Origin of the sequence: Allomuricauda sp. ANG21 (genome assembly GCF_040705235.1) — a bacterium.
Taxonomy (GTDB): Bacteria; Bacteroidota; Bacteroidia; order Flavobacteriales; family Flavobacteriaceae; genus Flagellimonas; species Flagellimonas marina.
The window spans coordinates 749,728-807,398 of the sequence record NZ_JBFCVT010000011.1; the positions used below are offsets into that span (position 1 = coordinate 749,728).

Consider the following 57,671-nt stretch of genomic DNA (forward strand, 5'->3'; position numbering starts at 1 on the left):
CTCCTCCATCGGGCACTCTTCTAAAAGTTACTTCGGGAATACTTGAGAGCGCTTCTCGCAATATCGTATAATTTCTTTTTTGCAGGGCGATGAATTCATCCAGCCGTGAAAGTTGAGCCAAGCCCACGGCTGCATTCAATTCCGAAATTCGAAAATTATAGCCTAAAAAGGGATGTTGCTCCGCTCCCCTATCATTTCCGATATGGTCATGTCCATGATCGGAATATTTATGGGCATTTTGATAATAGGCTTCATTATTGGTGATGACGGCTCCGCCTTCGCCACAGGTAATAGTTTTTACATAATCGAAGGAAAAACACCCCAAATCCCCAATACTGCCCAGAGGTTTTCCTTGATAACTACCACCTATGGCCTGACACGCATCTTCCAACAGCAATAATCCATGTTTTCCACACAACTGTTGAAGCGCATGCAGATCGGCCATGGAACCGCACATGTGTACGGGCATGATCACTTTAGTTTTATTGGTAATTGCTTTTTCAACCGCGGAAGGGTCCAACGTCAAGGTATCATCAACATCCACCAAAACCGGAATGGCACCAAGCGCCAAAATGGACTCAAAGCTCGCCACAAAAGTAAAAGTGGGCATGATCACCTCATCACCTGCTCCAATACCAGCACTTGCCAAAGCTACCGTAAGTGCGGCAGTGCCGCTGCTCACCAAATGAACATGGTTGGACTGCATGCGTTGGGCCAAAGATGCTTCAAGTTCCTTGGCTTTCCAATGTCCGTTTCGCATTCCATCAAACCCGTAGCGCATCAGCACACCTGAATCCAGTACATCATGTACCTGTTCCCGTTCTTTATCTCCAAAAAGTTCAAAACCCGGCATATTCTATTGTATTATTGGTTATTGGTTATTGGTTATTGGTTATTGGTTATTGAAACTACAAAACTTCAATTTTATCTCTTCAAATCCTTTTACCTTACACTGACTACTGACCACTAATTTTAACCAAAAAACCACAATTTTATGGCCATTACTATTACGGCCACAATTAAAAAGGTCTTAATGAATCCATCGCCTTTTTTTACAGAAAATCTGCTGGCAACCCATGCACCCGTTCCGTTGCCAATGGCCAAGATAAAGCCCAATTTCCAATTGACCTTGTCATTGAAGGCAAATACGGCCAGTGCGGAGAGCATGTAAATAAAAACCACAGCCACTTTGGTAGCATTCACCCGTACTAGGTTCATTCTATTGACGAAATGTAGGAACAACATCATTAAAAAGCCAAGTCCGGCATTAATAAACCCACCATAAATCCCCAAAAAAAAGAAAGCAACGATACTCAACCACAGGTATTTTCCTGTGAGTCTTTCCTGCATTTCCTCTAACCGCATTTTCGGCTTAAAAATTATGATAAGCACCACGATCACCATGATGATGGCCAGAATCCTATTGAAGGTCTCCCCTTTTACATCAATGGCAATCCATGCGCCCAATATGGACCCAAAAAAGGCTGAAATCCCCAAATACACATTGAAAGGATAGGTAGATATACCCTTACTTTTAAAACCTGCGGTAGCCAATGCCGTTTGAATAACAATGGCCACCCGGTTGGTACCGTTGGCCACTGGCGCCGGCAATCCCAAAAATATAAGGGTTGGCAAAGATAGCAGGGAGCCACCCCCTGCCACAGTGTTGATAAATCCTACCGCAAATCCTACGACAACCAAGAGCACATAGTGGTACCATTCCTGCATAAGACAAAAATATGGCCTAAGTTCTAAATTTTTGATATGATTTGAGCAAACTTTGGAAACACCCTTATATTATTGATATAATAAATTTTATGGTTAATATTTAGTTATTTACCATTAAAACACCTTGTAAATAGAGATATGTTAAAATTTAATTATTTTTGGTTGAATCTAAAAATCGATCTCATGAAAAAATTTCTTTTATTTTCCTTAGCAGTGCTCTTTGGGTCCACCGTTGCAAAAGCACAATTTCAAGCTGGAATCAGCGGAGGGCTTCCCTTGGGGGATGCAGGAGATTTGACTACTTTTGCCATCGCCGTTGATTTAGGCTATCTATTTGATTTAAGCGATGATGTACATGCTGGACCAGCTATTGGTTACTCCCATTCTTTTGGTGACAAAATTGACACTGGAATTGGAACCGTTGAAATTGAAGACATTAAATTCCTTCCGGTAAGTGGTGGGATTATCTTCGATGCATCGGATGATATTGGTCTTGGTCTGAATTTGGGGTATGCTCTGGGCATCAATGATGGTAATGATGGGGGGTTTTATTATTCGCCAAGAGTTTCCTTCTCCTTGAGCAACAGTGTAGATCTGTTTGCAGCCTACCGGGGTATTTCGCGTGATGGTGGTAGTTTTGATATGGTTACCCTTGGTGTTGAATTTGGATTTGAATAAGTCTTATTTTAAAAATATATAGTCCGGCGCATAGTTTTATGTGCCGGTTTTTTTTTATGGGAACATAATTAAAAATACCTTTTCGGATAACAAAAACCTTTATATATTTGCACCCGCTTAGGAGGAATGGCAGAGTGGTCGAATGCGGCAGTCTTGAAAACTGTTGAGGGTCACACCTCCGGGGGTTCGAATCCCTCTTCCTCCGCAATCAAGCGCAAGTCTTGAATGTAAAAACCGCAGAGTTAGCTCTAGCGGTTTTTTATTTTTAAGACTATGGTATTTGGAAAATGCCAAAAGAGTGAGGTTGGAACAAAATCCCTCTTCCTCCGCTTAAATACCTGAAAAGCGCAAATACGCTATTTCAAATCCAAGAGATTATTTTCCCTTTTAAATGATTTAAAATCATGCCATTCCTTCAATTTTTTTCCGCGCCTGTATTTTAAAGCTGATGTCAATTCTTCATTTTCATACATTAAACAATAGCCGTTTTTAATTCCTTTGTCCAACTGGCACTTATGTATCAAGTTTCCTAAATCATCATAAAAAAGCCACCATTTGTTTTTTTCACCTTTCGAATAATGTCCTTCCTCAATCAAAATCCCCCCTCTGGAGTATGAATACCAGTATCCATTCTTTTGATCGTTTTTATAATGCCCCATTTCACTTATGTTGCCAGAGGAATGATATAATTTCCAATAACCATCTCTTTTATTGCCCTCTTCCCAACCTTCAGATTTTAAGATTCCGTTCCGATAGTAGTTTCGGACATATCTTTTACTTTGAGCATTCATGTTCATGAAAAAGGATGTCAATAATACTATAAGAAGAATCTTTATTTTCATGGGTTTGTTTTTAGAGAAAATGTCTCAAACTGAAAACAGGTCTTACCCTTCAATTTGATTCGTTGTCCAAACAGTCAATTGTTTTCTTCTTCCATTCAGAAAAAATCTGCTTACTTATTGGGAATTCAACGAAGTCATTTAACGGTATTCTAGTTATGGGTCGTGCCAGAGGAAGTAATCTTTCAGCAATTGAGTGAGAAATCATTAAGGCATACCAAAAAATCACGCTATTGTAAAAGTTTAACTTTCCGTGATATTTCCATGATTTCCTTATAGTTCCTTTGCTCCGAACCTAAAAAAGTAAAGCCATTGTGTATGTTGTTTAAATTCTTCTCGACCATTGGCATAGAGTTAAAAAAATTGTTATGAAACACCTTCGATTAGTTTATTTGTTCATTTTAGTCCTTGGGAGCCATCCGATTTTAGCTTCTGATTTTTCGATGTTTTTTTCCAAAGCAGACGCTTTCTTTAAGGAAAATATAAAAGACGGTAGAGTTGACTACGAGACCATTGCGAAAAACCCAAAGACTTTGGATGAGTTGATTGGCATCGCCGAAGAACTCAGGACTTCCCCAAGTAATGTCGCGGAATATCAAGCCTTTTGGATCAACTCCTATAATCTTTTGGTCATAAAAGGAATTATCAAGAATTATCCGCTAAAGTCCCCACTTGATGTCAAGGGTTTCTTCGAAAAAATCCAATATCAAGTGGGTGGTCAAAGCTTGACCCTGAATGATATTGAAAACAATTTACTTCGAAAAGTATTTCCAAACGAATCAAGGTTTCATTTTGTATTGGTATGTGCCGGGTTGGGCTGTCCACCAATAATCAGTAAAGCCTATAAACCCGACACTTTGGATGCACAAATGGAAGAGCAAACCAAACTTGCCATCAACAACCCGGATTTTATTCGCATTAAAGGAAAAAAAGTTGGCATTTCGCAATTGTTTGAATGGTATGCCGAAGATTTTACGCGCGGTGGCAAAAGTATGCTGCAGTACATTAATCAATATCGAAACGAAAAGTTGAACAACGATGCCAAACTATATTATTATCCATACGATTGGAGATTGAACGACACTAAAATTTAAACCTGACCCCGAAAAAGATAAACTATGAAATCAATTCGAATTTTTGCCGCTGCCCTAGGAATCATTTTCTCCCTTCAAACAGCATTTTCTCAGGACGATGTAGATCAACCAACAAGTAATATTTTACAGTACACACCCTCTAAGCTAATCGGAAAGGGCCAATGGGATATTAAATGGTTCAACAACCTTTATACCGAAACCGAGAGCACCTTTGCGGAAGGCAAGCAGCCAAGACAGACGTTCTTCACTTCAACTTTGGAGGTCTACACGGGAGTGGGGTCGAACAAAAGATGGAACCTTGGTGCCATCCTTGAATTTCGATCTAATGTTGTAGGAGGAAGAAAAGCTTTGGACGTATTCAAGTTTGATGGTGAAACGGGTACGGCACGCTCAGGGTTAACCTCTATCGCCCCATCGGTCAAGTTCGTTCCCATCGCTTCACTGAACAATTTTTCCATCCAATCATCTTTCTTTATTCCATTAGTGGACAATGAAAGCGAAGATGAAGTCTTTTTGGACCAAAAGGGGTATATCTGGCAAAATCGCTTGTTTTATGACCATACTTTTGCCAGTGGAAAATGGCAGTTATTCTCGGAGCTCAATTCCGAATTGAGCTTTGGCGATAAGGAGGAAAGTTTTGCAAACAACAGTTTAAACCTTACTCCCGGATTATTCTTGAGTTATTTCCCAAGCACAAAGTTTACCGTATTGGCATTGATTCAGCATTCACAACGTATTGATCTTGGGAACGACTTTGCACAGGATTTTACTGCAATTGGCGGTGGAATGAAGTATCAGTTGACAAGAGAACTTAACCTCGAAGTTTTATATACCAATTTTGTAAGAGGTAACAATACTGGACTGGGTGAAACCTTTAATCTTGGACTTAGAGCTATTTTATAGTGGAAATGATTCCTGGTCTACTGTAAATTTGTTGCTATGTGTAACCCAACAAAATGTTGGGCTTTAGGTTGCTTTAACCTTGATTTCAATCGTTTTTTAGTGTATGAGACACCCATTTATTTTAACGGCATCCTTGCTATTTGTTCTCGGCATTGTAAGGGGACAACTGGTGGTGGATGCCGTTGAATTTCAGGGTAATGAAAAAACCAAAACAACCATTCTTGAAAATGTTGTTCAATTAAAGAGTAACATGCCGTTGGATTCCTTAATGGTAAAACGGGACGTAGCCCAACTGATCCGGGTGCCTTCTGTTTCCCATGCCACCTATGAGGTTATCTTCCTTGATAATAGTGAAGGTTGTAAAGTGGTTTATACTATTGAGGAGAATTTTACCTTAATTCCGTTTGTAAGTGTGTACACCACCAACCAAGATGAATTTGCCTATAGGCTAGGTTTGCAGGAGTTTAATGCTTTTGGAAGAAATATCACCATAGGGGGATTTTACCAGAAAGATATATTTGATTCCTATTCTTTTCAAGTGAGACATCCCATGCTATTTGGACCCAAGATGGGATTGGCCTTCAATTATCAAAATTTAACCACGCAGGAGCCCGTTTTTTTAAATGCTGGTACAGCACAATATCGTTATAACAATGAATCCGTTGAGCTATTGGGACTTTATCAAATCAATTCCCGGTATCGGGTGGAGCTGGGGGCAAATATTTTTACCGAAGACTATCAATACCTCAACGGCGCCACTAGCCCCAATGTACCGCAGTCCCTAAAGGTGAACAAGTATTTACTCAAAACAATATATAATTATGATGCCACCACCTATTTTTATCAATATCTGGATGGGTACAGAAGCACGTTCAACCTTCAATATGTTAAAAGTGCCAATGAAGCTCAACTTCCCGAATTCATAATAGGATTTGCGGACTTTTTATATTACAAAAGAATAGGGGCTAAAGGGAATTGGGCCAACCGCCTCCGATTGGGGCTGGCAAGCAATCTGGAAACTCCATTTGCCCCATTTGCTGTAGATAACAACCTTAACATTAGAGGGGTTGGCAACACCATTGATAGAGGCACGGCAGCCATCGTTCTTAATACAGAATATCGGCATACCCTAATGGACAAGAAATGGTTTGTACTACAAAGCAACATTTTTGTTGATGCCGGTAGTTGGAGGAATCCAGGCGGAGATTTCAGCGATTTTGGAGATAAACAAAACATAAGAGTCTATCCGGGAGTAGGGTTACGACTCATACATAAGTTTGTTTTTAATGCCATATTCCGAATCGACTACGGATATGGAATTACACCGAACAGTTCTCAAGGCATTGTGTTTGGTATTGGACAGTACTTCTGACTATGTACTCCATGTGCCATAAAAGGAAAGCTATCAACTTAATTGATATATGGGCAATTCAAAACTAAAGATTGTTCCTTTTGAGGGATTGCTCAAGACTTTTATACTAGCGTTGTGGAGTTCCATTATTTTTTTTACAATGGCAAGTCCAAGGCCCGCACCTTCCTTAACCTGACCGGTCTTGGTCTGTCGATAACGTTCAAATATCAATGATTGGTGCTCCTTTTGAATACCTGGGCCTGTATCACTGATCATAATTTCAACATGGTCTTTCATAGGTATTATTTTGATTCCAACCGTACCTCCATCAGGGGTAAACTTAATGGCATTGTCCATTAAGTTTTGAATGGCCCGCTCTACAAGTGATATATCCCCAAAAACAAGGGGCGTTTTAGGGTTCATTTCCAATTGAAGTTCAATATTGTGTTGTGCTGCTATTACTTTATAGTTCCTATGGATGTCATTGGCCAGTTCAGTGATTAGGAAAGGCTCTCTTACTGGTTCAATCTGATTGGCTTCCAATTTGGAATATTCGAACAATTGTGCAATTAATCTGGCCAACCTTTCACATCCATTATTCACCGTGGTCAAATATTCTTCGCGTTCTTGGTCTGTCAAATCTTTTCTCTTGATTCGTAGGGTCTCCACATAGCCTTGAATAATGGATAGCGGAGTACGCAAGTCATGTGAAATATTGGCAATGAGCTCCCTTCTATGCAGTTCAAGTGATTTGATTTTTTCAATATCCGAAACAATGGTATCGGCCATTTCATTATACGTCTTCGCCAAGATGGCAAGGTCCATTTTCTCGGCATCTTGAATTCTGTACTGGAGGTCACCTTCTTGGAAACGCTTTGTGGCAAAAATTATTTCGCGAAGGTTTTTGGTGAGGTACCAAACTGACAATATCCCCAAAACTGCTGCAAAAATTAAGGTCAACGCAACACCTCTAAGGCCTAGACGGAAAAAATAACCATCTATGAGGGAGGCTCTTGTACTTAGATAATCCTCTCCGGCCAGCACAATATAAATGAAACCCTTTTTTCCATTTTTCTCGAAAGAGGCAGCAGAAAAAATCTTTTGATTTTCCGGATTTTTGGGGTCGTCACCCAAAATAAACGCCGAACCTTGCTCCCCAATAAACCGTTGTATGGGATCTAGGTCTATTTTCCTAGCTTGGGTATCAGTTCCATCGTGGTCTAGGACCACCGAGTAAGCCACATGCCCCGTTTCATCCAATAGATACACTTCAATGGCCCTGTTTACCGCCATCATATCGTGCATAATATCCCCAAAAAGCTCCTTGTTCACATTTCCTTCAGCATCAAAAGGGCTTTGGTTGCTAAATTTTTCATCAATCAGGTGTTGGGCCAAATTGGCATGTAAACGTTGGGTGGTTTCATAATAGTGATTGTTGGTAAGATAAGCAGTGATCAGAATATAGCCAATGGCGGCAAAAAAAAGGATTGACAGGAACGAAAGGCACAGCTTTATGAGCAATCTATTGGAAAACAAGGAAAATTTCATAGTTCTTCATTGAATTTGTATCCTATTCCCCAAGTGGTTAGGATAAATTTAGGTTGCCCCATATCGGGTTCTATTTTTGAACGCAGTCGGTTGATATGGGAGTTTACAGTATGTTCATATCCCTTAAAATCATACCCCCAAATCATTTTCAGCAATTTCTCACGTTCATAGCTTTTTCCAGGGTTTGAACATAGTAAAACCAATAGCTCAAATTCCTTTGGGGATAGTTCAACCTTTTCCCCGCTCAATTGCACCTTTCGTAATTCTATGTTCACCGTCAGATTGTCAAAATACATGGTCCCGTTGTTCTGAGGGCCTTGTTCTGTGGACTTCTCCATTTTTTGGCGACGAAAAATAGCTTTTACCCGGGCAATAAATTCCCGAACACTGAAAGGCTTGGTCAAATAATCGTCAGCTCCCACCTCCAATCCCAACACCTTATCAATTTCTTCAGATTTGGCCGTTAGCATAAGGATAGGCGATTTAACATTATTTGCTCTTATCTTCTGACAAACCTCAATACCATCCATTTCTGGTAGCATGATATCCAATATTATTAATTCTGGTTGCCCCTCTACAGCATGTTTTAGCCCTAAAGGGCCATTATTGGCTTTCTGGATGGTACATCCTAAATCCGTTAAATGGATTTCAAGCAATTGAACAATCTCGGGATCATCCTCAATAATCAATACATTTTTCATAACCATCGAAATAAGGTGAAATATCTCACGAAAGAATCACAGAATCATTAAGAAAACATTCCTGTTTATCCAATTTTGGTCGAGAAATGTGGGTGTATCTTTCAGATTAATAAAAACATTTCAGCTAAACCACTGCATATCAAATTATTAAAAAAGTTTATGTTTTCGTGAAGCTTTCATTACACGTCAAAAGTTTCTTTGTGAAAACTTAAAAACAAAGAGATGAAAACATTGAAAACTTTATCAATTTTAGGGTTGCTCGCCATTGGTTTTTTAGCTTGTGAGGATGACGAGGGAACAGATGATGGTTTAGAACCCGTAGTATTGGAAGCCGGAACACTTTCTGGAGGACCATTTTCATTTGCCGTGGACGGGAGTCCCGACTTAGTAAGTGGAATTACCTTGACTGGATTTTCAGGTTCTGGCGAGACGCAAACATATGTAATTACAGACGATAACAAAAACATTTTGGGACTTCCGCCTACCTTGGATGCCCTCTTTGAAGTGGATTTTGATGGAGCAGGAATAGGTGTTTGTTACATCTACCACCTAACTTATGATGGTACGCTTACCGGTCTGGAGGTAAGTGGAAACTTGGATGAACTGAGTGGAATGTTTGATTTATCAAATTTTTTAGTGGTCAACCGGAATGCCCTTGACGCTGGTGAACTCGTTGGCGGACCATATGATTTTGTTGTGGATGGTCTTCCTGATATGATTATGGAGATTTCCTTGGATGCTACCAATTTAAATGGTGACAACCAAACATTTGTAATTACCGATGATATGGGAAATATTTTGGGATTGCCACCTACCATTGAAGCCGTCAAAGGCGTTGATTTTGACCAAGCTGGAACCGGAGTTTGTTTTATTTACAGTTTAACCTATTCTACTGAAATTGGCGGTCTTGAAGCGGGCAATAACCTAGATGATTTGGAAGGAGTGTTTGCATTATCCAACCAAGTGGTGGTCAATAGAAATGCCTTGAATGCTGGAGCATTGATTGGAGGACCCTATAATTTTTCAGTCGATGGTACGGCAGATATGGTAACGGGAATTAGTCTGGATGCCAGTAATTTGACAGGTAGTAACCAAACCTATGTCATTACAGATGACAATTTAAATATCCTTGGGTTGCCACCAACTCTTGAAGCATTGGAAGGTGTTGATTTTGATGGAGCAGGAATAGGTGTTTGCCTTATATGGCATTTGACCTATGAGGGTGAGATTACAGGTCTTGCCGCAGGAGAAAATGCCGCCGACCTAGCTGGTAATTTTGCTTTGTCCAACTCGGTTAAAGTATATAGAAATCCTAATGCCGGTGAAATTTCTGGTGGACCCTTTACCATTGTTGTAGATGGTACCCCAAATATGGTAAGTGGAATTTCATTGGACAATAGTGGGGCAAATGGTACCAACGGTACGTGGGTCATTACAGACGATCAAGACAATATCCTTGGCCTTCCCCCAACCTTGACTGATGTTGAAAATGTAGACTTTGATGCAGCTGGACCTGGCGTATGCTTTATATGGTATATGCGCTATGAAGACGGACTGACAGGTTTAGAAGCAGGAAACAACATCTCTGATCTTATGGGGCTGTATGGATTGTCTAATTCAATTACAGTAACACGAAACTAATGGAAATTGCTATGAATTAGGAAAACCTGAGATTTTTTTAATTCTGTAGAAAACCCAATCATTTTACTGATTGGGTTTTTATTTTTCATTGGCCTAAAATCAAATTTGAAAAACACCCCACAAACTAGTTATTGATAGGGTCTGTTTTTAAGATCTTTTGTACTCCTCAAATAAGCACCTGAATCCATACAGGCATTCTCGCCAAAATCTCAACTTAAAATTATATAACGCATTATTAATCAATAATTTATATGATGTTATTTGTAAAGTTTCCTCCTACTTCAAGCTTACACAAAACGTTGCCGTTTATCTAATTTTAATATAAATCAAACTACAATCAATTGAATTCCTGTATATTAGTATGAAATCATCTTCAATGGTTAACCAGCATAGAGGTGTAGTTCCCCAAACGAACCCTTAAAAGACTGGTCTATGTCAGACAACAGGTATACTAATTCCTTAATTGAGGTCCCATTAGTGAATAAATTTCTTCAGGCCTCATGTTTTTATCATAAAAGTCTTCATTCAATCATCACAAAATAGGTTGGTCTTTTACCAATTACAACCGCAATCAGTAAACTTGAAAGTATGAAAACACCACACATTTTTATCCTCTTTTTCACAGTATTGGTACTATCCGCTTGTGGTAACTCCAAAAAAAAGGAAGAAACAACTTCGACTTCGGACACTGCGGAAAAAGAAGTAAAGGCAACCCATGGCACCGACAACACCATACAGCTTAAGCAACATGGGGATTATACCCAGTTGTACGCTGCAAGCGAAGATTGTAAGCTGACTACCTCACAATTGGCCGAGGCGTTGGGGTATGGTGCCGACCAAGTACAAGAACAAAGCAACTATCAGGGCAGTTGTTGGTTCAAAGTGACCCATCCAGACAATTTTACGGTGAATTATGGGATAAGTCTTGAAAAATGGGGTGACACAAACATCGTAGAGGGTCAAATAAAAAGTGGGCTAAAGAATGAGATGATAGAGGTCAGCATAAGTGAATCAGGAGACACCTACATTAAAAGACATCCTGTACAAGGTTTTCTACTATTGCTAAATACTAATTATGGAAACCCAATAAAAGTCAGTTATAGTTATTTAAACCCTAATGGCCCTAAGCTAACAGATTCCCAAAGGGACGAACAGAAAAAGAACACGTATAAAATTGCCAATTATCTTATTAATCACTATCAAAACTAAATCAAAATGAAACCATTGCACAAGTTTTCGTTGTTGTGTCTCTTGTTTATTGGGGCATTTAAAGGATATGCCCAACCTTTTACATTGGATAAAGCAATTCAACCGGTAGAATTGAAACTGCTTGCAGATACAAGAACCGGTCATGAAGGAGAATTAGGTATTGTTTATTTCAATAGATTAACAGATTCTGCAATGTACCACTATGTAACCGGACACGACCTATACAACTTTGTAGATGTATTGGTGACCAGTGTGGATGGCACCCCACTCAAGGTGAGCTTGGCCAAGGATAATTGGGAAGCTGTGCAGGCCCAACAAAATACAACCAACGCGCAAGATGGGCTTGTGAACTTTAAAATACGTACCTGGGGCAGTTTTGGAATTAAAGTGGAAACGGACCAACCCAACAATTCACTCTATACTATTACCGTTTTGGCAAGCCCCGAAAAGAAAACCTATTTGGGAAGCGCCTTTAGAGCCATTAGTGAAGATGAAATGGAATCCAGCGGTGCAGCTTCACCCAATGACGCCAATGAGGGAAGCAGTGATGGCGGGACAACTAATTACCTGTTGTACATTGCCCTTGGGGTTGCCTTGTTGGTTATTGGTGTTTTGGCTGGAAAGCTTATGGGGCGGAAAGGAAAGGGCACCACAGTGATTTTAGTGTTTTTGTCATTATTGCCATCAATCGGTGTTGCGCAAGATGCTGGTGACTTCGTTTCCATAGAACAGTTTGAAGCGTTCAAAGAAAATGCTATGGAAGATTTCAACACGAGACTTAATATGTTGGAAAATGAAAGAAAGGCGGTTGACAAAGTAGTCGGCAATCTAGATAAGACCATCTCCACCATACGGAAACAATGGGATAATGTAAAATTGCTTTATAGCACCTACAACAATGGGCTTGGCAAATGTATAAGTTCGTCTCCGCCAGCTCAAGCCCCTTCCATTCCTTCAATATGCACAGATCTGTACTTTGATGATAAGGGCGACATTTCGGAAGAGGAAGACCAAGAATGTGCCCAATGCTTTTTTGAAGCCCGGAAAAAATTCAATAACATGAGGTATCAGTTTGAAAAACTGGCCACTATCTACAAGTGTACCAAGGATTTTTCCAACGCAGCCATTTCTTTTGGGGACGATGTATCTGGCTTTACTCCCAGTGGGGTTGGCGGCCTGGCCTGGCAAACGCAACGAAGAAATATCGAAAAATCTGTAACAGAACTTGAACAGGCCTATGATAATAAATATGCCGAATTTCTTCAAAGTCTAGCCGATGCCATGATGGAACTCAATATCTGTGAGGCCAAATATGGGGTTGAGGATTGGTACGACCGTTTTGGTTATATGTATTTTGAATTTATGAAAGAGAAATATCAAAGAAAAGACTAATGGGAACAAAGAGATTGAATTTTATCATTTTGGTGTCCCTAAGTTTGGGATTATGGGTTGGATGCAAATCCGTGAGTCCCACGGTGTCCAACACCAACACAAACATTATTGGGTCTTGGGAAGGCTGTGATGGGCGTGTAGTGGCGTTCTATACCAACGAAAAAGGTGAAATAGAAGGGCGCTATTCAAAACTTGGTGGACTTGACAAGTTTAAGTTTACCTTGGATGAAATAGGCTTTCATCTAACCCGAAAAAGCCCTGGTGTCTATACTGGAAAGGTGAAATGGAGAAACACCTCTGGAACGGAATCTTGGAGGGACGAGACCATTATAGTGGAAAATGATATCCTTAAAACATCAGGTTCTGATTTTTGCGGTAACGAATTAAAAAGAATCAACACTTTTTAGGTTCTCTGGCTAAAAAAGATAAGAATCATCGTATAATATCAAAGTATACTTGGATAGATGTGGTTTCCATACCAATTAATCCTAATCCCGTTATTTACGCATTTCCAGAATTCTCAAGGTCTTGAATAAATAAGACCTTGAGAATGGTTGTCCTTGATTTCCGTCAATTTTTTTGTGCATTGCGTCAACCCTCCGAAGCTATTGGTAGTACATTCGTTTTCGATTATTGCAATCAGTAACCCTTAAATCTTAATAATGATGAAAACAAATGTATTGATAATAGCAGCTCTTCTGGTGGGGTCAATTTGTATTGCCCAGAACACCAACAATGTACAATTAGGAGTGCGTGGTGGTGCCAATTTTGCCACAGTGGCAGGCGATGATTTTGATAGCCCTGATTCTAGGACCTCCTTTTACTTGGGTCTATTGGCCGAGGCACCATTGTCCGACCATGTTTCCCTTCAGCCAGAGATATACTATTCCGCGCAAGGTTTTGATATTACGGATGAGCCCGATACCCCAGATGCCCAATTTCAGGTAGACTACATTCAGGTACCCTTGCTCTTGAAATTTTATATCGCAGATGGACTCAACATTCAAGCCGGACCCCAATTTGGGTTTAAGGTAAATGAGGAAATCGACTTTGACCCGGGGGAAGATGGTGGCGATTTTGATACTGACGCCATCAATGGGTTTGATTTTCAAGGTGCCGCAGGATTGGAGTACAAATTTCCAAGTGGGTTCTTTATCCAAGGGAGATATACCTACGGATTTTCTGAAATGATTGAAGATGTGGATGTGCACAATTCCGTATGGTCTGCCGGACTAGGATTCATGTTTTAAAAAAGCCCCCAACAAAAAAGCCCCGCTTTTACACGGGGCTTTTTTATTGGTTATTTAGCGGTTTTTTATTAATTCAAAGTCAGGGTTACTTGGTGTGTTTTTCCAGAAACAGGAATCTCAAAACTTTCAATGTTACCTTTCTTTATTACCTTGAGCAATTTGCCATCAGCCCTACACTTAAAAGATATATTACCATAATTCTCCAAGTTCAATTTGGTACGATGTCGCTTTTCCACCCTATTCTCAAGCACAAAACTTACTTCATTCATAGACTTGGACACTAAAATAGGATTATTCTTGGCAAATCCATCCCGTTCCAATTCCATCTGAAACCTAGTGCCATTGGCTACAATAGCAAATCGTGTTCTTAGGCCATCCTTTGGGACAATGGCGAAGCCATTAGTTGTCTCATCCAAGTTTCCGCCGTAAGCGAACCATTCAAAAATGGGGTCGTTTACTAGAACAGTAGATGCAGTATGCCCAATGGCGCCCATACCTAAATCGGCCTCTCCATCATAGTTCCACGGGCCACGTTCAATTTCTCGGCCTTGGAGCCAAATTCGGCCATGCTTTTGTGAGTTAAAAGCCCAACCCAAGGCACCATCATTTTCCTTTCCTGGAAACCAATAGCCATAATTGCTCTCTTTAGTACCAGTATTCATGAGCGCATACGAGCTTAAATAGGAGGCATAGCCTAACTGAATCCAGTCATAAGGTTTTTCGGCAAAGTGCAGCCCATAATCCAGAATACTCCATCCACCCATCCGTGCCATGTAACTCAGCCCGCCTCCTTCTGAATCATCAGAACCCAGGGAATAGTAGGTTGGATTTACCCAGCCACGGACAGCTAGTCCTGCGGTATTCTGCCTATCCATAAAATCCCGACTATCTTCCTGTTTTACGCTAGGATGTGAGTACCATTTTTCAAGATTAACATCATACCATAGCTTTTCATCCGGTTTCATTTTGTTAAGGGTGCCATATTTGGCAAAAGCGTAGCTGGATTCAAAAGCAGTTCGGTCTATGCTATATTCTGAACGGAAAGGGTATTTGTCATCATAAACAAAATATTTCACCTTTTTCTCCCATTCCTGTCGCAACCAATCTGCATCGGATTTTCTCCCATATCGTTCCAAATCCTTGATCAGTGGAATAATAATGAGCTCATTATAGCAGCCCCATTTATAGGTATCGTACCAAGGTAGGATTTCATAGGGATAGGTGAAATAGGCCTTGGCTGTTTGAAATGCACGCTCCAAATAGCCCTTCGCATCCAAATACTGGACTTTATCAGGATAGAACTCGGCAATCTGAAACATGTGGTAGTACATTTTGGTAATATGGGGATAATCATAGGAACGCCAAATTTTTATCTTATCCAGATTGTAGTCCCTAGACCTAGCTCTCAACAATGGGTCTCTAGCCTCTCGCCAGTTGGGAACACCATGAATTCCATATGGGTTGGTTTCCTTGTCGGTACGCTGAAGCCCTCCCCAAACAAAATTTTCTATATGGTATTCTACTGAAGCTATTTCGTCATCTTCAGGAAAATAAACATTCTTGGAGGCGATGTATGGAGCCTTTACCAGACCAATATCATCACTGGCCAGAACATAGCCCCACCAATGATCAAAACCATCGGTATTGTCCGGTCCACGAAGCACGGCTTTACTCATATCCCAAATTGAGTACAGCCCATTGTACCATTTTGAAGGGTCTGTGTGTTGTTGGGACTGGGTTAAAAAGTCAGTCCGTTTTTTGATCAAGGTCTCAACGGGCTCAGTGGAGAAGAACTCCAAAATGGATTTTTGATTCCCGTTGTAATGAATAGTGAGTTTGTTTTCTCCCAAACGTTCAAACTGTACCTCATAAATGTAAAGGTCTTTTTCCTTTTCTTTGATGAAGTCTATCTTGGTCTGTTTGGGAAATTCAGCTGAAATGGAATCGATTTTGTTTTTGGTCCGTAAAGAAAACTTAGCACTCAATCCTTGCGGAAGGGTCATTCCAGGGACCACACGAATATCAAACAGATTATTTTGGTAAAGCACATCCCTTAATTCATCATAACTGTTTACCCATTGCATGCGAAAACCATACGTAATACTACTGCCCGGTTTTCCTTTGGGTGCGAGTTCCAAGGCTGTATTTTCCATTCGCCAACTCCCCTCCTTTTGGGCGGCGGCCCATTGAGAATGTATGTGAGCCGAATATCCTGAAGCGGAATCAAAATATTCCAACTTGGTACCCGGTTTAGTCATCAATACCAAAAATGGTGGTTCCCCAGAGGGTTTAGAAAAGTAAATGAACGAACTGTTGCCACCTATATACTGGTGCTTAATAAAGGTTTCCTCAAAAATATAATTGGGTTCTTCTCCAGACGGTCGGGGCCAAGAAATTGGAACGGAAAAGTCACCGATGGTAATGGGATAATCAAACATGGATTCCAGCCTAATGGTCCAGTCGATGCCATTTCGTACACGTTCAAAAGTACGCTCCATTTTTAAAACCACACCCTCCTTGTAGTCGGTATATTTCACCTTCTCCGGAGATAGAATCTCCCGTGAGGTCGCCCCTTTATATATATTGAGCCAGTCACCATCCGCTACCTGATATTTTACATCCACATCGCCCCACTCCCCTCTTTTTCCAACGATACTAGCCCTATGCTCATCAGATTTTGACCAAAAACTGGATATTCCCTTTCGGTTGAATTCCATTTCAAAATCCTCACAGTCAATAACCATACTATCTAATGACTGCGCATTAAGGTGACAGGTCAATAGAAAGTTCATGAAAATAATAAGGCAACACAATTTAATATACTTTTCCATAGGGGTTGGGGTTGGTTTGAACAGCGATGAAGCCCTTGTTGGATTGTTAAATCCTATTCGCATTCAGTAAACATATAATTGCCATCTTTGCATTCAAATGGCAATCAGGGCGAACTGAATCAGCGTGGAAACAACCATCCATAAAAGTATTATTATCTACATCAAGTTTTCCAAGATTATTAGCCAGTTTTGATATTATATTGACAATAATTGAATTTTCCTGTGAATACTCTATGAATAATTCGAAGAACCAACCTATTCCCTATAAGATTTCTAGGGAGAGTTTATTATTGAAGACATTTTTTAGATGGTACCGCGAGTACATGAAGGCATAAAGCCCCCTTGATCATTGTTGTTTAATCAGGCAGATAGGCACATACCATCCTATTTCCTAACGACTTCATTTTTCCAAAAAGTACAACTCTTTATTTTTCAGCCATGTAGGCCATGCACGGCATACTTCGTTTCAACTTCCCAACCTTATGGTGAAAGTGCATTTTTTGTAACTAATTAAAGTACTTGAATAAAAAGTAGCAGTTTATTGAAAACTATAACTCTTCAAAAATTTCTTGGATAGGTTTACGTACTTTCTGTCTGAACTGCGAATGATCATTTTTGGAACGATAGCCAATAGACGCAATTATGCTTACGTTGAGGCCACGATCTTCTAGATCCAATATTCTGTTATAGTCTTGCTGATCAAACCCTTCCATGGGACAAGCATCAATCTTAAGTTCTGCACAGGCCGTTAATAGGTTGGACAAAGCCAAATATGTTTGCTTTTCTGACCAGACCCGCCATTGAGATGGGTTCATGCGGGATAGGCTTTTCTTTATAAAATCACCATAACCTTCTAATTTTTCCAAGGGTGTTCCCTGTATTTTGGAGGTTGAAGTTATATATGCGTCAACATCTTCTTCTTTGTGTTCGGTATAGTTGCAAAAAACAAAAAGGTGTGAAGCTTCAGTAACTTGCGATTGACCCCACGAAAATGGCAATAATTTTTCCCGTATCTTCTTGTCGGAAATGACCAAAACCTTGTACAGTTGCAATCCGTATGATGAAACGGAAAGCTGTACCGCTTTTTTCAGTTTTTCCAAATCATCTTGGTTGATTTTTTGAGAAGGGTCAAACTTTTTAGTGGCATACCGCCATTGTAAATGCTCTAGTAATTTCATGTTCTATAAGTTTAGTTTTTATTGATTAGTATTATACCACCTGTCATGGCTAATACTCCTATTATTTTTTTAAGGGCCACGGGCTCCTCTGGAAGCCCAAACCACCCAAAATGCCCTGCAATTGTAGAAAATAGTAGTTGACCAAAGAGTCCAAGACTGATCATTGAAGAAATTCCCAGTTTTGGGATGGTATGATAGTACAGACAAATACCGCATACACTAAAGAATGCCCCTGAAAACCAAAGATATACAGGTATTTTTCGCATCAACCCCACATCAAAAGAAGTACGTAAACTTGCCAAGACCAGTATTAGGGCAAAGAGAGTGCTAAATGCAAAAGCTATCAAGGAAGCCAAAACAGGGCTCTTTAAATGGATTCCGAGTTTGGCATTCAAACCACCTTGCATGGCCAAAAATACACCTCCAAGTATAGCCAGTAAAACAGTCACTCCGTTGTTCATTTTTTTGTTTTGTTTATTACTCAAAATTAGTTGCCATTCATCGCCTAATACTTAAGATATCTTAAGAAGGCATCAGATAATCCTTTAAAACCTCCAATTGAGATAAGATTTTAACATTGCTACATGTAGATCTTAACTCATCTAACAATGGCCTTGACTTGTTGGTCAATTTTCTCCGAGCAATTGCATGGGATTCCTTGCTGGGCCATTGTGCATAAGCAATATAGTTTCCGTCATCGCATTTGTGCAATCTGGAACCATAACTGCCTGCATGGTCCAGATAAGCTTTTGTGAGCTTCTCCCAAGCTTCCTTAAACTTATTATCAACTCCGGTCTTTACCTCAAATTCATAGATTATAACGTGCATTGGTCTCAAAGATTTATTATGTATTGTTTAATCCCATTTGTTCAATCTGGATACTGCATACTTTCCCCCTCCCATAAAGTAAAACGCTAATCCAGCTATAAGGTAAATGGCCAAAAGTTCCAATGCCCACCCCCCTTTTTCATTAAGCTTGAATAGATTTTGGGTTTGCGCCAAAATAAAGGCTGCCAGACAATTAAATGCGAAGATGAGTCCTGCCAATCGTGTACGATACCCCACTATAATCATCAAAGGAGCCAAGACTTCCCCTACAAGAACTCCGTTGGAAATCCAAGAGGGCAGCCCGTGCTTTGACAACAATTCATCAATGTATTCCATACCATGCAACAATTTGTCTATCCCATAGATTAACATGGTAAATGAAATACTGACCCGTATCAATAAGTTCCCCAAATGTTTGTTTTTTTTCATTTTATTTTTTTTGATTTAAAAATTGTGTTTGAGAAAAAAGCCCAGATTTTTTAGCCTTTTCTTTGAGTTGTCAAATTGGTCGAGGTTGATAGCCAATCCCATGATCCATTCCTGTTTTTTGATACCCAGTTTCAACTGTTGCAAGCCTCGTATATAACCATCCCCATTCAGGTTTCCTACAGCTAATAGGTTTACATAACCCAAATAAGAATCATTCAGTCTGGGTTGGTAATCCAATATCAGGGTCTGCTCCAATGAAAATCCATCTTGATAGGTGGTGCCCATAGAATAGTTATACGAAAACCTGGAACCGCTATTGTTTATTCCCAGGGAGAAGGTGGCAAAAGCTCCCGGGTTTTTTACGCCAATGGCCAGATTGGTCATAAGTTTTCCGAAAGACAGTCCAATCCCACTCCTTATAAAATAAATGTTGTTGATATCACTGTTGTATTCCGTATCATACAGTGTAAGATTGTTAATGGAAACCTTTGGTGAAAATGCATACCCGATGGTATGCTTGTAGGTTACGGACCGATGGCCAAACACCATATCAGGAGAAAAGGATAGCTCTTGACCCAAAAGCCCTTGAACAGCAACGAGCATTAAAAATTGAACAAGCATTTTCATGACCCTGTTGAATGTTGGTGTTCCAAACCATCTGGAAGTTGGTAACTTTCCAATACACCATATGTCTTGAAGCCCATCTTGGCGTAAATTCCCTCACCAGCTTGTGAGGCCACCAAATACACATAGATGCTTCCCTTCTCTTTAGCATTTTTCACCAAATATTGAGTCATCTTTTTCCCCAGTCCCAATCCCTGAAATTCAGGTAGGGTTCCTATCATATGTATGCCAGAAATACCATCATGGTCTGTGAATACCATGCCACAACTGGCATAATCATCTTCATGAATGCCTAAAAACAACTGAAATGATGAGGCTTGTAGCAATGGAGACAAAGTCTCCGTTAGCACCGGATACCCGAAAGCCATAGAAGCAATCTTGGCAAAAGCCTGCACTTCTGCATCAGATTTTACAGGGGCAATTGTCCCTAAATCCACTATTTGATCCAATCCATTTGAGACTTTCAAGGCCATTGCTTTTACAGTAGAACTTAATTTAAAGCCATTGTTGACCAACAAGTTTTTACTTTCTACATCTTCATAAATACCAACAGAATTGGGCCATGCCCCTACTCTTATGTTCTCCAAAAGTTGATTTTCATCTATTCTACTAGGTCCCAATCCAAAAACTTTACTAGGCCATGATTTCTCAGGAGCCAATGTGTGCCGTATCCCTTCTTCGCTATATAGAAAGCCACCAAGTCGACCAATCTCGCTCCAAAAAGTAAAAAGATGTTCAATAATCGCTTTGTTCATGATAGGGTGCTTAGCAGTTTCTTGTTATTCAACAGTGCGCTTATCGCACTTCTCATTTGTATTCGCACCTCAGGATCTACTATTACATTTTGGTTCATGTCAAAGTTCTGGTGAAAACTACCCAAAGAATATTGCCCCGCAAGCTCACCTCCCCATCTACCGACCAATCCTGCAAGCAGGTTCAAATGGGTGCGCCCTCCCGTCACCCCTGGTGAAGTACTCAATAGTAGTATGGGTTTCTCCCCGAAAAAACGCTGATCTATCCGAGAAAGCCAATCAATGATGTTCTTTAGAAAAGCAGAAGGGAGTCCGTTGTGTTCTGGTGACGCTATAATAAACCCATCGGCTTCTGAGAAAACTTGAAAAAGTGCTCTCATTTTTTGTGGAATGCCCAGTTCTTCAATTCCTTGGCTATATATAGGTACATTGAATGCCTTTAAATCCAAGAACTCAATTCCTTCTTTGGGATGTTGGGCAATGATATGCCTTAGCCATTTTTCATGTATTGAATTGGGGTTGTTACTACCCGTGAATGCGATTATTCTTCTCATACTGCACTGATTTGTAGATTACAGTGCAAACTTATTTGAAGAGAAATATAAAAATCTTAAGCTATCTTAAGAACCGTTGTTTAGCGTAAATTCTTTCTGAGCGCACTCAGAAATTCTGGTGTCATTCCTAAATAGGAAGCAATCATGTACTGTGGAACTCGTTGCTCTATGCCCCGGTACTTGGTTCGAAATTCCAAATAGCGTTCTTCTGCAGATTTACTCATGGCGTTGATGGTCCTATCTTGAAGGGCTACATAGGCATTTTCAAACTTTAGACGGTAAAATCGCTCCATTGCCGGAACTTTGTTGTACAAATCACGCAAGGCATCTCTATGAATTTGAAGAATGATGGAAGGTTCCAGAGCCTGTACAAATTGTTTGGCAGGGGTCTGGGTAAGGTAACTATATAGATCATTGACCCACCAACCCTCAACACCAAATTGTACAACATGCTCTTTGGCCGCTTCATCCATATAATATGCCCGAAGGCAGCCTTTGGCAATAAAACGCATATGGGAAGATACATCGCCAGCAAAAAGAAGCACCTCTTTTTTTTGAAGTTTCAACTCAGTAAAACTGTCCAAAACGCAATTTTCATCATTTGGACCCAGTGTAATGGTTTCCAGTAAATGCTTTAAAAGTAATTCTTTGGGTTCCACGGGCTAATTTACAACTAGCAGGGTTAGGTATTTTTAAAATGCACGAATCAAAGTTAACTAAATCAAAGTTTTGCGACCAAATTGGCACATAATTAAAACTTTACCGACAATGAATCTTAAATCTATTCTTCCACTTTTACTAAAAGCTGTCCCTGCTATTATCTTATTGCAGACCTTGTTCTTTAAGTTTTCCGCAGCACCGGAATCGGTTTATATTTTTGAAACTTTGGGACTGGAACCGATTGGGCGTATTGGCATTGGAATTCTTGAGCTGATTGCCGCCATTCTCCTATTTATTCCCAAAACTACGTGGCTGGGTGCTGTTCTAGGCCTAGGACTAATGGTAGGTGCCATTGTTTCGCACCTTACTAAACTGGGCGTTGTTGTACAAAATGATGGAGGAACTCTGTTTGTCCTAGCCTTGACAACTTTTGTTTTCTGTGGTATTTTGACCTGGAAGCATCGTCATCAAATCCCTATTTTGAATAAACTTTTTGTGTAACCGGTCCAGTATTTTCTTTTGTTCCATCTAGTTGTCCGTATTTTTGTGTCAAAATAAATTCCATGGAAAAAGAAATGGCCCAAGACTTGACTTGGGATGAATTCATGAAAGTTGAAATGGTCGTCGGCACTATTATTTCTGCTGAGGAGTTCAAAGAAGTTAGAAACCCTGCTTACAAGATGATAGTTGATTTTGGCGACTTGGGCACCCGAAAGACATCGGCACAAATCACCAAGCTTTACAATCCAAAAAAGCTCGTGGGCAAACAAGTGGTAGCTGTAATTAACTTTCCGCCCAAACAGATTGCCAATTTAATGAGTGAATGCCTCGTTCTTGGGTGTGTTGGGGACCATAAGGAGATCACTTTGCTCCAACCAGAAAGAAAAGTAAAAAACGGAACAAGAATCGGATAAGCTGTGTATCTTGTGTTTAGATGAGCACTAACTTTGAATTCCGACCAGATTTTCCCCCTCAATTAGGACTGATTTTTATTTGCTTTTACTTTTTGACATCATTTGGTTTTTCACAAAGTAATATAAAACAGGTAGACAGCACTTATCTTGTTCCTTATTTGGATAAAATCATAGTAAAGGCCAATCTGGAAACCCAGACTGATGAATACCAGTACCGAAACGAGGATGATCGCACACGAATACATCTGATTCCCAATAACGTTTACAGACTATTTCTCTCTTTGGATTATGAGTTTCTGGGCGTCAGTGTGGGCATTGTCCCAAGATTTTTAGGCGCCAATTCTGATGAAGACCTAAAGGGTGAATCTTCATTTACCGATTACCGGTTCCGTTTTTTTCTTGGCCAATGGGTTCAGTCCTTGGAATACAGCAAAGTATCGGGTTATTATGTTAAAAATACGGGAGATTTTGTCCCTGATTGGACCGAGGGCGTAGACCCCTATCTTCAATTTAGCAACCTTACCAGCTCAAAATATGGTATGTCCACCTCGTACGTCTTCAATCCCAACTTTTCATACCGCAATATTGTGTATCAAAATGAGTGGCAAAAGAAAAGCAGTGGAAGTTTTGTGGGCACCTTGTTTTATGACTACAACACCTTTGCTTTTAATGAGCTGGATATTGACAGTAAGGAACGGTTCTTCAACATCCGGCTTGCTCCAAGTTATTATTACACCTATGTGCTGCACGAAAATTGGTTTGCCTCCGGCAACCTTTCCCCCTCCTTGGGCATACGGTTTTCAAAAAGCAGCTCTTTTGATGGAACCACAACAGAGGTTGAAACCAAAAGTTATTTAACCCGCTCTGTATCCGCTGGGCTTAACTTGGGATACAGCTCAAAGAAGGTCATCTTCGGTGCCAACCTTACTTTTAATGCCAGTTGGTACAATGAAGAGCAAAATTCACGGACTGAGAATGACCGGTTTTACGGGGTGCTATATGTGGGTTATCGCTTTGAACCGCCCAATGTGGTCAAAAAGCTATTCAAACCGTTTACGGGAAATTAGTCTTGTTCTTGGAAAATGTTCCCATTTAGCGACAGCGAATCATAGACTTTTTCCAAAATTTCAACTTTATCCGTAAGCACCACTAACTTATCATTTGTCTCAATAACCGTTGACCCGTTTGGGGTAAGGTAATTTCCGTCGCGCTCAATCATGGCAATGATGGCCTTCTTCGGAAAGTTAAGGTTTACAATTTTTAATCCCGCTGCAGGACAGCCTTCCTCAATTTTTATTTCTTTCATAAGGGCTTTGGGGTGTTCCGAAAGCAGTTCGTCCGTAGGAGAAAGTGGTTTTGCTTTCTGCGGAAGCCCCACATGTAACCATTTGGCGACCATGGATAAGGTAGTTCCTTGAATAAGCACAGAGGTGATGGACACAAAAAATACAATGTTGAATATCATATGGGCCTTATCTATTCCAGCCAAAAGCGGATAGGTCGCAAATACAATGGGAACAGCTCCCCGTAATCCGACCCAGGATATGTAAAACCTACGCCTGAGTTTCATTTTAAATGGCATCAAAGAGATAAAAACAGCGAGTGGTCGGGCTACAAAAATCAAAAAGAGTGCAATTAACAGACCTATACCAATGAAGGGAACTATCTCCGATGGAAAAACCAGCAGCCCCAATGTTAGGAAGAGAACAATTTCCATGAGCCAGGCCATTCCATCGAACATTCGCATGATGGTCTTTTTATGAATAAGGTTTTGGTTGCCCAAGTAAACGGAACAGATATATATGGCCAAAAATCCATTTCCGCCTATAAAATCTGTTGCGGAAAAAGTTATGAACATCAGAGCAATGGTCAGCACTGGGTAAAGTCCTTCAAAGTCCAGTTTAATTCTGTTGATAATGATTTTACTCAACCTTCCAAAAAGAAACCCCAACACACCACCTATTACCATCTGCAAAAAGAAGAATGGGAGAACCGAAAGTATACTGCTTTCTGGATACTGAACCAAAGACAAAAAAGCAATGGTAAGTACATAGGCCATGGGGTCATTACTTCCACTTTCCAGCTCCAAGGTTGGTCTCAAGTTCTTTTTGAGTGCTAGGTTTTTACCCCGTAAAATTGAAAATACGGCTGCGGCATCGGTAGAAGAAACGATGGCACCCAGCAACAAACTCTCATACAAACTGAAATCAGTGATAAGAAAAACAAAGTAGCCCAGCCCCACTGCGGTAAGCAAAACTCCAAGGGTTGAAAGCATAATTCCCTCCTTAAGAACGGGCTTAACGGATTGCCAACTGGTGTCTAACCCACCAGAGAACAAAATAAAGTTAAGGGAAACCACACCCACAAATTGCGCAATCTTTGGGTTATCAAAATGGATGCCCCCTATTCCATCAGAACCAGCAAGCATGCCAATGGTCAAGAACAACAATAGCGTGGGAATTCCAAAACGATAGCTTGTCTTTCCTGCGATAATACTGATCAGCAAAAGGATTGACCCCACCAAAATGATATTTTCTATTGTAATCTCCATTGATTCACAGTAGCTTTTTCAGCTGTTATAGACTAATTCAAACATAGGCGAAGTTACGGCAAATGATATGATTTGCATGTACATACTCGATTTAGAAATAACAAATAGTACAGTGTCTTTAATTTATCAAGTCACAAATGAATCTAGGTTGATTTTAACCCAAAACTGAGGAATTTCAAGGTTCATCTTACTGAAAAACAGCAATAAACCTGTAAAAATTCACTTCTATTAAGGAAGAAGCTGATTTATTTGAAAGGAAAAATACATCGTTTATCGACCTAATATTTCCGTTTATCAGCATGTTAAGGCAAAATAATCGATAATTTGCTCAAATTTTTTCGATGAAATGCACTTTTTATCCGTTAAAATTGAAAACCTATGAAAAATTCATAAGTATTCCCTCTGAATCTTTTTGATCTTTGTGATGTTATTAACCCCCAAATCTAATATCATGACACGTTCAATCTTTTACAGCCTACTTGTTTCAGGAATTATTTTTTGCAGTGCAACTGCCAAGGCCCAAATGACCAAAGACTTAGTCAGTACAACTTTGGATGGTAACCTATCCACTATTGATGGGTATGTTCCCTCCATGACCATCACTAAAGACGGAAAAACGGCTTACTTTAGTAAAACTTCAGAACAAAAGCCTTTATACGGAGTATTCTCCAAAAAAGAGATTATTCACGAAATTTACAGAGCAGAAAACATAAATGGTGAATGGAAAAACATTACCAAAATGGAAGTATGCCCAAAATATGCCTCTGCCAAACACCCCACTATCTCTGAAGATGGAAAGCGTTTGTTCTTTGCTTCCAACATGCGGGGCAGCTATGGTAAATATGATATTTATGTAGCCGATATCAAGGCTGATGGAAGCCTAGGTGTTTCTAAAAACCTTGGACCCAAGGTCAACACCAAAGAGGATGAACTTTACCCAAGCCTATATAACGGAACTCTATTGTTCTTTGCCTCAGAGGGGCGTGATGGCTACGGCGGCTTGGACCTTTACGCTACCCAGGTGGTGATGAACACTCTTACCCCGTCTGTTAACTTGGGTAACCACATCAACAGCGATAGCGATGATTATGCCATTCAGTTGAGCCCAGAGAAAGGATTGGGATTTGTGGTGAGCAACAGAGGTCAAAACCAAACCATCTCTCAATATACGGTAGCTTACGGGAATAGTAAGAAAACCGAAAACAGGTATGATAATGTTGCCGATAACGGAACCAGCCTACAGACTGCGATGAATGACGGTGTGGAATATACCAGCAACTCATTCGAAGACAAATAAATAAAACATAAACACTTAATCGGTCAACTACCTGAGGTGTCATTTGATTCCATTTCATAGCCGAGATCGAAACACACATGACCATGATAAGAAAGACAGGGGGAACTGACAGTCTATCATAGAAAGCGGGTTGTATTATTTCAATCTGACCGATTTTTTCAGCAGAAACAGGGTGCCATAAAAAGCACCCTGTTTTTTTATTCAATATACTGACCAACAGATTATTAACATCAAAATACACCCTTTTTCAGGCTGAATGCAAGAATGCATTTGAACGAAAAAAGCTACAATTTCGTCTAATACAGTAAAAAAATCTCTACTTTAATTCTTGAAATAATACAAACCCAAATCTATTAGTCATGAAAAAGAACTACAACTCTCGGAAAAAAGGGATTCCTAAACCCATTTTCAACCTCAGTTTTTAGGTAACCTACTACCTTCTCTAAACTACTTTTTTGATGTAATCCCATTGGGATTAATAATCGGTATATTCAATTTTGATATACGCCAACGGTATTTCCGTATACCTACTTAACGCGGAAAATGCCTAAGACTTTGTCGTTCCATCAAGCTTGAAAATACTTCGAACGGTATACCTTTTGCCCAGTTTTGGGCGGAATGGAAGGCGAATTATGTAAAAGAGTCAGACCCCCAAATCTTTCTTATCATGAAAACTAAACCTTTAAAAATTGCAATCATTGACAATGATGCGAGCCTATATCCCATCTATAAGTTTTATTTTGAAAATGCGATGGAGTATGAATTGCACGGCATCTATAAATCCGTGCACGACCTATTGTCCAATTTTGGACGTACCAATCCGGATATTGTGATTTCGGAAGTTTCCTTAGCTGGAGTTTCCGGTATTGACGGACTGGAATACCTTTTTAGAAAGGACGAAGACCTCAAGGTCTTGATGATGAGCAAAAAGAACGATTTTAAACTCATCAAGGAAGCCTTTAAAAAAGGAGCCAGCGGATATCTTACCAAGCCGTTGACCAAAGAACGACTGTTCACTGCTGTTGAAGCTTTGGACCAACATGGCGTGGCCTTGGAGCACGATTTGGTCAAGAAAATCATCAGTTCCTTTCAGGTGAAGACGTTTGATTCCTTCTCACGAAAGGAAAACCAAATCATTGAGCTCCTTACACAAGGGTTCACGTACAAAATGATTGCAGACCGACTATGTGTAACACCAAGTGCGGTGAATTTTCACATCCAGAACATTTACGTAAAACTCAATGTTAACTCAAAATCCGAGGCCCTACAAAAGCTTCGGGAAATGGAAATGCGGCAATTGAATGCCGCGTAATCCCCAAAATCAAGCAAACAAAAAACCCTGACGGTGAGTCAGGGTTTTTTTACTCTATTTATTTAGACGTTTACTTTACTTCTTCAAAATCAACGTCTTCAACGTTATCGCCTTCTTTGGCATCACCTCCTGCGGAACCTTGGGCTCCACCTGCATCAGCACCATTGGCTTGGGCTGCATCGGCTTGCGCTTTGTACATTTCCTCAGAGGCAACTTTCCAAGCTTCGTTGATTTTCTCCAAAGCAGGTTCAATTACTGCAAGATCCTTGCTCTCATAAGCTTTCTTCAACTCTTCCAAAGCATCTTCAATTGGTTTTTTCTTGTCATCGGACAATTTATCACCGAATTCCTTCAACTGCTTTTCAGTTTGGAAAATCATGGCATCAGCCTCATTCAACTTATCAGCAGTTTCCTTCGCCTTTTTATCAGCTTCGGCATTGGCTTCCGCTTCAGCTTTCATCTTTTTGATTTCTTCCTCGGTCAAACCGGAAGAAGCTTCAATCCGAATATCTTGAGACTTACCAGTGGCCTTATCGGTTGCTGAAACCTTGATGATACCGTTGGCATCAATATCAAAGGTCACTTCAATCTGAGGCGTACCTCTTGGCGCTGGTGGAATACCATCCAAATGGAATCTACCAATGGTTTTGTTATCCGCTGCCATAGGACGCTCTCCTTGCAACACGTGGATTTCAACCGAAGGTTGATTGTCCGCCGCGGTGGAGAATACCTGTGACTTCTTGGTAGGAATAGTCGTGTTCGCCTCAATTAATTTGGTGAACACGCTTCCCATAGTTTCAATACCTAATGAAAGTGGCGTAACATCCAACAGAAGTACATCTTTTACATCCCCTGTCAATACACCCCCTTGGATAGCGGCACCAATGGCCACAACCTCATCTGGGTTAACGCCTTTCGACGGTTTTTTACCGAAGAACTTCTCAACAGCTTCCTGTACCGCTGGGATTCGGGTAGAACCACCTACCAGAATAATCTCATCGATATCACTTTTGGAAAGACCTGCAGATTTCAATGCCTTCTCACAGGGTGCAATGGTTCTTTTCACCAAGTCTTCAATCAGTTGTTCAAACTTGGAGCGCGATAGTGTTCTTACCAAGTGCTTTGGTCCGGATGAAGTTGCTGTTACATAAGGCAGGTTGATTTCTGTCTGTGCAGAAGATGACAACTCAATTTTTGCCTTTTCCGCAGCTTCACGCAAACGCTGAAGCGCCATAGGATCCTCACGAAGGTCCATGTTCTCATCTTTCTTGAATTCCTCGGCCAACCAGTCAATGATTTTCTGGTCAACGTCATCACCACCTAGGTGTGTGTCACCGTCGGTTGACAACACTTCAAAAACACCATCTCCCAATTCCAAAATGGAAACGTCGTGTGTACCACCACCAAAATCAAATACCACAATCTTTTGGTCCTTGTCCTTTTTATCAAGTCCATAAGCCAAAGAGGCTGCGGTTGGCTCGTTGATGATTCGCTCCACAGTAAGACCGGCAATTTCACCAGCTTCTTTGGTGGCTTGTCTTTGGGAATCGTTAAAATATGCAGGAACGGTGATTACCGCACGGGTCACATCCTGTCCCAAGTAATCTTCTGCAGTTTTCTTCATTTTTTGAAGAATCATGGCCGAAAGTTCTTGAGGGGTGTACAAACGACCATCCACATCCACTCGCGGTGTGTCATTGTCCCCTTTTGTCACCTTATAAGGCACTCGTTTCGCTTCCTTGCTGGATTCAGAGTATTTGTTACCCATGAATCGTTTAATGGAGTAAATCGTTTTATGCGGATTGGTAACCGCCTGTCTTTTGGCGGGGTCTCCCACCTTTATCTCTCCACCTTCCACAAATGCAATTACAGAAGGAGTGGTACGTTTACCTTCGGCATTTGGAATCACCACCGGTTCGTTACCTTCCATTACAGAGACGCAGGAGTTGGTCGTACCCAAGTCAATACCTATAATTTTGCTCATTGTATCTAAAGTTATATCTATTTACAGTTTCTTTTTAAGCTCGCCCAATAAAGGTCAATGATTATGCCACGTAAAAGAATCTGACAAGGTGTCAGCTATTTGGTTTGAATTGGCGGGAGATTCGGCAAAATTGCAGGAATGTCACCGTAATTTCTTTGCAATTCCTTTTGTGTTAATCCTGATTTTATATCATGTAGGTTGTTATATTTGAAACAGCAAATTGCTTATATGGAATGTATCAGTGTTTTTGATATGCTTAAAATCGGAGTGGGGCCTTCCAGCTCCCATACCCTGGGTCCGTGGAGGGCTGCGGAGCGATGGATAAGCGAGTTGAAAGACCAAGACATTTTTGATGATGTCGCCAGAATCAAGATATATCTTTACGGTTCCCTCTCCTTAACTGGAAAAGGGCATGCTACGGATATTGCCGTGGTGATGGGATTGCTGGGTACAGACCCGGTAACCGTTCCCATTGAGAGCATTGATACTGCACTGGAAAAACTAAAAGCTGAAAAAAAATTGAATTTTGGGGGAATTCGCGAAATTCAGTTTGATTTTGCAACGGATATTATCTTTAAAAAGGAATTTTTACCTTTTCATTCCAATGCCATTCAATTTGAAGCCCACTTAACAAATGGCAAACGGGCCACCGAGACCTATTACTCCATTGGTGGTGGTTTTGTGGTCAAGGAGGAACTCATCCACTCAAAAGAAAACAAAGAGACTTTTAAGACCTTTCCCCATCCTGTAAGGACTGGTAATGAATTGCTTCAACACTGCCAAGAACACAGTAAATCCATTTCAGAAATTGTATGGGAAAACGAACTTTCGCTGCGCACTCCCGAGGAAATAGACCATGGATTGCAAAATATATGGAGCACCATGCTGGAATGTATGTACGTGGGTTGCCATACCGAAGGCAAACTTCCGGGAGGACTCAATGTAAAACGCCGTGCCTTTGAAATGCATCAGAAATTAAAAGGGGATGTCCCCTACTCCAATGCACAGGAATGGCTGGAGAGCATTCGGGATACTGAAGTCAAATTCCGACAGATCATTAAATGGGTCAGTTGCTTTGCACTCAGTGTGAATGAAGTCAATGCTTCCTTGGGCAGGGTCGTTACCGCACCAACCAATGGCAGCGCGGGGGTTATTCCCGCAGTTTTGATGTACTATATGGTCATTGAAAACCACGATGCAGATTTTGATGATGTCCGACAGTTTTTACTTGTGGCCAGTGAAGTGGGGAGTATCTTTAAAAAAGGAGCCACCATCTCCGCGGCCATGGGCGGGTGCCAGGCAGAAATTGGGGTGTCTTCGGCCATGGCCGCAGCTGGGCTTACCGAACTCATGGGCGGTTCCCCCGAACAAGTGTTGATCGCTGCGGAAATTGCCATGGAACATCATTTGGGTTTAACCTGTGACCCAATCGGTGGATTGGTTCAGGTTCCTTGCATTGAACGAAATGCCATGGGAGCCATTAAAGCCATCAATGCCGCAGAATTGGCTCTTGATACTGACCCAAAAGAAACTAAAGTTCCTCTGGACAAGGTGGTGAATACCATGTGGGAAACCGCCAAGGATATGAGCTCAAAGTATAAGGAAACCTCGGAAGGTGGTTTAGCCGTAGGTGTTTTTCTCAGCGATTGTTAAACTGGATTAGGTTTAAAGCCATCCATATCGCTTCTTTTTTCTTTCTTTAAATGCTAATTTTAATTACTTTAGCACTTATTGACACAACAGTCGGTTCCATTTTCATTTGGAACTCAATTGATTACTTCCCCCAAATGGCGTAATAAATTCTGAGCGCCACAGACCTAACACACAATACCATATCATGAAAACTAAACTGAGTTTGGCCATTTTGGCGCTTGCGGTGCTAATGGCTATTCACCTTACTACCGATCAAACCCAATCAATCGTGAACAAGGGCAGACAAAAAGCATCATTCAGCTTTATTAAATGCACCCCTACCACTTACCTTTTGGATGTGTTGGATTCAACCCAACAAATCGCCCCTCTTTTTGATAATTTAGGCGATTTGAGTTACACCATTACTACCAATAATGAAAAAGCCCAGACATTTTTTAATCAAGGTCTCCGTCTCACTTACGCGTTCAACCATGCAGAGGCACACCGATCTTTTATGGAAGCATCCCGATTAGACCCAACTTCGGCAATGACATTTTGGGGGCAGGCATACGCATTGGGACCAAACATCAACGACCCCTTGCCCCCAGAAGACCGAAAAATAAAAACCAACGAAGCCATGGCAAAGGCTAAAAGTCTTATGGCCTCGGCCACCCCTAAAGAGCAGGCGTTAATTCAGGCACTTACCGCAAGGTATAGTGAAGATCTCACTAAAGATGTCGCGGAGTTGAACATGGCCTATATGAACGAAATGGCAAAAGTGTTGAAAAAGTATCCCGAAGATGCCGAGGTACAGGTTCTTTATGCAGCTTCAGTAATGAACACGGTTCCTTGGAACTATTGGGACCAAGAAGGAAATCCATCGCCCAACATTCCAGAAGCGAAGGCTGCTTTGGAAAAGGCAATGGAAATCAATCCAAACAACCCAGGGGCTCACCATTACTATATTCATATGGTGGAGTTGCCCAAGCCTGATTTGGGCGTGGCCAGTGCGGATAAATTGGGTAAACTTATGCCCGCAGCCGGCCATATTGTGCACATGCCCTCCCATATCTACATTCGGGTTGGGCGTTATTTAGACGCTGTAAAGGCCAATCAAGCGGCTATTTTAGCAGATGAGGATTATATATCACAATGTTATTCGCAAGGACTGTATCCTTTGGGGTATTATCCACACAACATCCATTTTTTATGGTCCGCAGCCAGCTTGTTGGGCGATAGCGATATTGCCATCGATGCTGCAAAGAAAACGGCTGAAAAAGTTCCCGTGGGCGAATTTATCACCATGCCGTTTCTCCAAGACTTTGCCTCCACTCCGATGCTGGCCTATACGCGTTTTGGCAAATGGAATGAAATCTTGACCATCCCCGCACCCAACCCAAACATAAAGCACCTAAACCTCATCAGACACTATGCCCGGGGAATGGCATTTGTTCGAAAAGGGAACAAAAAAGAAGCGCAGGAAGAACTGGATGCCCTAGAGGCCTTAAAAAATGACCCTGATTTGGAAACCCTTGTGGCGACACCACACAACCCATCAGTTAATGCCGCCAACATTGCTTATGAACTGGTCGCGGGTGAACTGGCCGCCTTGAACGGAGACATCAACAGCGCGATTGAACACTTGACCAAAGCGGTTGAGTTTGAAGATGCACTTACCTATACAGAGCCTGCTGCTTGGCACATTCCCACTAGACAAAACTTAGGCGCAGTCTTGATGAATGCCAAAAAATACCAAGAAGCTGAAAAGGTCTATCGAGAAGATTTAAGCGTCCTCAGACAAAATGGTTGGTCATTAATGGGGCTGCACAACAGCTTGAAGGCCCAAGGCAAAATGAAAGAAGCACAGGCCATAAAAGATGAGTTTGACAAGGCTTGGGAGCATTCGGACATCTCCATTGAAAGTTCAATCTTATAAATGGGAAAACCTTCATCATTAAATCAAAACGGCTCCAAAATACCAATGGTGCTCATTGTACTTGGTATTTTGGCAGCTGTTTATACAATCTTCAAAAAAAACTCGGAATTACCTGTTCTGGGACCAAAAGATTTCAGTTCGGAGCTGGTAGACATCAGCTTACAAAAAAATGGGGCACCACATAGAGTTGCCAATTTTGAATTGATCAATCAGAATGGGGAAATCATTACTCAAGAAGATTATGCTGACAAGATTTACGTTACCGACTTCTTTTTTACAAGATGCCCCAGTATATGTCCAATAATGACAAATCATATGGCACAGCTACAAGAGATTTTTCGTGACACCCCGGATGTAATGTTTTTATCTATTTCCGTAACTCCTGAAATGGATAGCATCTCCGTTCTAAAACAATATGCCCTTAGAAATGGGGTTATGGATTCAAAATGGAACATAACCACAGGCAACAAGGCGCTTATTTATAACCTGGCCCGTAAAAGTTACTTTGCTACGGTGGATTATGGAGATGGTGGTTTACAAGATTTTATTCATACTCCAAATTTTGTTCTCGTAGACCAGAGCAATCAGATTCGCGGCGTATATGATGGCACCAACAAAGATGAAATCCATAAACTGATCGAAGCCATAAAAACCTTAACCAAGTAATTGTATCAAGGCTTACTCTTTCATACAACCAGCCTTGCCACGGGTATCAATCAAATAGATAATTTTCCACTCGCCATCAAAATCAACCAACTGAAAGGAATTGATACCGCAATGGCTGAATTCGTTATTCAACCAAAACTCATAACCCACCCAAGCGTTGGCCATGGTTCGGTCTACTTGAATGGAAAATGATGTTAGTTTTTCCTCAAACTTGACACTGTCGGGAATACTGCATATTGAGTTTAAAAATTTAGCGAACTGCTCTTCTCGAAACCGGGTCTTCCCCTCTTGGTCTTTTCCCGTGGTTTGAAGGACCACCTTATCGGCCACCGTACTCTTGATAATACTGGAATCCTGCTTGTGGAATCCATCAAAAAAGGTTTCGATAACTTGTTTTATTTGTTGTTGCGCCTCAATTTCAGGGGGGTTGAGGCCTTGGGAATACGTTGTGGACAAAACAAGACAAAAAAGTGCTAAGCTGAACAAAGTTCTCATGATATTGTAGTTTTTTGATTGAAGTCCAAATTAAACAAATCTGCTTACATTTAGCACATAAAAGCAAACCTAATGTCTGTCGCTAAAAAAGAATACAAACGGATTACCGTGAAATCCCTGATTGAGATGAAGCAAAGTGGGGAAAAAATTTCCATGCTCACTTCCTACGACTACTCCATGGCCAAAATTGTGGATGCCGCCAATGTGGATGTTATTTTGGTCGGGGATTCCGCCAGTAATGTTATTGCAGGGCATGAAACCACATTGCCCATTACATTGGACCAAATGATTTATCATGCCAGTTCCGTGGTGCGCGCAGCAAAAAGAGCCCTGGTGGTGGTGGATATCCCATTTGGAAGCTACCAAAGTGATTCCAAAGAGGCGCTTCGTTCCGCCATCCGAATCATGAAAGAAAGTGGCGCCCATGCCATAAAAGTGGAAGGCGGCACTGAAATCAAGGAATCTGTCAGCCGAATTCTTCAAGCGGGTATTCCAGTGATGGGCCATTTGGGGCTTACACCTCAATCCATTTATAAATTTGGTACTTACACCGTTCGTGCAAAGGAAGAGGAAGAAGCTGAAAAGTTGAAATCAGATGCCAAACTTTTGGAAGAGTTGGGGTGCTTCGGCATAGTTTTGGAAAAAATACCCGCTAAATTGGCCCAAGAAGTGGCCGAAAGTGTCTCCATTCCGGTCATTGGCATCGGAGCTGGAAACGGAGTGGATGGCCAAGTTTTGGTGGTGCATGATCTGTTGGGCATGACCCACGAGTTCCATCCGCGCTTTTTGAGAAGATATATGAATCTTTATGATGATATGAGTGACGCTATTTCACAGTATGTGGATGATGTAAAAAGTCGGGATTTCCCTAATGATGAGGAGTCATACTAGATTGTTGGAATTTTGGATTATTAGATATTTTGATATCTTTCTTCCAACCAATTCCTACTTATGCATCGATTTAAAGACTTGGACATATGGAAATTAAGTCGAGAATTCTGTTCAGAGATTTACAAAGTAACTGGGAGTTTTCCTGAAACGGAAAAATTCGGAATTTCCAATCAACTCAGAAGAGCAGCGGTTTCCATTCCTTCAAACATTTCTGAAGGATGTTCCAGAAAATCGAATAAGGACTTTTCAAGATTTTTAGAAATAGCCATTGGTTCCATGTACGAAGTAGAAACACAACTGCTTATCTCAAATGATTTAGGATTTTTATCAGACAATAGACTGGAATTCTTATTGGCTAAATTAAACTCTATTGTAAAGATGACCTCCAAATTCAAATCCTCGTTAAAGTGAATTCTAACAATCCAAAAGACCAAAAATCCAGTAAATCCAATCCCACCAATCTTCAAGTCCTGTATGAAGACAACCATCTTATTGTCATCAACAAGCGTGTGGGCGATATTGTCCAAGGAGATAAAACTGGGGATACTCCATTAAGCGAGGTTGTAAAACAGTACCTCAAAGAAAAATACAACAAGCCCGGAAATGTATATTTGGGTGTTGTGCACCGTCTGGATAGGCCTACTTCTGGCATTGTTCTCTTTGCCAAGACTTCCAAGGCCCTACCACGACTCAATAAATTATTTTCTGAAGGAAATACCCGAAAAATCTATTGGGCCGTGGTGCAGAATGCGCCCAGAGACCAGCAAGAAACCCTAACCCATTGGTTGGTACGCAATCCTAAACAGAATAAATCCTACGCCCACGATAAAGAGGTGCCCAACAGCAAAAAGGCGGTTTTGGAGTACCGACTTCTGAAAAAGTTGGACAACTATTATCTTTTGGAAATTGATTTAAAGACAGGGAGGCATCATCAAATTCGGACACAATTGGCCGCCATAGGTTGTTATATTAAAGGCGACTTAAAATACGGCGCGGACCGAAGCAATAAAGACGGCGGCATACACTTGCACGCTCGTAGTTTGGAACTGGAACATCCGGTTCAAAAGGAAATCATCAGCTTTGAGGCACCACCACCAGATGACCCCGTTTGGAACGCTTGTCTTTAACGGGTGACGGCTAGTGCTTTTTCTCTAATAATCTGACCAACAGGTTTGTTTTCCAAGTGACTTTCCAACCATGAGAGAATATCCAAATACAAAAATGCCCGTTTCTCATAGGGGTGGTTCTCATATTTTTTCAATTCATTGTACAGTTTTTGAAACTCGTTTTTGAGTTCATGGGGGTAGATTTCCCCAAGACCTCTCAAAAATTTGATCATCTCTTTCTGAACGGCATGTAAGTCGTTCATTTTCAGCAAAAACTTGTAGGTACTTTTAAGTTGTACTTCCAGATGATAATCCATACCGGCCTCATAATGAGCCACCAAACTCAAAACCCGTGCAAAGCACATGAGATCTTCCCTCATTTTAAGGTTTTTGTTGGAAATGATTTTCTTTAGATAAACAATACAGTTTTTGTTGTCACCATTGCCAAAATACAAACACGCAATTTTGTAGTAAAGCAACATAATGTGATGCTCATCAATCCGTTCCCTATGCTTTTTGATGCCATATTCAATGATATTGACCAAGTATAAACCTTTATCAAAAGTCCCCTCCAAAAAATGAAGGTTCAATTTATTGGAGTTAATGTACAGAAATGCCAGGGAAGCAATATTGTCATTCTGGGGAAAATCCGGGTGCTCTACCTGAGCCTCCAAGCGGTCCAATGTTTCCCTAAACTGCGAGGCATATTTAACAAAAAAGAGTGACTCCAATAGATAATGATTTCCCTTTAAAAAGAACACTGGGTTCAATGGAATCATTTCTTCATTTTCGTAGAAAAGATCCACCCATTTACTGGCATATTTATAGGCTGACAAAAAGTCCTGAATCAACAAGCTGTACCACAAATGTGCCTTGTACAGCCACAACTTTTCCCGAAACCCCAATTTGTCCAACTCGTAAGCTGGCAAATGGGTTTCAAAATAGGTTTTTACTTTTTGAAGGTCCTCATCACTTCGCACATATCCCACTTTTAGCATCATTCCATACAACTGCAAAGAAAGGTTGGAGAGCTTGCTCGTCATTACGTTCTGTGCCGAAAGTTCTTTGGCCTGTACGGCCAATTCATCTGCCCTATCTGGAATACTTCGGGTGATATATTGGGTTTCAATAACTTTTTCCAACTCCACAATCTCGTAGGCCACGTTTTTCTCTTCATGCTCAATGGCGAAGGTTTTGGCCTTATCCAAAATCTTCAAACTCTGCTTATAGAGTCCTTTTTGATAGAGAATGGTTGCAAAATCCAACTGTTCCCTTATCTGCACACGTGCATTTTGATTCACGGGGTTCAATCTTAGACTTACTAAGATTTGCTTGTACAAATGCGCCTTTAAATTGGAAAGTTGTGCCTTTTTCACAATCCCACTATCCAATATTTGGCGCTCATCGTACTTCCGCATTTTGTCCAAAAGATTAAAAAGCGCCAAAAATTTTGCATCCGTATTGACCCCTAAACGGCCCACATACAGCTTAAATTGACGTTTTTCCGATTTGGAAAGCGATTTTATCAACACGAACAACGCGTCCTTACTGGCATTTGTCATCGTAAAAAATATAATTTAACTATTTGTATTTCAATATATTATAGTATAGTGAATACAATTTAACATTGTAAAGGATTCCAGCCCCTTTTTATTCTTCCCATATCCTTCTCTATTTTCGTAGTACACTGAAGAAACAGACAAAAATAATGGGTAAAGATAAGGTACAAATTTTTGATACGACACTGAGAGACGGAGAACAAGTTCCTGGCTGTAAGTTGGACACGGAGCAAAAATTGGTGATCGCCAAACGTCTGGATGATTTGGGCGTAGATGTGATTGAAGCTGGCTTCCCGATTTCCAGTCCTGGTGACTTTAAGTCTGTGGAGGAAATTTCAAAGCTGGTCAAAAATGCAACGGTCTGCGGACTTACCCGCGCCGTGAAGAAAGATATTGAAGTGGCCGCTGAGGCCATCAAAAAAGCAAATAAACCAAGAATACATACGGGAATTGGAACATCGGATTCCCACATTAAATTCAAGTTCAACTCCACACGTGAAAAAATCATAGAACGTGCGGTAGATGCCGTTGCCTATGCCAAAACTTTTGTGGAAGATGTTGAGTTTTACGCTGAGGATGCCGGACGAACGGACAATGAATTTTTGGCGCAAGTCTGTGAAGCTGTGATAAAAGCGGGAGCAACCGTACTCAACATTCCAGACACCACTGGATACTGTCTTCCCGAGGAATACGGCGCCAAAATGAAATACTTGAAAGAAAACGTAAATGGCATTGACAAAGCGATTCTTTCTTGTCACTGTCATAACGATTTGGGCTTGGCCACGGCCAATTCCATCGCTGGAGTGGTCAACGGGGCCCGACAAATTGAATGTACCATTAATGGTATCGGGGAACGTGCAGGAAACACTTCATTGGAGGAAGTAGTAATGATATTGAGACAACACCCCTACCTAAATTTGGATACCGGTGTAAACAGCAAATTGCTATGGGATACGAGCCGAATGGTCTCCCAAAAAATGGGAATGCCAGTTCAGCCTAACAAAGCTATTGTTGGAGCCAATGCTTTTGCTCATAGTTCTGGAATTCACCAAGACGGGGTCATCAAACAACGGGAGACCTATGAAATTATGGACCCGAAAGATGTTGGCGTTAATGAATCCTCTATAGTTCTAACAGCTAGAAGTGGTCGTGCCGCATTGGCATACCGCGCTAAAAAAGTAGGTTACGAGCTTACCAAAATCCAGTTGGATGCGGTCTATGAAAATTTCTTGAAGTTTGCTGATGTTAAAAAAGAAATTGTGGACGAAGATATTCATCAAATAGTGGAGACCAGCAATATCAGCATCCAAAGTATTGCCTAATTTTCGACTCCCTTTAAATCTAATCAAAGTTACTAGATGAATTTGAACATTGCATTGCTTCCTGGAGATGGTGTAGGACCCGAGGTATTGGCCCAGGCGGTAAAATGTTTACAGGCAGTTGAAGAGACCTTCAATCACCATTTTGTATACAAAGAAGCACCTGTGGGTGCCATTGCCATACAAAAAAAGGGCAACCCCCTGCCAGACCATACTTTAAAATTGTGCAAAGAGGCTGATGCAGTTCTATTTGGTGCCATTGGCGACCCAAAATATGATAACGACCCCAATGCCAAGGTTCGGCCGGAACAAGGGCTATTGAAATTACGCAAAGAGCTCGGCCTATTTGCAAATATTAGACCTGTTTTGGCACACCCAGCCTTATTTGACAGATCTCCTTTAAAAAAGGAAATTATCTCAGGTACCGATTTTGTCATTTATAGAGAATTGACTGGAGGTATTTATTTTGGAGAGAAGAAATTAAATGAGGAAGGCACAGTGGCTTCTGACCTTTGTGAATATTCCGAAGAAGAAATAAGTCGTATTGCGCATTTGGCGTTTAAAGCTGCCAAAAGTCGAAAAAAGAAACTAACATTGGTGGACAAGGCCAATGTTTTGGAATCTTCCCGACTATGGCGCAAAGTGGTGGCCAAAATTGGGGAAAGTTATCCAGAGGTAACCTTGGATTTTCTATTTGTGGACAACGCTGCCATGCAAATCATTTTAAATCCCAGTCAATTTGATGTGATTCTTACCGAAAACATGTTCGGGGATATCATTTCTGATGAAGGAAGTGTCATTGGAGGTTCCATTGGGTTGTTGGCATCAGCTTCGGTTGGGGAAGAGAACGCCCTGTTTGAGCCTATTCATGGCTCATTTCCACAAGGTGCGGGAAAAGATATTGCCAATCCCATTGCATCCATCCTTTCTGCGGCCATGCTATTGGAACATTTTAATTTATCCGAAGAAGCGGTCGCTATCAAAAAAGCCGTGGACAAGGCTTTGAAAAAGGGCATCGTCACCCCAGATTTAAAGGCAAAAAGTCAATATGGCACCAATCAAGTTGGCGATTTTATAGCCCACAATATTGTTGATATTGAGGATGACTTCAATATGAATGATGAGAATATTGATTTAGGAAAATCCACCATTATTTAGTCCGCTGAAATTCCTGATTCTTCTTGGGTTAATTTCTCAATGGTTTCAGCAAACTGTTTTTTGAACTGTTCGTATTTTTCTCCGGTAGCCGGGCCATTAAAACCTGTGTGTATTTTTTTTACATCACCGTTTTTATCAATATATATGGTAGTGGGGTACGATAAAATGTGGTTTAACATGGGTAGTTTCTCGTTGGCTTTCTGCTTATTGGACGTTCCATACTGTGCCAAAAGAATGGGATAGTCGGCACCTGTCCTATCTTTAAGTCGGTTGATTGCTTCAAATGCCTTTTCCTCGGTTTTCGCGTATTCAAAAGCCAAGGCCACCAGTTCCACCTCTAAATCTGGATTCTTTTCCAAGAAATCAACATAAAATCGTGTTTCATCCAAACAGTTGGGACACCATGTGCCCATAATCTGAACCAAAACTGTCTTGCCCCTGAACTGTGGGTCTGAAAGGCTTACCATTTTACCGGAAGTGTCGGGAAAAGAAAAATCAAATCTGTCGTATCCATCTCTAAGATAGGTCAATGAGTCGGCATCGGGTAGTTCAAAAGCCTCGTTTCGGGCAGCCAAAAACTCTTCAACAGAATGTCTTCCCGAATAAAATGTACCATCCAATGTGCTATCGGTGACCTGTGCCATGAACAGGAATACATGTGAGCCATCAAAAGCAGATAATTTTAGGCTATCTCCCGTAACAACTCCTTCCAAATAGCGATAATCGCCAGTTTTTGTTCTAAAAGTACCCTTGACATCATTGCCATTTTGCATAAATATGCCTTTTGCGGGGTACTCACCTTCGGTATTGACCTTAAAATAGGTTTCCCAAATGCCGGAAATATTTACAGCAGCATCCTCGTTTACGGGAAATCTGTCCTTATCTCCATGCACCGCGGTAAAGGGTACGGTGCGCTCCTTGCTTTCCTCAACGAAGTTACCCTGCATCCTGTTCTCAGTAAATGTTCCGGTTAAAAGCCCGTCGAATATGGGCATGCGTATATGTATGGAGTCGCCATCAATGCTGATTTCATCGACGGTAATTTCCTCCTCCGCATTATATATTTTCATGAGGTAGTTCCCATCTTCAAGCCTTGAAAGTGTAAAGTTAAACGGTAATATTTGTGAGTCCGAAACCTCCATTTTACCCAACCAATCCCCTAAGGCCAGCTTTTTATCCTCTCCCCTTTTACATGACGTAATAAACAGTGTAACAGCAGCCAACAGCACACAAATTCTTCTCATACCCTGAAAGATTTTTCTTAAATGTAGGGATTACAATCCAAAACTTACAACTCCATTCGACTTAAGGCGGTTATTTACGTTGAATCTGTCCCCCCATTGTTTTATATTTGTCGACTCTAAAATTGGGGTATGAAGATTTCTTATAACTGGTTGAAGCAGTTTTTGCAGATTGATTGGGACTCACAGAAAACTGGAGAATTGTTGACAGATTTGGGTCTTGAGGTTGAAGGCATTGCCAGTTTTGAATCCGTAAAAGGGGGCTTAAAAGGTGTTGTAGTCGGTCATGTACTTACCTGCGTGCAACACCCCAATGCTGATCGCTTAAAATTGACCACTGTTGATGTTGGCCAAGAAACCCCATTACAGATTGTCTGTGGGGCACCCAATGTGGCAGCCGGTCAAAAAGTCCCGGTGGCTACCATAGGGACCACCCTATATACCAAAGAAGGTGAGGCTTGGCAAATTAAGAAGGGAAAGATACGTGGTGAGGAAAGTCAAGGTATGATTTGTGCCGAAGATGAGCTTGGTCTCGGAGAAAGCCACGATGGTATTATGGTTTTGAACGAAGCGTTGGAACCTGGGACTCCTTGCTCCAAAGTTTTTGAAATAGAAAATGATGAGGTTTTTGAAATAGGATTGACGCCTAATCGAGCCGATGCCATGAGTCATTTCGGTGTCGCCCGCGATTTAAAGGCAGGTTTGGAACAAAAGGAAATCCAAAAGGAATTGGTGACCCCATCCACGAGCAACTTTTCCATTGACAACCGCTCACTTAAAATCGATGTAGAAGTAAAGGATAACCTTCGAGCACCCAGATACTGCGGTGTAACCATCAGCAATCTCATTGTACAGGAATCACCAGATTGGCTGAAGAACCGCTTAAAAGCCATCGGCTTATCCCCAATCAACAATGTGGTGGATGTCACCAATTATGTGCTCCATGAATTGGGGCAACCCCTTCATGCGTTTGATGCTTCCAAAATAAAGGGAAACAAAATCGAGGTAAAAACCCTCCCTGCGGGAACAAAGTTCAGAACACTGGATGATGTGGAGCGTGAACTTCATGAGGACGACCTCATGATCTGCGATACCGAAAAACCTATGTGCATTGCCGGGGTTTTTGGAGGAATCCATTCAGGGGTCACAGAGCACACCTCTGCTATTTTCTTGGAAAGTGCGTATTTTGACCCGGTGTCCGTTCGAAAAACTGCCAAACGACATGGCCTGAATACGGACGCATCCTTCCGGTTTGAGCGGGGCATTGACATTAACATGACCGAGTACGCCTTGAAACGGGCTGCACTTTTGATTCGCGAGATTGCGGGAGGCTACATCACTTCAGAGGTCATTGACCTGTATCCTAAAAAACCACAGGAGCGACAAGTATTTCTCACTTTTGATAAAATCAATTCTTTGATTGGACAAGAAATTCCTAGAGATACCATCAAATCCATATTGTCATCGTTGGAAATAAGAATCAACAACGTAACCGAATCTGGGCTTGGGTTGACCATTCCCACTTATCGTGTTGATGTGACCCGGGAAGTGGATGTAATTGAGGAAATATTACGGGTCTATGGCTATAACAACATTGATTACAAAGAGAAGTTGAACGCTTCAATTGCCAAGACTTCTAGGTATGAGAACCACAGGATTCAGGATGTTGTTGGAAACATGTTGGCCGCCCAAGGGTTCTACGAAATTATGACCAATAGCCTTGTGGCTGCAGATTCTGTAGGGATTGGAGCCGATGGCGATGCAGTGACCATGTTGAACCCCTTAAGCACTGATTTGTCGGTACTCCGAACCTCCATGCTGCTTTCGGGCTTGCAAACCGTGAGTTTTAACCACAACAGACAAAAAACCAATCTTAAACTTTTTGAGTTTGGTAAGACTTACCATAAAATTGGAAAAGAAAATCAGGAAAAGCGGCATTTATCCTTGTTCATTTCTGGAGACCGTTCCAATGATAGCTGGGCAGCAGCATCAAAGAAAACTGATTTTTTCTACCTAAAGGGTATTGTTGAAACCCTATTTGAACGTTTGGGGTTGAAAGGCATAGAGACAGAGCCGCATTCAGACTCTTCTTTTGCCGAAGGCCTATCTTGCAGTAAAAACAATACTCTTTTAGCTTCTTATGGGTTGGTGAGCAAGGGTATTCTGAAAAAGTTCGACATTAAACAAGATGTTCTATTCGCAGATTTTAATTGGGATGAAATTCTAGCATCTATAAGTACCCAAAACGCGGCCTTCCAGGAAATTCCAAAATTTCCTGAAGTAACACGGGATTTTGCCCTCTTGCTGGATGAAACGGCTTCATTTCAAAAAGTATATGACATTGCCTGGAACACAGAGAAAAAACTTTTGAAAAAAGTCAACTTATTTGATGTGTACACAGGCAAAAATCTTCCTAAAGGCAAAAAATCCTATGCCGTAAGTTTTACGTTGATGGATGAAAAGAAAACCTTGACCGACAAGCAGATTGACAAGATTATGGGCAAACTATTGGCCCAATATCAAAAGGAGTTGGGAGCAGAACTTCGTTAGTGCTTATTACATTTGTGAGGGAAGAATCACACTGTCGATTTCGTGAATGACCGTATTTCTTTGGTTAACATCTGCTGTGGTAATCCGTGCAGTATTGCCCATGGGGTCTGTAAGTACGATATCATACCCATCTAAATGCGCCAATAATTTTTTCCCCTGAATGGTGGTAAAACTTGCTTTCCCGTTTCCTCGGCACATGGCGCGAAGAATTCGGGATGCAGTTAAATGACCTGCGACAATATGATAGGCTACCAATGCCTTTAGAGCACTTTTATCTTGAGAGTTGATGAGTTCTGTTATTTTCTCATTTGAAAATCGTTCAAATGCGGCATCCGATGGCGCAAATATTGTAAATGGTCCCGCATTTTCCAAAATGTCATCCAATTGAGTGGCTTCAACCGCAGCGGCTAAAATCTTATGATGCTCGGAGCCAATCGTGTTTTTGTTCAATGAAGATGCATTGGATGAGCCAGTACTTTGCGCAAAAGTCAGTGCACAGGACGCCATAAGAAGTCCAAGTAGGATTTTGGGAAGGGGGGATTTCATGGGGTGGTTTTCAAGTTTGGGTGATTTTCGATTAGTATGGTTTTACGATTAAGTGTCAAAAACTTCGATAAGATACATCTTTTTAACAGAACACCAATCTTTTTTTTCGTCCCAAAATTGATTTAACGAAATGTTAACCTCAGGTTTTTGTGCACCCTATTTAAAATCAACATCTCAATTGCTTAACTTTGAAAGTATTGCTAAGAAAAAAGATATGATATTAAAAGGAACCAACATTGAGCATAAGCTTCATAAAATCAAGGAGAAGCAGTTAAAAGAGCATCAAATTTTAGATGAGGTCAAAGAAGTTTTGAGAAAAGATTCTCTCAGGGAGACCAAAATTTCAAAGGAGCTTATTTCGAAAAACAGGTCAGACACCAACGAATTTATTTTTGACCTTTTGGAAACTGACAACATCTTTCACATTGACCAAATCAAAGAAATCTGCATTGATTACAGATTGCGTTTTTTGGATAGCGCCTATTTCAAGGGGAAGATTCCGCAAAGCGCACTTTCCAAAATAAAGGGATTGGAATCTGCCCATGACACAGAAATTAAAGGATATAAGATTATGGCACCATCCAAACTTTTCAAATTAGAGGACAAGGATGACCCCTTACTCTTCGCACCAATTGGGAACGATTATTTCTATTTGGTGCATAAATGGGGCAGTGATTTACACCCCCTTAGAAAATTACTGGTGTGGCCCTTTAAGAATATAGTGAACCTGGCATTTCTTGTGCTGCTGATAAGTTTTATGGTGACCTTTATGGTACCGGATGGTCTGTTCTCCAAGCATAGCAGCGCAGCGGAATTTTGGATTATTTTCTTTTTTATGTTCAAATGTGTGGCCTCCGTGGTAATATTTTACGGATTTGCATTAGGGAAGAACTTCAACCCCGCCATTTGGAACAGTAAATATTACAACGCCTAAAGTTTACGCAGTAACGGCATACATTTTTTCCCGCTGCTCTTTGATTGACTTGTCGGACATGTAATCATCAAAAGTGAGGTAACGGTCAATTGTGCCCTTTGGTGTCAACTCAATAATCCTATTGGCAACCGTATGTACAAACTCGTGGTCGTGGGTTGTCAACAATATGGTACCCTTAAAGTTTTTAAGCGAGTTGTTGAAAGCTGTAATACTTTCCAAATCCAAGTGGTTGGTGGGCTCGTCCAAAAGCAAAACATTGGCGCGAAGCATCATCATTCGGCTCAACATACACCGCACTTTTTCCCCACCGGAAAGCACCGTACATTTTTTTAGGGCCTCTTCCCCACTGAACAACATTTTGCCCAAGAATCCACGGATGTAGACCTCTTCGCGTTCTTCTTCTGTCTTGGCCCACTGACGTAGCCAGTCCACTAAGTTGATATTCTCTTTGAAAAAATCCGAATTGTCCGCTGGCAAATAGGACTGGGTGGTGGTAACGCCCCATTGATAAGTACCTGAATCGGCCTTGGTCTTTCCAGCGATAATATCATAAAATGCCGTAGAGGCCCTTGAATCTTTGGAAAGAATGGCGACTTTATCACCCTTTGCCAAGTTGATGTTGACATTTTGAAATAGGACATCGCCATCTTCCGAAGTGGCGGAAAGTTTCTCCACATTCAATATTTGGTCCCCGGCTTCACGCTCACGATCAAAAATAATGGCTGGATATCTTCTGCTTGAAGGTTTAATATCCTCAACCTTTAATTTATCCAGCATTTTTTTACGGGAAGTGGCCTGTTTGCTCTTGGCCACGTTAGCGCTAAAACGTTGAATAAACTCATTGAGTTCTTTTGCTTTTTCTTCTGCCTTTTTGTTTTGCTGTGCGCGTTGGCGTGCAGCTAGCTGACTGCTTTCGTACCAGAATGTATAGTTACCTGAGTACAAATTGATTTTTCCGAAGTCGATATCGGCTATGCTCGTACAAACGGCATCCAAAAAGTGCCTATCATGCGATACTACAATAACCGTATTGTCATAATTGGCCAAGAAATTCTCTAACCAGTTAATGGTCTCGTAATCCAAATCGTTGGTTGGCTCATCCATGATCAACACATCTGGATTTCCGAACAAGGCCTGGGCCAACAATACCCGCACCTTCAATTTGGAATCCAAATCGGCCATGGTTGTATAATGCAAATCTTCAGTAATACCCAGATTGGACAACAGTGCAGCTGCATCGCTATCGGCGTTCCAACCGTTCATTTCTTCAAACTCTACCTGTAACTCCCCTATTTTCTCTGCATTCTCGTCCGTATAATCCGCATACAGAGCGTCTATCTGCTTTTTGATCTTATACAAGGGCTTGTTCCCCATGACCACAGCTTCGAGCACCGGAAACTCATCATACGCATTGTGGTTCTGTTCCAGTATGGACATCCGTTTACCAGGTTCAAGATGGACATGCCCCGAGGTTGGATCCTGCTGTCCGGATAAAATCTTTAAAAAAGTGGATTTCCCGGCACCGTTGGCTCCAATGATACCATAACAATTTCCATCGGTAAAGGTTACGTTTACCTCATCAAACAATACTCGTTTTCCAAACTGTACGGATAAATTGGATACTGATAACATGCAATTGGTTTATTTTTTTGCAAAAGTAGCTAAAAGCACATCGTAATTCCAATTTAAGAGCACATTATTAAGTATCATAAAAACACAGTTTTACAACATTTAACTAGCCATTAACAAGCTCAGCTAACAGGGATCCTTAATTTTGTTTGTTAAACGTATGGTTCCCTATATGGTTAGATTTTTACTCGGCCTCATCGTATTGTCGTCTTTTGGTTGCGCAAATAAGAGTGGAGAATGTGCCTCTGTCTTCTTTGGCGGTGAGATTGTTAATCCCACAAGTGATTACGTTGTTCTTTACCGAAACGATACTTATGTGGATTCGGTAAGATTGGATGATAGCAACCGTTTCTCCTTTACCCTCCAAGGGATTGATGAGGGACTTTACCATTTTAACCACGAACCCGAACTTCAATATATCTACTTGCAGGAAGGCGATAGTCTTCTAGCCCGATTGAACACTGTTGAGTTTGATGAATCCCTTGTATTCTCCGGAAAAGGAAGTGAAGTGAACAATTTTTTAATGGAAATGTTCCTTGCCTATGAGTCTGAGGAGCCTTTGGTCTACAACTACTATGGACTTGACCCAGATGATTTCAGCAATAAAGTGGATTCGCTTAGACACATGAAAATTAGTCATTTGAATGAAATGCTTGCAGATGTTGAAATGTCTGACCGCGCATTCAATTTGATTAAAGCTTCCGTAGACTACAATAATTACATCTACAAGGAAAAATATCCGTTTTTTCATAGGAGAAAAACAGGGGAAGAAACTGTACACGATTTTGATAACACTTTTTATAAGTACAGGGATAGCATCAATTTCAATGATAGGGACCTAACGTATTTTAAACCCTACTTTGATTTTATGAAATGGCATTTCGGTAATTTATCTTATATGCAATGCATGGAGGATTGCAATAGAGATGAACAAGTCGGAAGCAACCACCTGCATTTCAACAAACACAAACTCCATTTGGTGGATAGTCTGGTGGATGAGCAAGATATCAGGGATGTGCTTTTTAGGAACATTGCCGTGGACTACCTAATTAAGGAGCACAAATCAGACCCAGAGTGCCAACTCTTTATCAATAAGTTCAATATGCTATCGTCCAATGGGGAGCATAAGAAAGAAATAGACGATTTATACAGGAGCATCCAACAACTTCAATCCAATCATACACTACCCGATTTAGTGTTGAAGGACGCCAACGGACAAGATATTTCCCTTAAAACCATAGCGGGCAGAAAGAAGAATACGGTAATCTATTTTTGGACAGCTGCCAAAGAAAGGCAATTCAGAAATACGAGCCAGCGCATTGCCGAGTTGAAAAAGAAATATCCAAAGCATAATTTTGTCGGTATCAACCTAAAGACCAGTTTTTCGCAATGGAATGCGCTTTTGGACCAATATGGGCTGGACAAGAGTAGCCAGTTCTACGGCGAAAACTTCAAGGAAATTCAGTTGGCAATGGTCATCGACAAAATCAACAAATGTGTAATTACCCAGGACACTATAATTGTTGATGGCTTTGGCGATTTATACTCTTCCTTATAACTAAAAAACCCCGAAACTTAGTTTCAGGGTCTTTACGTTTTATTCTATTGTCTTATTAGGAATTCCCTTTTTTGTAGTCTTCCAAGAACTTGGCCAAGCCTATATCCGTTAATGGGTGCTTTAACAAACCATCTATAGAAGAAAGTGGGCCTGTCATAACATCGGCACCAATTTTGGCACAATCGATCACGTGCATGGTGTGACGGATGGAAGCAGCCAAAATCTGGGTTTCAAATCCGTAGTTGTCATAAATTAATCGGATTTCAGAGATAAGGTTCAAACCGTCCGTTGAAATATCATCCAAACGTCCCAAAAACGGGGAAACATAAGTGGCTCCAGCCTTAGCAGCCAACAACGCCTGTCCTGGAGAAAACACCAAGGTGCAGTTGGTTCGTATTCCCTTATCTGAGAAGTATTTCAATGCCTTTACGCCATCTTTGATCATGGGTACTTTTACTACTATCTGCTCGTGTAATTCGGCCAATTCCTCACCTTCCTTCACCATATTGTCGAAATCTGTGGCAACAACTTCGGCAGAAACATCCCCATCAACAATGTTGCAGATGTCCACGTAGTGCTTTAAAATGTTGTCTTTCCCTGTTATGCCTTCTTTGGCCATAAGTGAAGGGTTGGTGGTAACGCCGTCCAAAACCCCCAATTCCTGAGCCTCTTTTATCTGTTCTAGATTTGCTGTATCAATAAAAAACTTCATGCTCTCTTATTTTCAATTTGATTAGTACTAAAAGAAGTGTAAAACTACAACTTATAATGGTTGATCAATAGTTTTTCGTAGACTTTATCGGGTAAAATCTTCTTTAAGGTAAGTGAAAACTTTTGTAAAAAAGCCCCAACAGGATTATGGACTTTGGGTTGTTTTTGATTGATAATCTTAAAAACAGCCTCAGCTACTTTAATCGGGTCTCCCCCACCGTCCACGTCATTATTGATGGCATCGATGGTCTGAGCGTATTTATCCTCATAAGGTGATCCATCCAACACCGGGGCATGGTATCTTCCCGCCGCAATATTGGTGACAAAATCGCCTGGAGCCACATTGGTCACGATAACTCCAAAATCCTTGGTTTCCATCCGTAAGGCCTCTGTGATGAGACCCAAAGCCCCTTTAGTGGCCGAATAAAATCCTCGGAAAGGTAACCCCATATAGCCAGCAATGGAGGTAATATTGATTATGGCACCCCCTCCCTGTTTGCGCATTTGCGGAAGAACCGCCTTCATCATGTGAACCGGACCGTGCAAATTGGTCTCAAACACATTCAAAATCTCTTCATGTGGGGTCTCTTCGATAGGACCGGTTATGCCCACGCCAGCATTGTTCACCAAGACATCCAAACGACCTTCCTTGGAAACAATATGGGAAACCGCCTTTTGAATGCTCTTTACATCCTTCACATCCAACTGAACCAATGGGAATTCATCAAAATCAGGATAATTATTTGGGTTTCTGGTGGTACCGTACACCACATACCCTTTGGAAGTCAAGAATTTTCCAATGGATTTGCCGATGCCGGAGGAACCACCGGTGATCAGTACAACTTTTTTATCCATTTTAGCTGATTTCAGGGTACAAAAAAAGGCAAGCTACCTACATCGCACCGCTACGACCGCATACCCTTGCTGCGTTCCCGCCCTGGGGGATTCTGCAGGAGCTGGTCGTGTAGGACTTGCCAGATGCAAATATACGACCTTTTAAATTTGTCACAATCCTAATTCATCCTTAATTTCGAAGATCAAGGATCATTATAGCATGAAGCAATTAAAAACTATGGTTAAACTGCTTTCCATTTCTGGCTTTTTACTTTTTTTTCTAGCCTGCGGAGGGGAAGCTGACCCTTCCAAGCACTTTTCCATTCAGTTGGAAGATAAGAATGTGCAGCAAAACCAAGAAGTTGGTGTTGTCCTAAAGAACAAAAAGGACATTGCCATTTCAGAGGTTCATTATTTTATGGATGGGCAGGAAATTCCCTTCGAAGATGGCAAACTAACCCTAAATGTACCCACCTTGGGCAACAAAATCCTCACAGCCAAGTTCACTATTGAGAATCAACCTGTTGAGGTTGAAGAAAAACTCCGCCTTTTGGCGCCATCTGCCCCAGAAATCTATACCTACGATATCATCAATACCTACCCACATGACCCCACGGCGTACACCCAAGGACTGGAATTCAGCAATGGTGTGCTTTATGAAAGTACAGGCAAACGAGGTGGCTCCACCGTTCGGAAAGTAAATTATGAAACAGGTGAGATCCTTCAGAAAATAGCATTGGAAAATACAGTTTTTGGGGAAGGAATCACCATTCTAAACGATAAACTCTACCAACTTACATGGCAAAGCGGAATGGGCTTTGTCTACAACCCCGAGAATCTGGAGCAAATCAAGACCTTCACCTATGGTGAAAGCAAAGAAGGTTGGGGCCTCTGCAACGATGGCGAAAAGTTGTACAAAAGTGATGGCACGGAAAAAATATGGTTCTTGGACCCCGAGACGCTTCAAGAGCAGGGTCATATAGAGACCGCTACCAACAAATCCATCTTCAATAAGGCCAACGAACTGGAATATGTGGATGGTAAGATCTATGCCAATGTCTACCAAAAGGAAAGCATGATGATCATTGATGCCACCTCCGGAGCCATTGAAGGAGTGGTTAATTTTGGCGGTCTCAAAAGCAAAGTAAACCGAGGTCCTGAATGGGACGATACCAATTCCGTATTGAACGGTGTTGCCTACCACAAGGAAAAAGGCACCTTTTTTGTCACAGGGAAAAACTGGGACAAATTATTTGAGGTGAAAATCCGTAAAAAAGACTGATGCAAACCTATACCGAATCCTTTGAAGTACGATTGCAAGACTTAGACGATCTAAACCATGTAAACAATGTCCGATATGTGGAATGGATTCAGGAAATCTCTAAAAACCATTGGCAGGACGTTACCACCGAGGAGATTCGAAAGGATATGGTCTGGGTGGTGAAAAATCACAATATTTCCTATCATAAATCCGCGGTTTTGGGAGACTCCATCGAAATGAACACCTATATTAAGAGCAACAAGGGACCCATTTCTACCCGCGTGGTTGAAATCAAGGACAATAAAACAGGGCAACTTTTGGTTAATGCCCATACGGAATGGTGTCTTTTGGATGCGAAGACCTTTCGTCCCAAACGCATCCCAGAATCCGTTCAAAAACTCTTTGAATAGTGTGCCGTTGGTATTTAAAATGGTCTTTTGCCACATCTCTGGCGTTGCTTGTCATAGCCATAGCCTCATGCCGTAAGGATTTTGAATATGTGCCAAGCACTGGTAACCTGAAATTCTCCAAAGACACCGTTTTTTTGGATACTGTATTTACCAACATCGGGAGTAGCACCTACTCCTTAAAAGTATACAACCGCTCAGACGAAGACATATATATCCCTTATGTGGGATTGGAATCTGGCCAAAACAGTAGTTATCGACTGAACGTTGATGGCCTTTCCGGCAAAGAATTCAATGACGTGCCTTTATTGGCCAAGGACAGTCTTTATGTTTTTATCGAGACCACTTTTGATATTTCCCAAACTTCGGAAAATGAATTTCTCTATACCGAGAGCCTTTTTTTTGGCACGGGTCCCATGACCCAGAAAGTGGAGCTGGTTACGCTGGTGCGGGATGCCGTTTTTCTCTATCCAAGAACACTTTCTGATGGAACCAAAGAATCATTGGTACTCGGTATGGATGAAAATGGAGCGGAAATCAAGGTGGAAGGATTTTATTTAGAACCTAACGAGCTGCTATTCTCCAATGAAAAACCCTACGTAATTTATGGCTATGCCGCTGTTTCGAAAGGAAATACCCTGACCATGCAACCGGGGACTCGGGTGCACTTTCATCACAACTCCGGTATCTTGATTGATACAGGCGCCTCCATCTCCATAAATGGCACCCTGAGTGAAGATCCGGATGTCTTGGAGAATGAGGTGGTCTTTGAAGGAGATCGGCTTGAGCCCTTCTATGCCGACCAGCCCGGACAATGGGGTGCCTTATGGATTAGGGAAGGTAGTTCCAGTAATACCATAAACTATCTAACGCTCAAAAATGCCACAGTGGGTTTACGGATTGAGGGAGACAACACTTTGGATTCCCCTACCTTGACCCTACAAAACACCCAAATCTACAACAGTCAGAATCACAACATCTGGAGCACGGGTGCCTATATTACTGCTGAAAATACAGTATTGGGAAGTGCAGGAAGTTCATCCTTCCTTGGCGAATTGGGTGGAAAATATAGTTTTACTCACTCTACCTTGGCCAATTATTGGCCTCACGGCTTTAGAAACGGCACAACAGTGTCGCTGCGAAATTTTCGTATGAATGAAGCCGGCAACAGGGAGGTAGCTCCTATGGAAAATGCTGATTTTGTCAACTGCATTGTTTTCGGAAGCATGGACACGGAACTTTTATTACAACAAGATTCAAATGCAGATTTCAATTTTAGTTTCAGCGATTGCCTTCTCAAATTGAGTTTGGACGATGACTTGGTTGTCGAAAACCCCCTTTATAATTTTGAAAATAGCAGTTTTTACCGTAACATAGTGTTCAACGAAGACCCTGATTTTAATAAACCAACTGAAAACCAACTGAACATAAATGAAAACTCCGCTGCTATTGACCTTGCCGACCCCAACGTATCTTTGACTGTCCCCATTGACATTTTAGGAATCAATAGAACCCAAAATCCGGACCTTGGTGCTTATGAATTTGTTACAGATAATTAGCTTTTAACGAATTTTTAAGGAGAATTGTAGGAAAAGCAACCATTTTACGGTAAAACCCATAGTTTTTTTAAGGGAAAACTGCAACGAGTTTTTTTTGTGCGTTAGTAACTTGCAATCAGTAAATTGCACATGGATTACACCTACGCCATAATCGATTCAAGTGCAGCCTCTAAGCTGCAATTACAGCTCTACTTACAGGAGTATGAGGATTTCGTGTGTGCTGGTGTCGCCACCAATCCATCTGAAGGACTAAACACCATCTTAAAGTTTACCCCAGACATGGTACTCATCAATTTGGGTGAAGATGGGATGGATTATTTTCAAATGGTTTCGGAGTTAAATCAGTATATGCCCTCATTACCTATTATAATAGGATACTCCAAAACCAAAAAATACGCTTACAATGCCATAAAAAGTGGCTTTTTCGACTATTGGATACTCCCGCACAATGAATTCGATGTCCGCAAGACCATTATGCGGCTTCGCAAACAGCACCCAAAACATCACTTGCCCTCAACCATTTGTTTAAAATCGTACAACGACTACCGGTATTTGGACACCAAGGATATTCTATATCTAAAATCGGACAACAATACCACGGATTTTTACATGCGCGATGGCAACGTGATCAGTGCTTTTAAAACCTTAAAATCTTTTGAGGAAAGATTGCCCAAAGGTTTTATTAGGATACACCAGAGCTACATATTAAATAGTAGGTATGTATCCCGTATCAATTATGGTAAGTCTATCTGCACATTGCACCACAACCATGAAGAGGAACTCCCCTTCTCCAAAACTTATAAGGACAAAATAGATGCCTTAAAGGAAATGCTCTCCAAAACTGCGGTAAAGGCGGTTAATTAGCAAAATTCTAACGCAATTAGGCAAAATTCTAGCAGAATTGTGCCATTCACTAAAACATTTGTTGCATAGTGCCGTACCCTAGTGTGCCTAAATATCTTAGCTGCATAAACCTATTTATTAAACCATAAACCTAATATTATGAAAAGAGCACTAAGTATTTTCGCACTTGCCCTACTAACCGTTGGAATGTTTTCTTGTGAACCAGAAACTGATGTACAAGACACCGAAGCTATGATTAAAACCCTAAAGTTGGACCAGGACCAAGCCACTGATGGGAAGCATTCTGATGGCGATGAAGGACGTGGCAACGGATAGTGTATTCTCGTTGAAAATAACCTCAGTAAAATGAATAAGATTGTTCTTTTTTTCTTGGCACTTTCTTCAATTTGGATCATATCTTGCAAGAAACAGCAAAGCAAACTCAATATAGAAACGCTGACCTATAAAGAAAGTGAGATTCAAAAAAAAATCTATCTGATGGACAAGGTTCGTGGTAAAACACATAAGTTAAAGTCCTTTGCAGATGAAAACAGAGAACTTTAATCCAAAAAAGTAAAAATACAATCAGCCCCACTTCAATAAAGATTTGGGGCTTTTTTGTTACCTTGTCTTAGGAGTAACTTTATATTAACCTACTGAATATTGAAAAAGAGTTTTCTTATCATCCTTTCTATTGCCATTTTGGGTTGTACCAAAAATCCCAAAAAGCAATCTGTTGTAGTTGACCCTGAAGTTCAATTAATTGATTCATGGATAACTATAGCACAAGATAGTTTAGGGATGCCTATTCAAGAGCGCAAGAACCTCTTAAAGCATGCAAAAGAAAAGGCATTTACCTTAGCCAATGATAGTCTTGGAGTTGAAAAGCTTTCCAACATCTCTCTAGCGTATAAAAGTCTGAAAGACTCACTTATGTTTAGAAAAATCAACCAACAGGTAATGAAATTGGCCGATAAAGCAAATATTCATAGCGCTTTGGGAAATTCGCATTGGGATATGGCATACCTGTTTAGTTCCCATGGTGTATTGGATAGTGCATTTTACCATTACCAAAAAGCTCTAAAAAGTTTTGAGGAACTTCCCACCGACTCAACTTCCAACTCTCTCGAAGGAAGAATGTTGTATAATATGGGGCGTATACAAGATTCTTACAAAGATTATTTAGGGGCTGAAATCAGTATCACTTCGGCACTGCGGATTTTCGAAGATTTGGAGGACAGCAAAAGAATTTATAATTGCTACAATGTACTCGGCATTATTGCCAGTGGTATGGATAATAGCGAATTGGCACTGGAGTATTTTGAAAAAGCCAAGTCCTATATAGAAGAATTTGACGAAGACAATAAAGCGAGATATGCACAACAAAACCAGAACAACATTGCTCACGAGCTTCTAAAAAAAGAGGACTTTGAACAAGCGAAGCTCGCTTTCAGCAAGTTACTCGATACACAAGGTGAAGATTTAGAGCTACAATCATTGGCCCTCACCAGTCAAGCCTATGCCATCCTAAAATCAGAAAAGAACTATGATGCTGCGGCCAAATTGTTGGATGATGCTATCAAACTAAACGACAGTATCGATTATTCCGCAGATCAACCCCGGGCCAAACAGTTTTATGCGGAAATTTTGGCCCAGCAAGGCGACACCGCAAAAGCCCTTGAATATGCCAAAGAATCTAGGACATTGGCGCAAGAGACCTATAACAACGAACGGTTGACCGAGGTGCTCAGACTACTCACCAAACTGGACCCAAAGAACGCCCTTGCCTATTCAGATACCTACTACGACCTCAATGAAACTATAAAAGAAGAGGAACGCACCAAACGGGATAAATTTGCCCGTATCCGCTTAGAAACCGACCAAGTGATTCAAGAAAACCAAATCCTATCCCGTGAAAAACAAATCTGGGCCGGAGCTGTATTGGGTCTCATCATTTTTGGTATGGCCATTCTGATCATTGTATCGCAGTACATCCACAACAACAGGCTCAAGTACCGGCAAAAACAGCAAGAGAGCAACCTCGAGATCTACAATCTAATGCTTTCGCAGCAGGGCAAGTTTGAGGAAGGCAAACAATTGGAACAAAAACGGATTTCAGAAGAACTACATGATGGAATTTTGGGTGAAATGCTGGGGATTCGCCTAATATTGAGCGGACTGAATGACCGTGATGATATGGCCTCTGTGGAACAGCGCGCCGGACTCATTGAGCGCCTTCAAGAAGTTGAAGAGGAAATACGCACCATTTCGCATGAACTGAACCATGCGTCTTATGAAAAATTTCATAACTTTATTGTATCCTTGGAGGATTTAGTGGAGGGCATTGAAAAGTCTTCTGGGGTAATATGTTCTTTTACGTATGACAATAAAGTGAGTTGGGACAACCTCTTGGGCGACATCAAGATAAACGCCTATAGAATAGTCCAAGAATCACTTAAAAACTGTGTAAAGCACGCCAAATGTGAACGGGTGGACATAGCCTTTGGCCTAAATGGCGAAAAGTTAAAATTGACCATTTCTGACGACGGAATCGGTTTTGATACCAATAAAGGGAAGCGAGGCATCGG

General features: G+C 41.1%; 55 protein-coding genes, 1 tRNA gene and 1 other RNA gene (2 of these 57 only partly in view). 33 read left to right on the top strand and 24 right to left on the bottom strand.

The genetic code is table 11. The features are described 5' to 3' along the window. Both AB1A65_RS12175 and AB1A65_RS12180 read right to left on the bottom strand, forming a co-directional pair. Positions 1-853, bottom strand: partial view of a DegT/DnrJ/EryC1/StrS family aminotransferase gene (locus tag AB1A65_RS12175; protein WP_366589476.1) — the 5' portion only. It extends 341 nt beyond the left edge of the window; the window shows 853 of its 1,194 coding nt (coding positions 1-853); it begins with the start codon at positions 851-853; its stop codon lies off the left edge, out of view. A 119-nt stretch (positions 854-972) separates the two neighbouring features. Continuing rightward, a complete protein-coding gene (locus AB1A65_RS12180) occupies positions 973-1,728 on the bottom strand; it encodes a sulfite exporter TauE/SafE family protein (protein ID WP_366589478.1) in 756 nt (251 codons plus the stop codon). Positions 1,729-1,911: 183 nt separating this feature from the next. Between AB1A65_RS12180 and AB1A65_RS12185 the strand changes: the two genes are divergently transcribed. Beyond that, positions 1,912-2,406, top strand: a complete 495-nt coding sequence (locus AB1A65_RS12185) for a hypothetical protein (RefSeq protein WP_366589480.1) — start codon at positions 1,912-1,914, stop codon at positions 2,404-2,406. Positions 2,407-2,526: 120 nt separating this feature from the next. After that, positions 2,527-2,611, top strand: a tRNA-Ser gene (locus AB1A65_RS12190). Between the two features lie 151 nt (positions 2,612-2,762). On the opposite strand, the gene AB1A65_RS12195 is transcribed toward AB1A65_RS12190, so the two are convergent. Continuing rightward, positions 2,763-3,248, bottom strand: a complete 486-nt coding sequence (locus AB1A65_RS12195) for a hypothetical protein (protein WP_366589481.1) — start codon at positions 3,246-3,248, stop codon at positions 2,763-2,765. A gap of 365 nt (positions 3,249-3,613) precedes the next feature. On the opposite strand from AB1A65_RS12195, the gene AB1A65_RS12200 reads away from it, so the two are divergent. The 3 genes from AB1A65_RS12200 (at position 3,614) to AB1A65_RS12210 (ending at position 6,614) form a co-directional block, all read left to right on the top strand. Continuing rightward, positions 3,614-4,339 carry a DUF547 domain-containing protein gene (locus tag AB1A65_RS12200; protein ID WP_366589483.1) on the top strand — a complete coding sequence of 242 codons (726 nt, stop codon included), beginning with the start codon at positions 3,614-3,616 and terminating at the stop codon, positions 4,337-4,339. Between the two features lie 24 nt (positions 4,340-4,363). Further along, positions 4,364-5,242: a hypothetical protein gene (locus tag AB1A65_RS12205; RefSeq protein ID WP_366589486.1), complete on the top strand. Its 879-nt coding sequence runs from the start codon at positions 4,364-4,366 to the stop codon at positions 5,240-5,242. A 103-nt stretch (positions 5,243-5,345) separates the two neighbouring features. Further along, positions 5,346-6,614 carry an outer membrane protein assembly factor gene (locus tag AB1A65_RS12210; protein ID WP_366589488.1) on the top strand — a complete coding sequence of 423 codons (1,269 nt, stop codon included), beginning with the start codon at positions 5,346-5,348 and terminating at the stop codon, positions 6,612-6,614. A gap of 33 nt (positions 6,615-6,647) precedes the next feature. Here AB1A65_RS12210 and AB1A65_RS12215 read toward each other — a convergent pair whose 3' ends face one another. Next, positions 6,648-8,141: a HAMP domain-containing sensor histidine kinase gene (locus AB1A65_RS12215; protein WP_366589490.1), complete on the bottom strand. Its 1,494-nt coding sequence runs from the start codon at positions 8,139-8,141 to the stop codon at positions 6,648-6,650. Then, on the bottom strand, positions 8,138-8,842 hold the full coding sequence (locus AB1A65_RS12220; protein ID WP_366589492.1) for a response regulator transcription factor: 705 nt from the start codon (positions 8,840-8,842) through the stop codon (positions 8,138-8,140). The genes AB1A65_RS12215 and AB1A65_RS12220 overlap by 4 nt, the downstream gene beginning before the upstream one ends. Positions 8,843-9,064: 222 nt before the next feature. Between AB1A65_RS12220 and AB1A65_RS12225 the strand changes: the two genes are divergently transcribed. The 5 genes from AB1A65_RS12225 (at position 9,065) to AB1A65_RS12245 (ending at position 14,334) form a co-directional block, all read left to right on the top strand. After that, positions 9,065-10,483 carry a hypothetical protein gene (locus AB1A65_RS12225; protein ID WP_366589495.1) on the top strand — a complete coding sequence of 473 codons (1,419 nt, stop codon included), beginning with the start codon at positions 9,065-9,067 and terminating at the stop codon, positions 10,481-10,483. A 588-nt stretch (positions 10,484-11,071) separates the two neighbouring features. After that, positions 11,072-11,692, top strand: a complete 621-nt coding sequence (locus AB1A65_RS12230; RefSeq protein WP_366589497.1) for a hypothetical protein — start codon at positions 11,072-11,074, stop codon at positions 11,690-11,692. A gap of 6 nt (positions 11,693-11,698) precedes the next feature. Next, on the top strand, positions 11,699-13,084 hold the full coding sequence (locus AB1A65_RS12235; protein ID WP_366589499.1) for a hypothetical protein: 1,386 nt from the start codon (positions 11,699-11,701) through the stop codon (positions 13,082-13,084). Next, entirely contained in the window at positions 13,084-13,491 is a 408-nt protein-coding gene (locus tag AB1A65_RS12240) for a hypothetical protein (RefSeq protein WP_366589502.1), read from the top strand. Before AB1A65_RS12235 ends, AB1A65_RS12240 begins: the two co-directional genes overlap by 1 nt. A 255-nt stretch (positions 13,492-13,746) precedes the next feature. Continuing rightward, positions 13,747-14,334 carry a porin family protein gene (locus AB1A65_RS12245; RefSeq protein ID WP_366589504.1) on the top strand — a complete coding sequence of 196 codons (588 nt, stop codon included), beginning with the start codon at positions 13,747-13,749 and terminating at the stop codon, positions 14,332-14,334. Between the two features lie 68 nt (positions 14,335-14,402). On the opposite strand, the gene AB1A65_RS12250 is transcribed toward AB1A65_RS12245, so the two are convergent. From AB1A65_RS12250 to AB1A65_RS12290, 9 genes are all read right to left on the bottom strand, one after another. Further along, entirely contained in the window at positions 14,403-17,165 is a 2,763-nt protein-coding gene (locus tag AB1A65_RS12250; protein WP_366589507.1) for a DUF5695 domain-containing protein, read from the bottom strand. A 548-nt stretch (positions 17,166-17,713) separates the two neighbouring features. Further along, a complete protein-coding gene (locus AB1A65_RS12255; protein ID WP_366589509.1) occupies positions 17,714-18,343 on the bottom strand; it encodes an NAD(P)H-dependent oxidoreductase in 630 nt (209 codons plus the stop codon). A gap of 11 nt (positions 18,344-18,354) precedes the next feature. After that, complete coding sequence (locus AB1A65_RS12260) at positions 18,355-18,804, bottom strand: DMT family transporter (RefSeq protein WP_366589511.1); 450 nt, start codon at positions 18,802-18,804, stop codon at positions 18,355-18,357. A 61-nt stretch (positions 18,805-18,865) separates the two neighbouring features. Continuing rightward, entirely contained in the window at positions 18,866-19,171 is a 306-nt protein-coding gene (locus AB1A65_RS12265) for a hypothetical protein (protein ID WP_366589513.1), read from the bottom strand. 27 nt (positions 19,172-19,198) lie between these two features. Continuing rightward, positions 19,199-19,600 (bottom strand): DoxX family protein, encoded by a 402-nt coding sequence (locus tag AB1A65_RS12270; RefSeq protein WP_366589516.1) that lies wholly within the window; start codon positions 19,598-19,600, stop codon positions 19,199-19,201. A gap of 15 nt (positions 19,601-19,615) precedes the next feature. Beyond that, positions 19,616-20,227: a hypothetical protein gene (locus AB1A65_RS12275; protein WP_366589518.1), complete on the bottom strand. Its 612-nt coding sequence runs from the start codon at positions 20,225-20,227 to the stop codon at positions 19,616-19,618. Next, a complete protein-coding gene (locus AB1A65_RS12280) occupies positions 20,224-20,979 on the bottom strand; it encodes a GNAT family N-acetyltransferase (RefSeq protein ID WP_366589521.1) in 756 nt (251 codons plus the stop codon). Before AB1A65_RS12280 ends, AB1A65_RS12275 begins: the two co-directional genes overlap by 4 nt. Next, positions 20,976-21,530, bottom strand: a complete 555-nt coding sequence (locus AB1A65_RS12285) for an NADPH-dependent FMN reductase (RefSeq protein ID WP_366589523.1) — start codon at positions 21,528-21,530, stop codon at positions 20,976-20,978. The genes AB1A65_RS12280 and AB1A65_RS12285 overlap by 4 nt, the downstream gene beginning before the upstream one ends. 80 nt (positions 21,531-21,610) lie before the next feature. Next, complete coding sequence (locus AB1A65_RS12290; protein WP_366589526.1) at positions 21,611-22,189, bottom strand: Crp/Fnr family transcriptional regulator; 579 nt, start codon at positions 22,187-22,189, stop codon at positions 21,611-21,613. Between the two features lie 109 nt (positions 22,190-22,298). Here AB1A65_RS12290 and AB1A65_RS12295 point away from each other — a divergent pair, with 109 nt between their 5' ends. The 3 genes from AB1A65_RS12295 (at position 22,299) to AB1A65_RS12305 (ending at position 24,171) form a co-directional block, all read left to right on the top strand. After that, the gene (locus AB1A65_RS12295; protein ID WP_366589528.1) at positions 22,299-22,691 is read left to right on the top strand and encodes a DoxX family protein; all 393 of its coding nucleotides are present in this window, start codon (positions 22,299-22,301) and stop codon (positions 22,689-22,691) included. Positions 22,692-22,753: 62 nt separating this feature from the next. Next, positions 22,754-23,104, top strand: coding sequence for a tRNA-binding protein (locus tag AB1A65_RS12300; protein WP_366589530.1), 351 nt, complete (start codon positions 22,754-22,756; stop codon positions 23,102-23,104). A gap of 20 nt (positions 23,105-23,124) precedes the next feature. Continuing rightward, positions 23,125-24,171, top strand: a complete 1,047-nt coding sequence (locus tag AB1A65_RS12305; protein ID WP_366589532.1) for a DUF4421 family protein — start codon at positions 23,125-23,127, stop codon at positions 24,169-24,171. Here the strand turns inward: AB1A65_RS12305 and AB1A65_RS12310 are convergent. Next, a complete protein-coding gene (locus AB1A65_RS12310; RefSeq protein WP_366589534.1) occupies positions 24,168-25,655 on the bottom strand; it encodes a potassium/proton antiporter in 1,488 nt (495 codons plus the stop codon). The genes AB1A65_RS12305 and AB1A65_RS12310 overlap by 4 nt on opposite strands. 451 nt (positions 25,656-26,106) lie before the next feature. On the opposite strand from AB1A65_RS12310, the gene AB1A65_RS12315 reads away from it, so the two are divergent. Both AB1A65_RS12315 and AB1A65_RS12320 read left to right on the top strand, forming a co-directional pair. Beyond that, the gene (locus tag AB1A65_RS12315; RefSeq protein ID WP_366589536.1) at positions 26,107-26,952 is read left to right on the top strand and encodes a hypothetical protein; all 846 of its coding nucleotides are present in this window, start codon (positions 26,107-26,109) and stop codon (positions 26,950-26,952) included. 667 nt (positions 26,953-27,619) lie between these two features. Continuing rightward, on the top strand, positions 27,620-28,264 hold the full coding sequence (locus AB1A65_RS12320) for a response regulator transcription factor (RefSeq protein ID WP_366589538.1): 645 nt from the start codon (positions 27,620-27,622) through the stop codon (positions 28,262-28,264). Between the two features lie 70 nt (positions 28,265-28,334). Here AB1A65_RS12320 and dnaK read toward each other — a convergent pair whose 3' ends face one another. After that, entirely contained in the window at positions 28,335-30,248 is a 1,914-nt protein-coding gene (gene dnaK / locus AB1A65_RS12325) for a molecular chaperone DnaK (protein WP_366589541.1), read from the bottom strand. 228 nt (positions 30,249-30,476) lie between these two features. Here dnaK and AB1A65_RS12330 point away from each other — a divergent pair, with 228 nt between their 5' ends. From AB1A65_RS12330 to AB1A65_RS12340, 3 genes are all read left to right on the top strand, one after another. Continuing rightward, complete coding sequence (locus AB1A65_RS12330) at positions 30,477-31,901, top strand: L-serine ammonia-lyase (RefSeq protein WP_366589543.1); 1,425 nt, start codon at positions 30,477-30,479, stop codon at positions 31,899-31,901. 184 nt (positions 31,902-32,085) lie between these two features. Beyond that, positions 32,086-33,816, top strand: coding sequence for a hypothetical protein (locus tag AB1A65_RS12335; protein WP_366589546.1), 1,731 nt, complete (start codon positions 32,086-32,088; stop codon positions 33,814-33,816). Next, positions 33,817-34,482 (top strand): SCO family protein, encoded by a 666-nt coding sequence (locus tag AB1A65_RS12340; protein WP_366589548.1) that lies wholly within the window; start codon positions 33,817-33,819, stop codon positions 34,480-34,482. A gap of 12 nt (positions 34,483-34,494) precedes the next feature. On the opposite strand, the gene AB1A65_RS12345 is transcribed toward AB1A65_RS12340, so the two are convergent. Continuing rightward, the gene (locus AB1A65_RS12345) at positions 34,495-34,977 is read right to left on the bottom strand and encodes a nuclear transport factor 2 family protein (protein ID WP_366589550.1); all 483 of its coding nucleotides are present in this window, start codon (positions 34,975-34,977) and stop codon (positions 34,495-34,497) included. A gap of 72 nt (positions 34,978-35,049) precedes the next feature. Here AB1A65_RS12345 and panB point away from each other — a divergent pair, with 72 nt between their 5' ends. Genes panB through AB1A65_RS12360 form a run of 3 tightly spaced genes read left to right on the top strand, consistent with a single transcriptional unit; the run spans position 35,050 to position 36,995 of the window. Further along, positions 35,050-35,868: a 3-methyl-2-oxobutanoate hydroxymethyltransferase gene (panB, locus tag AB1A65_RS12350; RefSeq protein ID WP_366589552.1), complete on the top strand. Its 819-nt coding sequence runs from the start codon at positions 35,050-35,052 to the stop codon at positions 35,866-35,868. Between the two features lie 60 nt (positions 35,869-35,928). After that, positions 35,929-36,279, top strand: coding sequence for a four helix bundle protein (locus AB1A65_RS12355; RefSeq protein WP_366589554.1), 351 nt, complete (start codon positions 35,929-35,931; stop codon positions 36,277-36,279). Further along, complete coding sequence (locus AB1A65_RS12360) at positions 36,276-36,995, top strand: RNA pseudouridine synthase (protein WP_366589557.1); 720 nt, start codon at positions 36,276-36,278, stop codon at positions 36,993-36,995. The genes AB1A65_RS12355 and AB1A65_RS12360 overlap by 4 nt, the downstream gene beginning before the upstream one ends. Here AB1A65_RS12360 and AB1A65_RS12365 read toward each other — a convergent pair. After that, positions 36,992-38,536 carry a hypothetical protein gene (locus AB1A65_RS12365; RefSeq protein ID WP_366589559.1) on the bottom strand — a complete coding sequence of 515 codons (1,545 nt, stop codon included), beginning with the start codon at positions 38,534-38,536 and terminating at the stop codon, positions 36,992-36,994. The two genes, AB1A65_RS12360 and AB1A65_RS12365, sit on opposite strands and share 4 nt — an antisense overlap. Positions 38,537-38,682: 146 nt before the next feature. Here AB1A65_RS12365 and AB1A65_RS12370 point away from each other — a divergent pair, with 146 nt between their 5' ends. Next, positions 38,683-39,855, top strand: coding sequence for a 2-isopropylmalate synthase (locus AB1A65_RS12370; RefSeq protein WP_366589562.1), 1,173 nt, complete (start codon positions 38,683-38,685; stop codon positions 39,853-39,855). Positions 39,856-39,891: 36 nt separating this feature from the next. After that, complete coding sequence (gene leuB / locus AB1A65_RS12375; protein WP_366589565.1) at positions 39,892-41,010, top strand: 3-isopropylmalate dehydrogenase; 1,119 nt, start codon at positions 39,892-39,894, stop codon at positions 41,008-41,010. On the opposite strand, the gene AB1A65_RS12380 is transcribed toward leuB, so the two are convergent. Beyond that, complete coding sequence (locus AB1A65_RS12380; protein WP_366589567.1) at positions 41,007-42,254, bottom strand: TlpA disulfide reductase family protein; 1,248 nt, start codon at positions 42,252-42,254, stop codon at positions 41,007-41,009. The genes leuB and AB1A65_RS12380 overlap by 4 nt on opposite strands. Before the next feature lie 129 nt (positions 42,255-42,383). Between AB1A65_RS12380 and pheT the strand changes: the two genes are divergently transcribed. Further along, positions 42,384-44,801: a phenylalanine--tRNA ligase subunit beta gene (pheT, locus tag AB1A65_RS12385; protein WP_366589571.1), complete on the top strand. Its 2,418-nt coding sequence runs from the start codon at positions 42,384-42,386 to the stop codon at positions 44,799-44,801. Positions 44,802-44,807: 6 nt separating this feature from the next. On the opposite strand, the gene AB1A65_RS12390 is transcribed toward pheT, so the two are convergent. Then, positions 44,808-45,347, bottom strand: a complete 540-nt coding sequence (locus AB1A65_RS12390; RefSeq protein WP_366589573.1) for a fasciclin domain-containing protein — start codon at positions 45,345-45,347, stop codon at positions 44,808-44,810. 214 nt (positions 45,348-45,561) lie between these two features. On the opposite strand from AB1A65_RS12390, the gene AB1A65_RS12395 reads away from it, so the two are divergent. Further along, on the top strand, positions 45,562-46,281 hold the full coding sequence (locus AB1A65_RS12395; RefSeq protein WP_366589574.1) for a hypothetical protein: 720 nt from the start codon (positions 45,562-45,564) through the stop codon (positions 46,279-46,281). A 3-nt stretch (positions 46,282-46,284) separates the two neighbouring features. Here the strand turns inward: AB1A65_RS12395 and AB1A65_RS12400 are convergent, their stop codons facing one another. After that, the gene (locus AB1A65_RS12400) at positions 46,285-47,913 is read right to left on the bottom strand and encodes an ATP-binding cassette domain-containing protein (protein ID WP_366589576.1); all 1,629 of its coding nucleotides are present in this window, start codon (positions 47,911-47,913) and stop codon (positions 46,285-46,287) included. 169 nt (positions 47,914-48,082) lie between these two features. Between AB1A65_RS12400 and AB1A65_RS12405 the strand changes: the two genes are divergently transcribed. Next, a complete protein-coding gene (locus tag AB1A65_RS12405; protein WP_366589578.1) occupies positions 48,083-49,468 on the top strand; it encodes a redoxin domain-containing protein in 1,386 nt (461 codons plus the stop codon). 55 nt (positions 49,469-49,523) lie between these two features. Here the strand turns inward: AB1A65_RS12405 and fsa are convergent, their stop codons facing one another. From fsa to ffs, 3 genes are all read right to left on the bottom strand, one after another. Continuing rightward, positions 49,524-50,180: a fructose-6-phosphate aldolase gene (gene fsa, locus AB1A65_RS12410; RefSeq protein ID WP_366589580.1), complete on the bottom strand. Its 657-nt coding sequence runs from the start codon at positions 50,178-50,180 to the stop codon at positions 49,524-49,526. 44 nt (positions 50,181-50,224) lie between these two features. After that, positions 50,225-51,034, bottom strand: coding sequence for an SDR family oxidoreductase (locus AB1A65_RS12415; RefSeq protein WP_366589583.1), 810 nt, complete (start codon positions 51,032-51,034; stop codon positions 50,225-50,227). Between the two features lie 23 nt (positions 51,035-51,057). Then, an RNA gene (ffs, locus tag AB1A65_RS12420) (signal recognition particle sRNA small type) lies at positions 51,058-51,156 on the bottom strand. Between the two features lie 77 nt (positions 51,157-51,233). On the opposite strand from ffs, the gene AB1A65_RS12425 reads away from it, so the two are divergent. The 7 genes from AB1A65_RS12425 to AB1A65_RS12455 form a co-directional block, all read left to right on the top strand. Further along, a complete protein-coding gene (locus AB1A65_RS12425; protein ID WP_366589585.1) occupies positions 51,234-52,295 on the top strand; it encodes a glutaminyl-peptide cyclotransferase in 1,062 nt (353 codons plus the stop codon). Further along, positions 52,295-52,684, top strand: a complete 390-nt coding sequence (locus tag AB1A65_RS12430) for an acyl-ACP thioesterase domain-containing protein (protein ID WP_366589587.1) — start codon at positions 52,295-52,297, stop codon at positions 52,682-52,684. Before AB1A65_RS12425 ends, AB1A65_RS12430 begins: the two co-directional genes overlap by 1 nt. Continuing rightward, the gene (locus tag AB1A65_RS12435; RefSeq protein ID WP_366589589.1) at positions 52,684-54,240 is read left to right on the top strand and encodes a hypothetical protein; all 1,557 of its coding nucleotides are present in this window, start codon (positions 52,684-52,686) and stop codon (positions 54,238-54,240) included. Before AB1A65_RS12430 ends, AB1A65_RS12435 begins: the two co-directional genes overlap by 1 nt. A gap of 129 nt (positions 54,241-54,369) precedes the next feature. Then, positions 54,370-55,104 carry a LytTR family DNA-binding domain-containing protein gene (locus AB1A65_RS12440; RefSeq protein ID WP_366589592.1) on the top strand — a complete coding sequence of 245 codons (735 nt, stop codon included), beginning with the start codon at positions 54,370-54,372 and terminating at the stop codon, positions 55,102-55,104. 138 nt (positions 55,105-55,242) lie between these two features. After that, on the top strand, positions 55,243-55,419 hold the full coding sequence (locus AB1A65_RS12445; protein WP_366589594.1) for a hypothetical protein: 177 nt from the start codon (positions 55,243-55,245) through the stop codon (positions 55,417-55,419). Between the two features lie 30 nt (positions 55,420-55,449). Continuing rightward, complete coding sequence (locus AB1A65_RS12450) at positions 55,450-55,647, top strand: hypothetical protein (protein WP_366589596.1); 198 nt, start codon at positions 55,450-55,452, stop codon at positions 55,645-55,647. 99 nt (positions 55,648-55,746) lie between these two features. After that, positions 55,747-57,671, top strand: the 5' portion of a protein-coding gene (locus AB1A65_RS12455) for an ATP-binding protein (protein WP_366589598.1). It continues 163 nt past the right edge of the window; the window shows 1,925 of its 2,088 coding nt (coding positions 1-1,925); its start codon is at positions 55,747-55,749; its stop codon lies off the right edge, out of view.

Excerpts from the sequence above, each read along its gene's own strand:
- AB1A65_RS12280 (WP_366589521.1), bottom strand. The coding sequence starts at position 20,979 with ATGAACAAAGCGATTATTGAACATCTTTTTACTTTTTGGAGCGAGATT.
- AB1A65_RS12310 (WP_366589534.1), bottom strand. The coding sequence starts at position 25,655 with ATGGAGATTACAATAGAAAATATCATTTTGGTGGGGTCAATCCTTTTG.
- AB1A65_RS12210 (WP_366589488.1), top strand. The coding sequence starts at position 5,346 with ATGAGACACCCATTTATTTTAACGGCATCCTTGCTATTTGTTCTCGGC.
- AB1A65_RS12445 (WP_366589594.1), top strand. The coding sequence starts at position 55,243 with ATGAAAAGAGCACTAAGTATTTTCGCACTTGCCCTACTAACCGTTGGA.
- AB1A65_RS12260 (WP_366589511.1), bottom strand. The coding sequence starts at position 18,804 with ATGAACAACGGAGTGACTGTTTTACTGGCTATACTTGGAGGTGTATTT.
- AB1A65_RS12240 (WP_366589502.1), top strand. The coding sequence starts at position 13,084 with ATGGGAACAAAGAGATTGAATTTTATCATTTTGGTGTCCCTAAGTTTG.
- AB1A65_RS12225 (WP_366589495.1), top strand. The coding sequence starts at position 9,065 with ATGAAAACATTGAAAACTTTATCAATTTTAGGGTTGCTCGCCATTGGT.
- AB1A65_RS12295 (WP_366589528.1), top strand. The coding sequence starts at position 22,299 with ATGAATCTTAAATCTATTCTTCCACTTTTACTAAAAGCTGTCCCTGCT.
- AB1A65_RS12365 (WP_366589559.1), bottom strand. The coding sequence starts at position 38,536 with ATGACAAATGCCAGTAAGGACGCGTTGTTCGTGTTGATAAAATCGCTT.
- AB1A65_RS12195 (WP_366589481.1), bottom strand. The coding sequence starts at position 3,248 with ATGAAAATAAAGATTCTTCTTATAGTATTATTGACATCCTTTTTCATG.
- AB1A65_RS12400 (WP_366589576.1), bottom strand. The coding sequence starts at position 47,913 with ATGTTATCAGTATCCAATTTATCCGTACAGTTTGGAAAACGAGTATTG.
- AB1A65_RS12430 (WP_366589587.1), top strand. The coding sequence starts at position 52,295 with ATGCAAACCTATACCGAATCCTTTGAAGTACGATTGCAAGACTTAGAC.
- AB1A65_RS12245 (WP_366589504.1), top strand. The coding sequence starts at position 13,747 with ATGATGAAAACAAATGTATTGATAATAGCAGCTCTTCTGGTGGGGTCA.
- leuB (WP_366589565.1), top strand. The coding sequence starts at position 39,892 with ATGAATTTGAACATTGCATTGCTTCCTGGAGATGGTGTAGGACCCGAG.
- AB1A65_RS12180 (WP_366589478.1), bottom strand. The coding sequence starts at position 1,728 with ATGCAGGAATGGTACCACTATGTGCTCTTGGTTGTCGTAGGATTTGCG.
- AB1A65_RS12305 (WP_366589532.1), top strand. The coding sequence starts at position 23,125 with ATGAGCACTAACTTTGAATTCCGACCAGATTTTCCCCCTCAATTAGGA.
- AB1A65_RS12275 (WP_366589518.1), bottom strand. The coding sequence starts at position 20,227 with ATGAAAATGCTTGTTCAATTTTTAATGCTCGTTGCTGTTCAAGGGCTT.
- AB1A65_RS12380 (WP_366589567.1), bottom strand. The coding sequence starts at position 42,254 with ATGAGAAGAATTTGTGTGCTGTTGGCTGCTGTTACACTGTTTATTACG.
- fsa (WP_366589580.1), bottom strand. The coding sequence starts at position 50,180 with ATGAAGTTTTTTATTGATACAGCAAATCTAGAACAGATAAAAGAGGCT.
- AB1A65_RS12340 (WP_366589548.1), top strand. The coding sequence starts at position 33,817 with ATGGGAAAACCTTCATCATTAAATCAAAACGGCTCCAAAATACCAATG.
- AB1A65_RS12200 (WP_366589483.1), top strand. The coding sequence starts at position 3,614 with ATGAAACACCTTCGATTAGTTTATTTGTTCATTTTAGTCCTTGGGAGC.
- panB (WP_366589552.1), top strand. The coding sequence starts at position 35,050 with ATGTCTGTCGCTAAAAAAGAATACAAACGGATTACCGTGAAATCCCTG.
- AB1A65_RS12270 (WP_366589516.1), bottom strand. The coding sequence starts at position 19,600 with ATGAAAAAAAACAAACATTTGGGGAACTTATTGATACGGGTCAGTATT.
- AB1A65_RS12285 (WP_366589523.1), bottom strand. The coding sequence starts at position 21,530 with ATGAGAAGAATAATCGCATTCACGGGTAGTAACAACCCCAATTCAATA.
- AB1A65_RS12255 (WP_366589509.1), bottom strand. The coding sequence starts at position 18,343 with ATGAAATTACTAGAGCATTTACAATGGCGGTATGCCACTAAAAAGTTT.
- AB1A65_RS12250 (WP_366589507.1), bottom strand. The coding sequence starts at position 17,165 with ATGGAAAAGTATATTAAATTGTGTTGCCTTATTATTTTCATGAACTTT.
- pheT (WP_366589571.1), top strand. The coding sequence starts at position 42,384 with ATGAAGATTTCTTATAACTGGTTGAAGCAGTTTTTGCAGATTGATTGG.
- AB1A65_RS12390 (WP_366589573.1), bottom strand. The coding sequence starts at position 45,347 with ATGAAATCCCCCCTTCCCAAAATCCTACTTGGACTTCTTATGGCGTCC.
- AB1A65_RS12230 (WP_366589497.1), top strand. The coding sequence starts at position 11,072 with ATGAAAACACCACACATTTTTATCCTCTTTTTCACAGTATTGGTACTA.
- AB1A65_RS12370 (WP_366589562.1), top strand. The coding sequence starts at position 38,683 with ATGGGTAAAGATAAGGTACAAATTTTTGATACGACACTGAGAGACGGA.
- AB1A65_RS12220 (WP_366589492.1), bottom strand. The coding sequence starts at position 8,842 with ATGAAAAATGTATTGATTATTGAGGATGATCCCGAGATTGTTCAATTG.
- dnaK (WP_366589541.1), bottom strand. The coding sequence starts at position 30,248 with ATGAGCAAAATTATAGGTATTGACTTGGGTACGACCAACTCCTGCGTC.
- AB1A65_RS12320 (WP_366589538.1), top strand. The coding sequence starts at position 27,620 with ATGAAAACTAAACCTTTAAAAATTGCAATCATTGACAATGATGCGAGC.
- AB1A65_RS12185 (WP_366589480.1), top strand. The coding sequence starts at position 1,912 with ATGAAAAAATTTCTTTTATTTTCCTTAGCAGTGCTCTTTGGGTCCACC.
- AB1A65_RS12235 (WP_366589499.1), top strand. The coding sequence starts at position 11,699 with ATGAAACCATTGCACAAGTTTTCGTTGTTGTGTCTCTTGTTTATTGGG.
- AB1A65_RS12450 (WP_366589596.1), top strand. The coding sequence starts at position 55,450 with ATGAATAAGATTGTTCTTTTTTTCTTGGCACTTTCTTCAATTTGGATC.
- AB1A65_RS12315 (WP_366589536.1), top strand. The coding sequence starts at position 26,107 with ATGACACGTTCAATCTTTTACAGCCTACTTGTTTCAGGAATTATTTTT.
- AB1A65_RS12265 (WP_366589513.1), bottom strand. The coding sequence starts at position 19,171 with ATGCACGTTATAATCTATGAATTTGAGGTAAAGACCGGAGTTGATAAT.
- AB1A65_RS12345 (WP_366589550.1), bottom strand. The coding sequence starts at position 34,977 with ATGAGAACTTTGTTCAGCTTAGCACTTTTTTGTCTTGTTTTGTCCACA.
- AB1A65_RS12330 (WP_366589543.1), top strand. The coding sequence starts at position 30,477 with ATGGAATGTATCAGTGTTTTTGATATGCTTAAAATCGGAGTGGGGCCT.
- AB1A65_RS12415 (WP_366589583.1), bottom strand. The coding sequence starts at position 51,034 with ATGGATAAAAAAGTTGTACTGATCACCGGTGGTTCCTCCGGCATCGGC.
- AB1A65_RS12425 (WP_366589585.1), top strand. The coding sequence starts at position 51,234 with ATGAAGCAATTAAAAACTATGGTTAAACTGCTTTCCATTTCTGGCTTT.
- AB1A65_RS12215 (WP_366589490.1), bottom strand. The coding sequence starts at position 8,141 with ATGAAATTTTCCTTGTTTTCCAATAGATTGCTCATAAAGCTGTGCCTT.
- AB1A65_RS12335 (WP_366589546.1), top strand. The coding sequence starts at position 32,086 with ATGAAAACTAAACTGAGTTTGGCCATTTTGGCGCTTGCGGTGCTAATG.
- AB1A65_RS12355 (WP_366589554.1), top strand. The coding sequence starts at position 35,929 with ATGCATCGATTTAAAGACTTGGACATATGGAAATTAAGTCGAGAATTC.
- AB1A65_RS12440 (WP_366589592.1), top strand. The coding sequence starts at position 54,370 with ATGGATTACACCTACGCCATAATCGATTCAAGTGCAGCCTCTAAGCTG.
- AB1A65_RS12405 (WP_366589578.1), top strand. The coding sequence starts at position 48,083 with ATGGTTAGATTTTTACTCGGCCTCATCGTATTGTCGTCTTTTGGTTGC.
- AB1A65_RS12300 (WP_366589530.1), top strand. The coding sequence starts at position 22,754 with ATGGAAAAAGAAATGGCCCAAGACTTGACTTGGGATGAATTCATGAAA.
- AB1A65_RS12395 (WP_366589574.1), top strand. The coding sequence starts at position 45,562 with ATGATATTAAAAGGAACCAACATTGAGCATAAGCTTCATAAAATCAAG.
- AB1A65_RS12205 (WP_366589486.1), top strand. The coding sequence starts at position 4,364 with ATGAAATCAATTCGAATTTTTGCCGCTGCCCTAGGAATCATTTTCTCC.